Origin of the sequence: Pectobacterium betavasculorum (assembly GCF_000749845.1) — a bacterium.
GTDB classification, from domain to species: Bacteria; Pseudomonadota; Gammaproteobacteria; order Enterobacterales; family Enterobacteriaceae; genus Pectobacterium; species Pectobacterium betavasculorum.
Genome location: NZ_JQHM01000001.1, coordinates 519041 through 576711 on the forward strand (window position 1 = coordinate 519041; position 57671 = coordinate 576711).

53 protein-coding genes, 1 tRNA gene and 3 pseudogenes (2 of these 57 running past the window's edge) are annotated in these 57671 nt (G+C 50.6%); 34 read left to right on the forward strand and 23 right to left on the reverse strand.

The genetic code is table 11. The features are described from left to right. Both KP22_RS02300 and rhlE read left to right on the forward strand, forming a co-directional pair. A protein-coding gene (locus KP22_RS02300; RefSeq protein ID WP_039302639.1) for an IucA/IucC family C-terminal-domain containing protein crosses the window boundary here: on the forward strand, positions 1–709 show its 3' portion. The gene continues 110 nt to the left of window position 1, outside the view; the window shows 709 of its 819 coding nt (coding positions 111–819); the start codon falls outside the window, past its left edge; the stop codon is at positions 707–709. A gap of 323 nt (positions 710–1032) precedes the next feature. Further along, positions 1033–2481 (forward strand): ATP-dependent RNA helicase RhlE, encoded by a 1449-nt coding sequence (gene rhlE, locus KP22_RS02305; protein WP_039302642.1) that lies wholly within the window; start codon positions 1033–1035, stop codon positions 2479–2481. Between the two features lie 37 nt (positions 2482–2518). Here rhlE and KP22_RS02310 read toward each other — a convergent pair whose 3' ends face one another. Then, a complete protein-coding gene (locus KP22_RS02310; RefSeq protein ID WP_039302645.1) occupies positions 2519–3418 on the reverse strand; it encodes a DMT family transporter in 900 nt (299 codons plus the stop codon). Positions 3419–3533: 115 nt separating this feature from the next. Between KP22_RS02310 and KP22_RS02315 the strand changes: the two genes are divergently transcribed. After that, positions 3534–4406, forward strand: a complete 873-nt coding sequence (locus tag KP22_RS02315) for a helix-turn-helix domain-containing protein (protein WP_039322154.1) — start codon at positions 3534–3536, stop codon at positions 4404–4406. A gap of 145 nt (positions 4407–4551) precedes the next feature. On the opposite strand, the gene KP22_RS02320 is transcribed toward KP22_RS02315, so the two are convergent. Beyond that, positions 4552–5223: an epoxyqueuosine reductase QueH gene (locus tag KP22_RS02320; RefSeq protein WP_039302652.1), complete on the reverse strand. Its 672-nt coding sequence runs from the start codon at positions 5221–5223 to the stop codon at positions 4552–4554. Between the two features lie 338 nt (positions 5224–5561). Between KP22_RS02320 and dusC the strand changes: the two genes are divergently transcribed. From dusC to pbpG, 8 genes and pseudogenes are all read left to right on the forward strand, one after another. Next, on the forward strand, positions 5562–6494 hold the full coding sequence (gene dusC / locus KP22_RS02325) for a tRNA dihydrouridine(16) synthase DusC (RefSeq protein ID WP_039302655.1): 933 nt from the start codon (positions 5562–5564) through the stop codon (positions 6492–6494). A 143-nt stretch (positions 6495–6637) separates the two neighbouring features. Further along, a complete protein-coding gene (gene mmuP / locus KP22_RS02330; protein WP_039322157.1) occupies positions 6638–8053 on the forward strand; it encodes an S-methylmethionine permease in 1416 nt (471 codons plus the stop codon). Then, a complete protein-coding gene (gene mmuM / locus KP22_RS02335) occupies positions 8046–8987 on the forward strand; it encodes a homocysteine S-methyltransferase (RefSeq protein WP_039322160.1) in 942 nt (313 codons plus the stop codon). The genes mmuP and mmuM overlap by 8 nt, the downstream gene beginning before the upstream one ends. A 21-nt stretch (positions 8988–9008) precedes the next feature. After that, positions 9009–9558, forward strand: a pseudogene (locus KP22_RS02340) (hypothetical protein). A gap of 404 nt (positions 9559–9962) precedes the next feature. Continuing rightward, positions 9963–10505, forward strand: a complete 543-nt coding sequence (gene cyaB / locus KP22_RS02345; RefSeq protein WP_039302661.1) for a class IV adenylate cyclase — start codon at positions 9963–9965, stop codon at positions 10503–10505. Positions 10506–10555: 50 nt separating this feature from the next. Then, positions 10556–10912, forward strand: coding sequence for an FMN-binding protein (locus tag KP22_RS02350; RefSeq protein WP_039302664.1), 357 nt, complete (start codon positions 10556–10558; stop codon positions 10910–10912). A 92-nt stretch (positions 10913–11004) separates the two neighbouring features. After that, positions 11005–11514 (forward strand): DUF6622 family protein, encoded by a 510-nt coding sequence (locus KP22_RS02355; RefSeq protein ID WP_039302668.1) that lies wholly within the window; start codon positions 11005–11007, stop codon positions 11512–11514. 150 nt (positions 11515–11664) lie between these two features. Further along, positions 11665–12612 carry a D-alanyl-D-alanine endopeptidase gene (gene pbpG, locus KP22_RS02360; RefSeq protein WP_039302672.1) on the forward strand — a complete coding sequence of 316 codons (948 nt, stop codon included), beginning with the start codon at positions 11665–11667 and terminating at the stop codon, positions 12610–12612. A gap of 78 nt (positions 12613–12690) precedes the next feature. Here pbpG and KP22_RS02365 read toward each other — a convergent pair whose 3' ends face one another. The 5 genes from KP22_RS02365 to KP22_RS02385 form a co-directional block, all read right to left on the reverse strand. Beyond that, the gene (locus tag KP22_RS02365) at positions 12691–13377 is read right to left on the reverse strand and encodes a glutathione S-transferase family protein (RefSeq protein WP_039302675.1); all 687 of its coding nucleotides are present in this window, start codon (positions 13375–13377) and stop codon (positions 12691–12693) included. A gap of 132 nt (positions 13378–13509) precedes the next feature. After that, positions 13510–14280: a DeoR/GlpR family DNA-binding transcription regulator gene (locus KP22_RS02370; protein ID WP_039302684.1), complete on the reverse strand. Its 771-nt coding sequence runs from the start codon at positions 14278–14280 to the stop codon at positions 13510–13512. A gap of 31 nt (positions 14281–14311) precedes the next feature. Then, the gene (locus KP22_RS02375; protein ID WP_039302687.1) at positions 14312–15964 is read right to left on the reverse strand and encodes an ABC transporter permease subunit; all 1653 of its coding nucleotides are present in this window, start codon (positions 15962–15964) and stop codon (positions 14312–14314) included. Continuing rightward, positions 15961–16971 (reverse strand): ABC transporter ATP-binding protein, encoded by a 1011-nt coding sequence (locus tag KP22_RS02380; RefSeq protein ID WP_039302690.1) that lies wholly within the window; start codon positions 16969–16971, stop codon positions 15961–15963. The genes KP22_RS02375 and KP22_RS02380 overlap by 4 nt, the downstream gene beginning before the upstream one ends. A gap of 76 nt (positions 16972–17047) precedes the next feature. After that, the gene (locus KP22_RS02385) at positions 17048–18067 is read right to left on the reverse strand and encodes an ABC transporter substrate-binding protein (RefSeq protein WP_039302693.1); all 1020 of its coding nucleotides are present in this window, start codon (positions 18065–18067) and stop codon (positions 17048–17050) included. Positions 18068–18483: 416 nt separating this feature from the next. On the opposite strand from KP22_RS02385, the gene KP22_RS02390 reads away from it, so the two are divergent. From KP22_RS02390 to idi, 3 genes are all read left to right on the forward strand, one after another. Beyond that, positions 18484–19830, forward strand: coding sequence for an aspartate aminotransferase family protein (locus KP22_RS02390; RefSeq protein ID WP_039322163.1), 1347 nt, complete (start codon positions 18484–18486; stop codon positions 19828–19830). Between the two features lie 354 nt (positions 19831–20184). Further along, the gene (gene bglX / locus KP22_RS02395) at positions 20185–22491 is read left to right on the forward strand and encodes a beta-glucosidase BglX (RefSeq protein ID WP_039322167.1); all 2307 of its coding nucleotides are present in this window, start codon (positions 20185–20187) and stop codon (positions 22489–22491) included. A gap of 122 nt (positions 22492–22613) precedes the next feature. Further along, complete coding sequence (idi, locus tag KP22_RS02400; RefSeq protein ID WP_039302701.1) at positions 22614–23153, forward strand: isopentenyl-diphosphate Delta-isomerase; 540 nt, start codon at positions 22614–22616, stop codon at positions 23151–23153. A gap of 90 nt (positions 23154–23243) precedes the next feature. Here idi and KP22_RS22675 read toward each other — a convergent pair whose 3' ends face one another. The 3 genes from KP22_RS22675 to KP22_RS02415 all read right to left on the reverse strand — a co-directional run bounded on the left by KP22_RS22675 (position 23244) and on the right by KP22_RS02415 (position 24991). Further along, a complete protein-coding gene (locus KP22_RS22675) occupies positions 23244–23351 on the reverse strand; it encodes a membrane protein (RefSeq protein WP_039322170.1) in 108 nt (35 codons plus the stop codon). 91 nt (positions 23352–23442) lie between these two features. Then, positions 23443–24090, reverse strand: a complete 648-nt coding sequence (locus KP22_RS02410) for a LysE family translocator (RefSeq protein WP_039302936.1) — start codon at positions 24088–24090, stop codon at positions 23443–23445. A gap of 67 nt (positions 24091–24157) precedes the next feature. Next, entirely contained in the window at positions 24158–24991 is an 834-nt protein-coding gene (locus tag KP22_RS02415) for an AraC family transcriptional regulator (RefSeq protein ID WP_039322172.1), read from the reverse strand. Between the two features lie 165 nt (positions 24992–25156). Between KP22_RS02415 and dinG the strand changes: the two genes are divergently transcribed. From dinG to KP22_RS02480, 13 genes are all read left to right on the forward strand, one after another. Beyond that, on the forward strand, positions 25157–27256 hold the full coding sequence (gene dinG / locus KP22_RS02420) for an ATP-dependent DNA helicase DinG (protein WP_039322174.1): 2100 nt from the start codon (positions 25157–25159) through the stop codon (positions 27254–27256). A 611-nt stretch (positions 27257–27867) separates the two neighbouring features. Further along, positions 27868–29307 carry a serralysin family metalloprotease gene (locus KP22_RS02425; RefSeq protein ID WP_039322177.1) on the forward strand — a complete coding sequence of 480 codons (1440 nt, stop codon included), beginning with the start codon at positions 27868–27870 and terminating at the stop codon, positions 29305–29307. Positions 29308–29410: 103 nt separating this feature from the next. Continuing rightward, positions 29411–29722: a protease inhibitor Inh/omp19 family protein gene (locus tag KP22_RS02430; RefSeq protein ID WP_039302716.1), complete on the forward strand. Its 312-nt coding sequence runs from the start codon at positions 29411–29413 to the stop codon at positions 29720–29722. A 17-nt stretch (positions 29723–29739) separates the two neighbouring features. Further along, positions 29740–31467: a type I secretion system permease/ATPase gene (locus tag KP22_RS02435; protein ID WP_039322179.1), complete on the forward strand. Its 1728-nt coding sequence runs from the start codon at positions 29740–29742 to the stop codon at positions 31465–31467. 28 nt (positions 31468–31495) lie between these two features. Continuing rightward, on the forward strand, positions 31496–32824 hold the full coding sequence (locus KP22_RS02440; protein ID WP_039322182.1) for an HlyD family type I secretion periplasmic adaptor subunit: 1329 nt from the start codon (positions 31496–31498) through the stop codon (positions 32822–32824). 2 nt (positions 32825–32826) lie between these two features. Beyond that, positions 32827–34173: a TolC family outer membrane protein gene (locus KP22_RS02445; RefSeq protein WP_039322185.1), complete on the forward strand. Its 1347-nt coding sequence runs from the start codon at positions 32827–32829 to the stop codon at positions 34171–34173. 110 nt (positions 34174–34283) lie between these two features. Then, positions 34284–34613 (forward strand): putative holin, encoded by a 330-nt coding sequence (locus KP22_RS02450; RefSeq protein WP_039302729.1) that lies wholly within the window; start codon positions 34284–34286, stop codon positions 34611–34613. A gap of 1 nt (position 34614) precedes the next feature. Further along, a complete protein-coding gene (locus tag KP22_RS02455) occupies positions 34615–35226 on the forward strand; it encodes a transglycosylase SLT domain-containing protein (protein ID WP_039322191.1) in 612 nt (203 codons plus the stop codon). Next, positions 35216–35890 (forward strand): hypothetical protein, encoded by a 675-nt coding sequence (locus KP22_RS02460; protein WP_039322194.1) that lies wholly within the window; start codon positions 35216–35218, stop codon positions 35888–35890. Before KP22_RS02455 ends, KP22_RS02460 begins: the two co-directional genes overlap by 11 nt. Next, complete coding sequence (locus KP22_RS02465; RefSeq protein ID WP_039302738.1) at positions 35880–36209, forward strand: hypothetical protein; 330 nt, start codon at positions 35880–35882, stop codon at positions 36207–36209. The genes KP22_RS02460 and KP22_RS02465 overlap by 11 nt, the downstream gene beginning before the upstream one ends. Beyond that, the gene (locus tag KP22_RS02470; protein WP_039322197.1) at positions 36202–36513 is read left to right on the forward strand and encodes a hypothetical protein; all 312 of its coding nucleotides are present in this window, start codon (positions 36202–36204) and stop codon (positions 36511–36513) included. The genes KP22_RS02465 and KP22_RS02470 overlap by 8 nt, the downstream gene beginning before the upstream one ends. Before the next feature lie 61 nt (positions 36514–36574). Beyond that, positions 36575–37543, forward strand: coding sequence for a DNA-binding protein YbiB (gene ybiB / locus KP22_RS02475; protein WP_039302744.1), 969 nt, complete (start codon positions 36575–36577; stop codon positions 37541–37543). An 86-nt stretch (positions 37544–37629) separates the two neighbouring features. After that, on the forward strand, positions 37630–39498 hold the full coding sequence (locus KP22_RS02480) for a M3 family metallopeptidase (protein WP_039302747.1): 1869 nt from the start codon (positions 37630–37632) through the stop codon (positions 39496–39498). 51 nt (positions 39499–39549) lie between these two features. On the opposite strand, the gene glnQ is transcribed toward KP22_RS02480, so the two are convergent. The 4 genes from glnQ to dps all read right to left on the reverse strand — a co-directional run bounded on the left by glnQ (position 39550) and on the right by dps (position 42600). Then, the gene (glnQ, locus tag KP22_RS02485) at positions 39550–40272 is read right to left on the reverse strand and encodes a glutamine ABC transporter ATP-binding protein GlnQ (protein WP_005972679.1); all 723 of its coding nucleotides are present in this window, start codon (positions 40270–40272) and stop codon (positions 39550–39552) included. Next, a complete protein-coding gene (glnP, locus tag KP22_RS02490) occupies positions 40269–40928 on the reverse strand; it encodes a glutamine ABC transporter permease GlnP (protein WP_039302751.1) in 660 nt (219 codons plus the stop codon). Before glnP ends, glnQ begins: the two co-directional genes overlap by 4 nt. Before the next feature lie 26 nt (positions 40929–40954). Further along, entirely contained in the window at positions 40955–41701 is a 747-nt protein-coding gene (gene glnH / locus KP22_RS02495; protein WP_039302754.1) for a glutamine ABC transporter substrate-binding protein GlnH, read from the reverse strand. 395 nt (positions 41702–42096) lie between these two features. Continuing rightward, complete coding sequence (dps, locus tag KP22_RS02500) at positions 42097–42600, reverse strand: DNA starvation/stationary phase protection protein Dps (RefSeq protein ID WP_011094302.1); 504 nt, start codon at positions 42598–42600, stop codon at positions 42097–42099. Positions 42601–42911: 311 nt separating this feature from the next. Between dps and KP22_RS02505 the strand changes: the two genes are divergently transcribed. Further along, positions 42912–43463, forward strand: a complete 552-nt coding sequence (locus KP22_RS02505) for a P-loop NTPase family protein (RefSeq protein WP_039302756.1) — start codon at positions 42912–42914, stop codon at positions 43461–43463. Here the strand turns inward: KP22_RS02505 and rhtA are convergent. Further along, on the reverse strand, positions 43451–44338 hold the full coding sequence (gene rhtA / locus KP22_RS02510; RefSeq protein WP_039302759.1) for a threonine/homoserine exporter RhtA: 888 nt from the start codon (positions 44336–44338) through the stop codon (positions 43451–43453). The genes KP22_RS02505 and rhtA overlap by 13 nt on opposite strands. A gap of 375 nt (positions 44339–44713) precedes the next feature. Between rhtA and ompX the strand changes: the two genes are divergently transcribed. Together ompX and KP22_RS02520 are read left to right on the forward strand one after the other, a co-directional pair. Then, complete coding sequence (gene ompX / locus KP22_RS02515; protein ID WP_039302762.1) at positions 44714–45229, forward strand: outer membrane protein OmpX; 516 nt, start codon at positions 44714–44716, stop codon at positions 45227–45229. Positions 45230–45507: 278 nt separating this feature from the next. After that, positions 45508–46677, forward strand: a complete 1170-nt coding sequence (locus KP22_RS02520; RefSeq protein ID WP_039302765.1) for an MFS transporter — start codon at positions 45508–45510, stop codon at positions 46675–46677. Between the two features lie 39 nt (positions 46678–46716). On the opposite strand, the gene KP22_RS02525 is transcribed toward KP22_RS02520, so the two are convergent. After that, positions 46717–48123: an EmmdR/YeeO family multidrug/toxin efflux MATE transporter gene (locus KP22_RS02525; RefSeq protein ID WP_039322199.1), complete on the reverse strand. Its 1407-nt coding sequence runs from the start codon at positions 48121–48123 to the stop codon at positions 46717–46719. A 401-nt stretch (positions 48124–48524) separates the two neighbouring features. Between KP22_RS02525 and KP22_RS02530 the strand changes: the two genes are divergently transcribed. Both KP22_RS02530 and KP22_RS02535 read left to right on the forward strand, forming a co-directional pair. Continuing rightward, positions 48525–49061 carry a rhodanese family protein gene (locus KP22_RS02530; protein ID WP_039322201.1) on the forward strand — a complete coding sequence of 179 codons (537 nt, stop codon included), beginning with the start codon at positions 48525–48527 and terminating at the stop codon, positions 49059–49061. A gap of 58 nt (positions 49062–49119) precedes the next feature. Continuing rightward, positions 49120–49449, forward strand: a complete 330-nt coding sequence (locus KP22_RS02535) for a DHCW motif cupin fold protein (RefSeq protein WP_039322204.1) — start codon at positions 49120–49122, stop codon at positions 49447–49449. Positions 49450–49488: 39 nt separating this feature from the next. Here the strand turns inward: KP22_RS02535 and KP22_RS02540 are convergent. The 4 genes and pseudogenes from KP22_RS02540 to relB all read right to left on the reverse strand — a co-directional run. Then, positions 49489–50412, reverse strand: a pseudogene (locus tag KP22_RS02540) (phage integrase central domain-containing protein); the annotation flags it as partial. A gap of 293 nt (positions 50413–50705) precedes the next feature. Continuing rightward, positions 50706–51065, reverse strand: a complete 360-nt coding sequence (locus KP22_RS02545; protein ID WP_039322205.1) for a hypothetical protein — start codon at positions 51063–51065, stop codon at positions 50706–50708. Between the two features lie 55 nt (positions 51066–51120). Then, positions 51121–51405, reverse strand: coding sequence for a type II toxin-antitoxin system RelE/ParE family toxin (locus KP22_RS02550; protein ID WP_039302778.1), 285 nt, complete (start codon positions 51403–51405; stop codon positions 51121–51123). Then, positions 51395–51640 (reverse strand): type II toxin-antitoxin system RelB family antitoxin, encoded by a 246-nt coding sequence (relB, locus tag KP22_RS02555; protein ID WP_039302781.1) that lies wholly within the window; start codon positions 51638–51640, stop codon positions 51395–51397. Before relB ends, KP22_RS02550 begins: the two co-directional genes overlap by 11 nt. A 320-nt stretch (positions 51641–51960) precedes the next feature. Between relB and KP22_RS02560 the strand changes: the two genes are divergently transcribed. Then, positions 51961–53361 carry a HEPN domain-containing protein gene (locus KP22_RS02560; RefSeq protein WP_244879996.1) on the forward strand — a complete coding sequence of 467 codons (1401 nt, stop codon included), beginning with the start codon at positions 51961–51963 and terminating at the stop codon, positions 53359–53361. Positions 53362–54319: 958 nt separating this feature from the next. Continuing rightward, positions 54320–55833 (forward strand): IS3 family transposase gene (locus KP22_RS22125; protein WP_156107256.1). Its coding sequence is split into 2 segments (ribosomal slippage): positions 54320–54773 and positions 54773–55833, totalling 1515 coding nucleotides; the frame shifts between segments, so codons are not numbered across the junction. A gap of 34 nt (positions 55834–55867) precedes the next feature. Here the strand turns inward: KP22_RS22125 and KP22_RS02575 are convergent. The 3 genes and pseudogenes from KP22_RS02575 to yejM all read right to left on the reverse strand — a co-directional run. Then, positions 55868–56680, reverse strand: a pseudogene (locus KP22_RS02575) (phage integrase central domain-containing protein); the annotation flags it as partial. Positions 56681–56867: 187 nt separating this feature from the next. Further along, positions 56868–56944, reverse strand: a tRNA-Pro gene (locus KP22_RS02580). Positions 56945–57021: 77 nt separating this feature from the next. Next, positions 57022–57671, reverse strand: partial view of an LPS biosynthesis-modulating metalloenzyme YejM gene (gene yejM, locus KP22_RS02585; protein WP_039322216.1) — the final stretch only. It continues 1099 nt past the right edge of the window; only the last 650 of its 1749 coding nucleotides appear in the window; its start codon lies off the right edge, out of view; its stop codon occupies positions 57022–57024.

Genomic DNA, 57671 nt, shown 5'->3' on the forward strand with positions numbered 1-57671 from the left:
GTTGGATCCAGACTATTGTCGTTGGCTACTGGAAACCCTGACGCCACCGTTGCTTTCGCCGTCGATCAAGATTACTGCTTCTCTGCTGGCGAAGCGGATAGGGTTCTTAACCACGGCCGCCAGCCTGTACGCCATGTCGGTGTATAACAAAGGGCTGAACATGGCGCTGGATAACAGCGTGCTGGAATTCGGACACAGCCGTCTGTGGACCTCAACGATGCCGCTTTACGATCTAACGGTGTCTCAGCCAGAAACAGGGCGGCGGGATGCGTGGCGCGATAGCCTGTTCGACACGCTGTTTGCTCAACATTTGTCGCCGATCCTACAGACACTGTCTACGGTATCGGGTGTGCCGCAGCGTATTCTATGGGAGAACGTTGCCGTACGGGTGTTTTCGTTATACGAGCAGCGCATTAAGTGGGACGATCCGGCTGCGGCGTGTTCACAGGATATGACGCTGGCACAGCAGGTGCAGCAGGATTTCGATGCTTTGCTGGCTGCACCCGGCGAGCGCTTTGGCTGTGATGATAATCCGCTAAGGCCATTCTTTCGTGCGAAAACGCGAGTTCCTGTCGTGGGGAGTTCGGTTAACTTTCGCAGCGTACGCTTTCGCCGTACCTGCTGTTTTTATTACAAAGCGTCGCAGCCGCAGGAATATTGCAATAACTGCCCGTTATTGCGTCCCGCTAGAAAAACGATGAGTAAGTGACTGGGTTGACAAATCTGCCGGGAGCTAATTTGAACGCTGCTTGCAGCGATTCTCTAAGATGAGGCTTTCGACGGGCCGAGTCCTTAAGAGAAGCCAACGCACATGCAGCTTGAAGTATGACGGGGATAGAATCTCTGCTACAATCGTTGACAGTCATGCACCGTAGTTGTGCTCGTTCATCGTGGTTGTTGCGTATGTCGTTGTTACGTGAAGTGTTACATTAGTTGTTACGTTAATAGTGGCCCGCCAAACCCGTCTTATTGACCCTCTGAAAACTACACCGGCTGCTGTCCGGTCAGAGCGGATCTGGAGTTGTTCTTTTTATGTCATTTGATTCTCTCGGCCTGAGTGCCGATATTCTGCGTGCGATTGAAGAGCAGGGTTATCGCGATCCTACTCCTGTTCAACGTCAGGCGATTCCTGTCGTGTTGGAAGGGCGCGATTTAATGGCCAGCGCCCAAACGGGTACGGGTAAAACCGCAGGTTTTACGTTGCCGTTGTTGCAACTGCTGACCAGCCGTGAAGCGCAACATAAAGCGAAAGGCCGCCGCCCGGTAAGGGCGCTGATCTTGACGCCAACCCGTGAGCTGGCTGCGCAGATTGATGAAAACGTGAAAGCGTATAGCAAGTATCTGAGCCTGCGTTCACTGGTCGTATTCGGTGGTGTAAGCATTAACCCGCAGATGATGAAGCTGCGCGGCGGCGTGGACATTTTGGTGGCAACGCCGGGGCGTCTGCTCGATCTGGAACATCAGCGCGCCGTTGATCTGTCTCAGATCGAAATTCTGGTGCTGGATGAAGCGGACCGTATGCTGGATATGGGCTTCATTCACGATATTCGCCGTGTACTGGCGAAGCTGCCTGCTAAACGCCAAAACCTGCTGTTCTCCGCCACGTTCTCTGATGAGATCAAAGCGCTGGCGAACAAACTGCTAACTAATCCGGCCTCGGTTGAAGTCGTGCGTCGTAATACGCCGTCTGAACTGGTCACGCAGCATGTACATTTCGTTGATAAGCGTCGCAAGCGTGAACTGCTGTCGCAACTGATTGGTGAGAACAATTGGAAACAGGTGCTGGTCTTTACCCGTACCAAGCACGGTGCTAACCATCTGGCTGAGTTGCTGGAAAAAGACGGGATTACCGCTGCCGCTATCCACGGTAATAAAAGTCAGGGGGCGCGTACGCGTGCGCTGGCGAACTTCAAAGACGGCAGCATTCGCGTGCTGGTCGCCACGGATATCGCTGCGCGTGGTCTGGATATCGACCAGTTGCCGCACGTAGTGAACTATGAGCTGCCGAACGTGCCAGAAGATTACGTGCACCGTATCGGTCGTACCGGTCGTGCGGAAGCAACGGGTGAAGCGCTGTCACTGGTGTGTGTGGATGAACACAAGCTGTTGCGTGACATCGAACGTCTGCTGAAGCGTGAGATTCCGCGTATTGCTATTGAAGGTTACGAGCCGGATCCGTCCATCAAGGCAGAGCCGATTGTGAATGGCCGTCAGGGCAACCGTGGCGGTGGCGGCGGTGCGCGTAACTCGGCACCTCGTTCGCAGTCTGGCGCGCCACGCGGTCAGTCCGAACGCAGCGAGCGTAGTCAAGGTCAGGGCGAACGTCGTTCAGCCGATGGCAATCGTCAGCCGCGCAAAGCGGGCGGTAATAGCGACAGCCCGTGGGGTACTGGCGGCAAGGGGAATGGCGGTAAGAGCAGTGGCGAAGGTCAGCGCCGCGCACCGCGTCCACAAAACCGCAGCAAGCCAGCGGACAAGTAAAATCGAAAGGGAGCCACGTGCTCCCTTTTTTATCGCGTTATTTTATCGTCGCGGGTCGTGCAACTGGACGGCGTGGGCGATAAAACATCACCGCGTTGCCCGCCAGAATCAGCAGCAGACCGATAAGTGCGTTGGGTCGCCAATGGTAGTTTTCAAATAGCGTTGAAATTGACAGCGCAACCAGTGGAAAGAGCAGAGTGGTGTAAGCTGCCTGACTGGCGCCGATACGGCCGACCAGGCTAAAGTAAGCGCCGAAGCCGATGACTGAACCAAAGACAGCGAGATAGAGCAGTGAACCCAAATAGCTGCTGCTGTGTTCCAGTGCGAAGTCATAGCCCTGAATCAGGCTTAATAGGCCCATCCATAGTGCGCCATATCCCATACCCCAGCCGTTGGTGGTCAGAACGTCTCGCCCTTGCCGCTGGTGCTGTGCGCTGATCATATTACCGAGCGAGAAGCAGTATGTACCCAGAAGGCTTAATCCCACGCCCCACAGCAGATAGGGTTGTGCGTTGATTTGTGTCAGGTCATGCCAGAACAGCGCAATGATACCGAGCAGCCCTAATGGTGCGGCAAACGCCACGTTGCGCGTTAATGGTTCTCCGAAGAAAAGGCGGCTGTTAAAGGCATTAAACAGCACTGCCATTGAGAAAATGATGGATTCTAATCCGCTCGAAATCCAGGTGATGGCGTGGTAAAAACAGAGAAAGTTGACGCCGAATACGCATAGCCCTTGTACCATACACAATAGGTGAGCGCGTGGTGAAAGTGGACGCAGGCGGCGCGTCAGCGCCAGAAACGTCAGTAAGATGACCGATGCCAGTGCAAAACGCCAGAAAACGGACACTTCAGCGACGACTTCGCCCTGTTGCAGGCTGATGGCTATCCAGGTCGTGCCCCAGATCAGGACGACAGAAAAGTAGAGTAGGCTATTCATTGAGCGATTCCACATGAGTTCATGCCAGCAGTATGGCGTGGGCGCTTGCCGCAGGCTTTCAGCACATTGCGGTGAATAACAGAATCTTGCGGTTAAGTTAAAAACGGAGGCAGCCATGCATCGTTACAAAGCGTTTAATACCATGCTGCATCACAAAACCAAGTTGCGTGACACTGTTGAGCTGACATCCGGCGTACGGCTGGCTTCATGGTTTAACTGCCACGATCGCGTCACGATGGAAAACACCGAGCACCATACGCTTAGCCTTTATATCGCGGATGGCTATGAGAGCTATCATAAAACGGTGGATGGCTGGCAGAACGGTGGCGGACCAGATCGTTTCTGTCTGATGCCGAAACAGAGCACGTCGACCTGGGATATCCGTGGCGACCTCAGTTTTGTACACTTGTATTTTGACGATGCTCACTTGAGGCAGTTGGCCGAGCAAACCTGGGATCGCAGCCCAGCGTCGATCTGTACAGAAGAGCGGATATTTGGTAACGATCCGTTGATTACGTCGCTGTATCGACAGTTTCTGCTTAGCAACCGCTGGGACGAACCGGCAAATCAGCTTGTTCTGGGCAGTGCCGCAACGTTGTTGATGATTCAGGTGCTGAGGGGCTATACCCAATTACAATGGGAACTGCCGCGGGTGCGTGGTGGACTGGCACCCGTGGTGCTGCGTCGTAGCAAGATGTACATTGAAGAGCATCTCGATCAACCGCTAACGCTACAGGCGCTGGCGGCAGAAGCAGGGTTAAGCGAGTTTCACTTCGCGCGCATGTTTCGCCAGAGTGTGGGAATGGCGCCGCATCAGTATGTCCTGAAGCAGCGGCTGGCCCGAGCCGAAATGTTGGTACGGAAAAGTGCATTGTCGATGACGGAGATCGCGCTGGTCTGCGGATTCAGCTCCGGTAGCCACCTGAGTCAGCAATTCAAAAAAGAATACGGTTTGACGCCATCGGCGCTGCGATCGGCGCAAATGTAGAAGTATAAAAAGTTGATGAAGTTTTGTCGGGGCGGACGATCGTCCGCCTTGTTCTTTTTGGGAACGATTTTGAATTCACTCCCGCCGACCGATCCGCGAGGCGTTGTTAACGCGAACGGCGCACCAGTATGACGTGCCTAATCGATCATTCGGTTTCGTCACCGTAATACAGTTTACCGATGCGAATAATATCGCGTCCCTGTGATTTGCGATGCTTATTGGAATCACGCAGGGAGTAGATGCAGCCGCAATATTCTTGCTGATAGAAACGTTCACGCTTGCTGATTTCAATCATGCGGGCTGAACCGCCGCCTTTGCGCCAGTTGTAATCCCAGTAAGTGACGCCAGGATATTTCTGCGCCGCGTTCTGGCCACATTCGTTAATCTGCTGCATGTTTTTCCAGCGGGAAATCCCCAGTGAGCTGGAAATGACGCTAAAACCGTTTTCCGCAGCGTACAGCGCTGTACGCTCAAAGCGCATATCGAAACACATGGTGCAGCGGATGCCGCGTTCGGGTTCCCACTCCATGCCTTTGGCTCGTTCGAACCAGTTATCCGAATCGTAATCCGCATCGATGAAAGGCACATTATGCTGTTCGGCGAAACGGATGTTTTCCTCTTTACGGATCAGATATTCACGCTGCGGGTGGATATTGGGGTTATAAAAGAAAATGGTGTAGTCGATGCCAGAAGCGGTGATGGCTTCCATGACTTCACCAGAGCAGGGTGCACAGCAGGAGTGCAGTAGCAGTTTGTCTGCGCGGTTTGGCAGCGAAAGCTGCGGGCGCTTAAATTCTGCGGTTTTGACATTCGACATAAATAAATAGCCACTTCGTTGTGGTCCGTAAGGACGGTAGTATCACAAATTAGTAACGAATTATTGATGATATGCCCACAACAGGCAACCTCTGGGCGTATCTGACGTTATCTTTCTCGCTGCGTTGTCCGTACAATACTCCTAACATTGCGAATGCCGATCGTTTAGGCATCGACATATACGGGGCAATCATAGGGGAAGGGGGGCCTGGTGGGAACCTCCCCGGTGTTTCCCTTAACAACGGGCTTAAGTGACCTGTATTATCCTGGGATTGCCTGCTTTTTGGGCTGTGCAATGAATGGCTGTGATTAACGATAAAATGGTTACCGAGTAGCGTTATGCGTGTTCTGCTTGCCCCGATGGAAGGGGTTCTCGATTCATTAGTGCGAGAACTGCTGACCGAAGTAAATGATTATGATCTGTGCATCACCGAGTTTTTACGTGTTGTGGATCAGTGCCTGCCGGTTAAATCTTTTTATCGCCTTTGCCCGGAGCTACAGCATGCCAGCCGTACGCCGTCCGGCACCCTGGTGCGTGTGCAGTTACTGGGGCAATACCCTCAGTGGCTGGCGGAGAATGCCGCGCGGGCGGTGGAGTTGGGGTCGTATGGCGTCGATCTCAACTGCGGCTGCCCGTCGAAGCTAGTGAACGGCAGCGGGGGCGGTGCGACGTTGTTAAAAGATCCCGAGCTGATTTATCAGGGCGCAAAAGCCATGCGCGAGGCGGTGCCAGCGCATTTGCCGGTTACGGTGAAAATACGTCTGGGTTGGGATTCCGGCGCTCGTCAGTTCGAAATTGCCGACGCAGTACAGCAGGCGGGGGCAAGCGAACTGGCTGTGCATGGCCGCACGAAAGAAGACGGTTACAAAGCCGAGTGTATTAACTGGCAGGCGATCGCAGAAATCCGCCAGCATTTGCGGATTCCGGTGATTGCCAACGGCGAAATCTGGGACTGGCAGAGTGCACAGGATTGTATGGCGACAACGGGCTGTGACGCGGTCATGCTGGGGCGGGGTGCGCTGAATGTGCCGAATCTGAGCCGCGTGATTAAATATAACGAACCGCGTATGCCGTGGTCTGCGGTCATGCAATTACTACAAAAATACGTGCGACTGGAAAAGCAGGGCGATACGGGGATGTATCATGTCGCACGCATCAAACAGTGGCTCGGCTATTTGCGTAAAGAATATGACGACGCCACCGAGTTGTTCAGCGAGATCCGCACCCTGAAAACGTCGGCGGACATCGCACGGGTGATTGGTGAGCCATAGGCGCTCACCGGATTCTTTTGCTTCTGTTCAATTTTAACCCACCTCAGCACTCTTCCTCCTGCCTGTTCTTTACTTTACGAATCGGTTGGCGGTATAACACCCTATCTATCTGGAAGTTTAGACGGCTATAACGAAAGGTCATCATGGAACAACACGCATCTGGCTCGGAAGGACAGTTTAAGCGCACCATGAAAGCTCGCCATTTGGTAATGCTTTCGCTCGGTGGCGTCATCGGTACCGGCCTGTTTTTCAATACGGGCTACATTATTTCCACGACAGGCGCGGCTGGGACGCTATTGGCCTATCTGATCGGTGCTCTGGTGGTTTATCTGGTAATGCTTAGCCTAGGGGAGCTGTCTGTGGCTATGCCGGAAACTGGGGCGTTCCACGTGTATGCTTCCCGCTATCTCAGCCCAGCAACGGGCTATACCGTGGCGTGGCTGTACTGGCTGACGTGGACGGTCGCACTGGGTTCTAGCCTGACTGCTGCTGGTTTTTGCATGCAGTATTGGTTTCCACAGGTGCCAGTCTGGACCTGGTGCCTGCTGTTTTGTGTACTGATTTATTTGCTGAATATCGTTTCTTCTCGCTTCTTTGCCGAAGGGGAATTCTGGTTCTCGATTGTTAAAGTGGTCACGATTCTCGCCTTTATCGTACTTGGCGCAGGTGCGATGTTTGGTTTTATACCGATGCAGGACGGTTCACCCGCGCCGTTCTTCCAGAACATTACCGCGTCCGGCTGGTTCCCATATGGTGGCCTACCGATATTGATGACGATGGTGGCGGTAAACTTCGCCTTCTCTGGTACCGAGCTGATCGGTATCGCCGCTGGAGAGACTGAAAATCCGCACAAGGTGGTGCCGATGGCGATTCGCACGACCGTCGCGCGGCTGGTAATCTTTTTCCTTGGTACGGTGCTGGTGTTGGCCGCCATCATCCCAATGGAAGAGGCGGGCATTGCGAAAAGCCCGTTTGTCCTGGTATTTGAGAAGATTGGCATTCCTTACGCCGCCGACATTTTTAATTTCGTGATTTTGACGGCGATCCTGTCCGCCGCGAACTCCGGGCTGTATGCCTCGGGGCGTATGCTGTGGTCGCTGTCCAACGAAGGTACGTTGCCGCGCCGTTTTTCTCGTCTGACGCACCGCGGCATTCCGCTGTTTGCCATTTCCATCAGCATGCTAGGTGGGCTGCTGGCACTGTTTTCCAGCGTGGTTGCACCGGATACTGTCTACGTGGCGCTGTCCGCGATTTCCGGTTTTGCTGTGGTGGCGGTGTGGTTGAGTATCTGCGCCTCGCACTATATGTTCCGCCGTCATCACCTACGCAGCGGAAAACCACTGTCTGAACTGCAATATCGCGCACCCTGGTTTCCGATCACGCCGATTCTTGGTTTCCTGCTGTGCCTGTTGGCCTGCGTCGGACTGGCGTTTGACCCCAGCCAGCGGATTGCGCTGTGGTGTGGAATTCCATTTGTCGTGCTGTGTTACGCTGCTTATTATTTTACGCAGTCAATGAAGAAGCGTGGGTTAACGACGGGAGTGAAAGACATTGCATAAAAATACGGTTAACGACATGCTGACGACGGCATCAACGATTGTTCTGGATGGTGCGCTGGCGACTGAACTGGAAGCGCGCGGCTGTGATTTAACGGATCCGCTATGGTCGGCAAAAGTGCTGGTTGAGAATCCGGCGCTGATTTATCAGGTGCACCTCGACTATTTCAAGGCTGGAGCGCAGTGTGCGATTACCGCCAGCTATCAGGCGACGCCACAAGGGTTTGAGGCTCGCGGATATAGCGAAGTGGAGTCGCTGGCGCTGATTGCCAAAAGCGTACAGCTGGCTGCGCAGGCTCGGGATGATTATCGCCGTGATAATCCACAGGCTGGGACGCTGCTGGTCGCGGGGTCGGTGGGGCCGTACGGTGCCTATTTGGCGGACGGTTCGGAGTATCGCGGTGATTACCATCTGCCACAGGCTGAAATGATGGCATTTCATCGGCCGCGTATGGCGGCGCTACATGATGCCGGTGCGGATCTTCTGGCCTGCGAGACGCTGCCGTCTTTTGCGGAAATAGAGGCGCTGATTGCATTACTGGCTGAATTCCCTCAGGCGCAGGCCTGGTTCTCTTTCACGTTGCGTGACAGCGAACACCTCAGCGATGGTACGCCATTGCGCACGGTGCTGTCGCGGGTTAACGCCTGCTCACAGGTGGTTGCCGTTGGTATTAACTGCATTGCGTTGGAAAAGGTAACGCCAGCGCTGATGCAGTTGTCTTCACTAACAGATTTGCCTTTGGTGGTTTATCCCAATTCCGGCGAGCAGTATGATGCCGTAACCAAAACCTGGAGCAACACGCACGATGCTGCATGCCAGTTGACAGCGTATCTGCCTGAGTGGCAGGCCGCTGGGGCGCGTCTTATTGGCGGCTGTTGCCGAACTACGCCAGCTGATATTGCCGATATTGCACGCTGCTGCCAACACGAGAATTAGTACTCAGTAGGGGATGCAGTGATGGAAAATGATGTGAACCTACAACATATGTATACGCTTGCCAGACAGCGCGTTGAGGCAGGTGTGCCGATAACGGTGCTGTACATTGGTGAGCAGCAGACGACTGTCGTCTGCGGGACAGCATCACAACCGTCGGCAATCCTGCAACTGACCATCGGTTTTGACAAAACAGCGGCGGCTTTTTTCAAGCATCTCCCCCCGACGCCGGACGAGATGGAACTGGCGATCATGGCGGTAGAAGATGAAGTGACACGTGTTCGCCACGACATCCCTGCGGATTCCATTCTGTTCTCTTTTGACCCAGCATTGGTGACAATTGCACAGATTTCGGGAGCAGAAGAAGAGGACGCGGGGTGGCGATTGCCGCAAGATGACATGGAGCGAACCTTTAAACGTCTGGAACGCGTCATGATGGGGAGTCCTGCCGCTTGGGAGGGAATTCCGCTGGAGAATGCTTTCTCCGCCCGATTGCTTATTTTGCGTGAGTTTATGCACCATCACGGCTTCGATTCTGCACTGATCTTTGCTATTACCGGTTGTTGCTGCGTGAAGAACTAGCGGTTTTTCCCTTCTCAGCTACTATTAACGGCTTAACGGCGGTCAGCGTCCAGTGAGGCTCTGACCGCATTTTTTTGGTGATAAATCGATGATGTCATTTGTTCGCAGATAATTGTTGTCAGAAAATTGCGTACGAGATATCTGACGTTGTAAGGTAACAACGCGGCATGATTGTCGAGTTAATACTATCGCGCTGCCAGGATGTGACAGGAAGTAGGGTGTTATCAAGGAGGATTAAAGGACGGCCATTCGGCCATATTATGTTACCTGTATGATCTATTTTACGGACGACTGAATCATTATTTTCTTGAATTTCCGTATGTCAGCGTAATAACAACGCTAATAATATGGCGGAGAGTCAATTTTATTTCAGGGAATCCAGTGAGGGGAAAGAACATGGTTGAACATTTCACAGGGAAATATGAAGTAGAGCTTAAATTTCGCATCGACGATATAGCCGTTTTCAGAAATACGCTCTTTAGTCTCCACCCAGAGGCTTTTGTCTTTGAAAATAAAGAGCATGATGTTTATTACGATGATGCAGAGAGGCGATTGCAACAGCAAAATATCAAAATGTTGGTGCGCCGTATGGAACCATCGGGGATAAAACTCTGGATTGTTAAAGGGCCGGGTGCCGATCGCTGCGAAGCGGTTAATGTAGAAGCCTTTGAAAAAACCGACAGTATGTTACAGACGCTGGGATATAAGCCCCTTTTTGAAATTCATAAAATCCGTAGCATCTACTTTTTAAATTCCTTCCATATCACGCTCGATTATATTGAATCGCTTGGCTATTTCGTAGAAATATCGGTGATGACCGATGATGAAACCCAGTTAAAAGCACTCAGAGATCGGTGTATGGAGTGTGCGTTACGACTTCAATTATCATTGGATAATATTGAAACGAAATCTTATTATCAATTATTAGGTTTTAACTGATTGTTGCTTTTTGGTTATTGAATTGTTGCTTTTTTGTATATGGGAAAATGATGAAAAAATCTATTCCGTTGGTGCTAGCCACATTAGTGATGGCTTTTTCTCTGTCCGTTCATGGCAGTAATGTGGCGCAATATAAAGATGGCACTTACATCGGTAAAGCGCAGGGTAAGGCAGCAGAAGTCGAAGTAACCGTCAGCATTAAAGAAGGACAGATCGTTAACGCTGAAGTGCTGAAGCATGGAGATACCGAAGCGATGATGCTGAGCGCGACGGATCAAATTGTACCTGAGCTTATTGAGAAGCAGGATATTAACAAGGTGGATGCGGTAACGGGCGCCACGTTATCGAGTCAGGGCGTGATTAACGCGGTGAAACAGGCGCTAGAACAGGCAAAAGTTACCCCGTGATTGAACTGGAATGTGATTGAACAGGAGCGTGACTATCTCTATTGATGAGGCCCTGTTGATGAATACGCCGTTGATGAAGGAATCTCTCTGCCGTGGAAAACCTGCTGATTATTCTGCGTCACACGCCTTATTGGGTGTGGGCCGTTTTGGGTTATCTGATTTATGCTGGTGTAAAAGCCAGTCATCCGAGGCGACAATCGCTGGCGCGGATGTTAGTCGTGCCAGCTATTTTCATGGTGTGGGGCATTAGCTCGATTTTTCACACGCTGATGCTCCCGCTTGCGGCGGCTGGCGGATTTCTACTGATGTTGATGATTGGGGGATGGGTCGGTTGGGCATGTGGGAAGAGGTCAGGAACCTATCTGCCAGAATCTCGCGGTTTTCAACGCACCGGCTCGTGGTGGCCGCTGGTGCTGATGCTGCTGACGTTTTGTTCTCGCTTCTACCTTTCCGTCCAGTTGGCTCGGTTTCCTATATTGGCGCATGACCCTGTGTTCTGCCTGTTATCCGGCGCGGTGGGCGGAATTACAGCGGGGATATTCAGCGGCGTTAGCCTGCGTTTGCTCAACCAAATGCGCAAAATAAGACCATCTCTGCCGTAATGCTAGTAAAAACAGTATGTTGCTAAAATCGTTTGTCAAAATTTGTCACAAAGCTTTTTCTGCTGCATGAGTGCGTGGGGGAGGGCAGTAAATTATAATGTCGGTGCCTATCCCTTTCATTTAACAGAATACTGTTTAAGTTATTGAATAATGACTAAAAATTTCAAGCTTTCTCTTTTTGGCCTATTGATACTGTCAACCCATGCTGTGATGTTGCCTCAGGCTGTGGCGAAAGCGCCGACGTATTCCGCCGGCAGTGCGCATCAGGAAATTGCTTCTGGTAGCGCCATGGTGGTGGATTTACGCGATAACCATATCCTCTATTCCAGTAATCCTGACGTCGTTGTGCCGATTGCTTCGGTGACGAAGCTGATGACAGCGCTGGTCGTGCTGGATGCCAACCAGCCGCTGGATGAAATCATTTCGGTAGATATCAGCCAGACAAAAGAAATGAAAGGGGTGTACTCACGCGTGCGTCTGGACAGTGAAATCAGCCGTCGCGACATGCTGTTACTGGCGCTGATGTCATCCGAAAACCGTGCGGCTGCCAGTCTGGCGCACCACTATCCGGGCGGCTATCAGGCGTTTATTCATGCGATGAATGCCAAAGCTCGTGCGCTAGGTATGACACACACGCGCTATGTGGAGCCGACCGGCCTGTCCATCAATAACGTCTCGACCGCCCGCGACCTCACCAAACTCCTGATTGCCAGCAAACAATATCCGCTGCTGAGCCAACTGAGTACCACGCAGGAAAAAACAGCGACGTTCTCCCACCCGGCGTACAGCCTGCCGTTTAGAAACACTAATCATCTGGTCTATAAAGCGGACTGGAGCATTCAGCTCACCAAAACGGGCTTTACAAATCAGGCGGGACACTGTCTGGTGATGCGTACGGTCATTAACCAGCGCCCAGTCGCGCTGGTAGTATTGGATGCATTTGGTAAATACACGCACTTTGCGGACGCTAACCGCCTGCGTAAGTGGATTGAAACCGGTAAGGTTAGCGAGGTGCCTGCCGCAGCGTTGAGCTATAAGAAACAAAAATCACTGGCTTCTCGTCAACCGCAGAGCATCGCGAGTATCGAAACCGAGTAACCGTTTCCCCCTTTCTGATACTGATGATTTGAAAGGGGGATTTTGGCGCTGGAGGATGAGTTACTGTCTACGATGCAGTTACGCGTGAGCGCGAAAATCTGCTATCACTTCACCTGCATTTGTCACATCTTCCTCGTGCGCCGCTTCGCGCCAGGTTTCCGCTAGTGCATCTTCTAGCCATTGTTGCATCGCGGGCAATGTCAGCAAATGTTCGCAGTAGGCTGCGGCCTCTGGAGAGACAGAAAGCTGATAGGTTTTGATACGGAAGACGACGGGGGCAAAAAATGCGTCTACTGCTGAAAACTGTTTCCCTGCTAAAAACGGCCCGCCAAATCGTGTTAATCCTTCCTGCCACAGCTCACTGATACGGGCAAGGTCGCTGCTGAGAGCCGGTGACATCTCGTTCAACTTGACGCGCACGCCGCAGCTCATGGCGCAGGTATTGCGTAGTGCGGTAAAACCAGAGTGCATTTCGGCGGCGGCACTGCGTGCCCAGGCGCGAGTTTTGGCATCGACAGGCCAGATGCCGGGATGCTGTTCAGCCAGATATTCGGTAATCGCCAGTGAATCCCAGACGGTGGTTTCACCGTCGATCAGGCAGGGTACCTTTGCCGTCGGCGAAAAAGCCTTAAATGCCGGCTGTGCAATGCCCGGTGCAAAAGCAACCTGCTTTTCTTCGAAAGGAACCGACAGTGTTTTCAACAGCACCCACGGGCGCAGCGACCAGGACGAATAGTTTTTATTGGCGATATACAACTGATACATGTCTGGGGCTCCTTCTGTTAACGAAGCCTTAGCATTAGCACGAAAGACGGTAGAAATCATCCTGCATCTATTTGCCTGTATGCTGTGTGAGGATCGCAATAAAGCCCGCAACCACCATGGGAAAGAGGGATATCAGGCGAAGATAACCTGCTGGCAATGCCTCTGTAGTAGCGAGAGTTCGGGTTTGTCCGCGCTAGACGTATCAGTCACCACCATGTCGATTTCCTGCATGGTGGCATAGACCACGCGGCTGGTGACGCCAATCTTGCTGTGATCCGCGAGGATAATGCGCGTTCTGGCATGCTGCACCATGGATCGGGCAATTGCTGCCTCGTGGTGAGCAAAGCTGGTGGCACCAGAGACCGCATCGACACCGACCGGAGAAAGAAGCGCCACGTCGGCACGGTAGCGTTCCAGTTCATTGATGGTGATATCACCACTGGTTGCCTGTGCTGAAGCCCCCATGTATCCACCGAGTAGTATCACGCTATGCTGTGCGACTGATTCTGCTGAGGTGAGTTTCTGTGCGACGGTTAGACTATTGGTAATGACCGTCATCCCCGGCATGGAAAGCAGTTCGTCGGCTAACAGAGAGGTTGTACTGCCCGAGTCGATAAACAGCGTCTGCCCGGCCTTTAGCTGTTGTACTGCCGCACGGGCAATAGCCTGCTTTTCTTTTTCACGCACGGTATTGCGAATGGACAACGGTGGTTCAGGTTCCTCCGTTGTGGCTACGATCCCGCCATGAACACGGCGCAACGCCCCTACCGCTTCCAGCTTGAGAATATCGCGTCGTACGGTTTCGCGCGAAACACCGAGATGTTGAATAATTTTCTCGGTGCTCACCCGGTTTAATGTTGAGAGCAGAGCTTGTATGCGATGTAACCGCGTTTCTTCTAACATAGCTGTCCATTCGTTAATGTTGTGACACCGGTTACCATGATTGTCGCTTTTCTGTCACAAGATGCAGAAGCAGTGCGGTCATCGCCACGATGCCCATAATACAGGTCGAAAAAGCGGCAGCCTGTGACGTAAAGCCTGCTTCATCCAATCGCATAACGGTGACGGCACCTAACGGCAGCGACGGCGTGACCAAAAAAATCACGGCTGATAGTGTAACCATTGATCGCATGAATAAAAACATGGCGACTGAAATCAACGTGACGCGCATGGCGGGCAGATACACATCACGCAAAATACGTACCACGCCGCCGCCTAAAACAGTAGTGGCGTCTTCCATCGCATGCGGCACGTTGCGTATTCCCATCATCATCGTGGTGTAGCCTTGCGTGTGATAGTGGTAATAATTGCATAGTGCCACCAGCAGTGCCGATCCATACAGCATTCCCCAAGGGAGGTCGGCCGTATTGAACGTGAACACGTAAGAGAGCCCCAACACCAGCCCGGGAACGGCAACAGGCAATGCGCTTAGCAGCACCGCAGTATTGGCAACTTTGCCGGGTTGCCGATGAACGCCGAAGGTCAGCAGGAATAACAGTACGGTACCAACCACCGCCGCCAGTGCGGAGATCCAGACTGACGTCCACAGTGGCGTATAGCCTCCCGCGAGATCGATATCGTAATGTTTTAGTGTCAGATCCAGCCGGTACGGCCATAGGCGTATCATGCTGGCAATAATGACGGTGCCAATAACAGCGACAATCGTGAATGCGATAGTCATCGTTGCCAGATAGAACGACATATCGCGCGTGCGTAGCGGTTGTGGAATGTGTGGGATCGCCGCATGTGAGCCGATCGCTTTTTGCCGTCTGGCCGTTGCGCGTTCTATCCAGATCGATGCAGCGGCAGGTAACAGGAGCAGGATCCCAACGACGGCACCCATGCCGAATTTCATTTGACCACTGACCTGGCTGTAGATTTCTGTCGCCAGTACCGAGAAGTTGCCGCCGATGACAATGGCGTTGCCGAAATCTGTGATCGTGATGGTGAAGATGACAAAAGCCGCACTCAGCAGGCCGTATCGTAGGCCGGGGAGGGTGATATCCAGAAACTGTCGCCAGTCAGAGGCACCAAGAACGTTAGCAGCTTCATACTGGCGAGTATCGCTATGACGCAGCGTGGTACGAATGATTAGAATTGCTTGCGGTAGTGCGTACAGGACGTTGGCGATCAATAATCCCCAGAAACCATAAATATCCAATCGCACGCCAAGAAGATTACCGATAATGCCGTTTCTTCCCAGCAGAAAAATTAGTCCCAATCCCAACACCAGCGAGGGCGCAAGTATCGGTAGCGAGGTCGCAAATGCGATAAAACGCTTTGCTGGCATTGCCGTACATTCCAGCCCATAGGCGACAATAAACCCCAGCAAGAGCGTCACCAGTGTGGTGACGATGCCAAGTAACAGGCTATTGATCGTCGCCCGCCAGATGCCTGGCGAATCCATTAGCGCCAAATAGTTTGATAATCCAACGGTACCATTTTGATCGTTCAGCAGACTGTGCCAGACGATACCCAGCATCGGTATGCCGAAGAACATGAGCAGTGCCAGCAATGGGATCCACAGACACAGACGAGAAAGCCAGCGGTCACTGGCCGTTTGCGGGGGAAGGAGTGTCTGATTCATGCTTGCACCCAGGCGCAGTCTTCTGCGCGAATCGAAAGATGAACGGGATCGCCAGGGTGCCAGTTCACGGCGCTGCTGGTTTCGACCAACAGCGGCTGTGACTTCCATATCACCTGTACGCGTTGGATACTGCCGAGGAAACTGGTGTTGATAATCCGTCCCTCAGCGCCTTCCGCTTTATGTAGGGCAATCCTTTCCGGGCGGATAAATAATTCGGCATCTTCCGGGAGCGCAGACTCTTGCGCAGAGGGGAGGAGTTCCGGCATCCATGTATTGACGACATCACGTGACAGCAAATTACTGTGCCCCATGAATTCGGCAACGAAACGTGTGCGTGGGCTGGTATAGAGTTCGTGCGGTGTCCCTTCCTGCACAATGCGTCCACCGTGCATACAAATGATTTTATCCGCCATGCTCATGGCTTCTTCCTGATCGTGCGTGACCATCAGGGTGGGAATGCCGAGCCGCTGTTGCACATCGCGTAGTTCCTGACGCAATCCGGCGCGTACGCGCGCATCCAATGCAGAAAGGGGTTCATCCAGTAATAGTAAGGAAGGGTTGACCGCCAGCGCGCGTGCAATAGCGACACGCTGCTGCTGCCCTCCTGAGAGCTGGGCAGGATAACGATCGCCGAACCCGCTCAGGCGCACGGTGTCCAGCAGGTCGCTGACGCGAGCGGCAATTTCCTCGGCAGGCGTCTGGCGAATTTTGAGACCATAGCCAATATTTTGTGCAATCGTCATGTGGGGGAAAAGTGAGTAGGATTGGAATACGATGCCAAAGCCTCTTTCCCTTGCCGGTACGTTGACCAGATCGCGATCGTCCAGCGTGATTTTTCCCCCATCACAGCTTAGTAGCCCGGCAATGATGCGCAGCAATGTCGTTTTGCCACAGCCGCTAGGCCCAAGAAGGCAGACAAATTCGGCATTTTCGATCGACAAATTGATGCGATCGAGAGCGACATAACCCTCAAAGCTTTTATAAAGATTTTGAATAACCAGTGCCATGATGCGACCTCTTAATTACGACTGCCGCAAAGGTAGATAGATTCTTCGCGGCAGTCTTTACTGCGAATGCAGGCCGTTATCGGCCGATGGATTTTTGCCAGGTTGCCAGTGTGGCGTCACGATCGTTGGCGCTTTGGGTAAAGTCCACGGGGTAGAGTACGTGTGTAAGGTCGGCTGGCAGTCCCGCCATTTGCGCGGCTTTTGACTGTTCTACGCCAGGAATGGTCACGATCTCTTTATATTTGGTGTACAGCGTGGCGGCATGGCTGGAAAGCGTCCAGTCAAGGAACCGTTTCGCGTCGGGTTTGTTCTTGGCTGCGCTCATCAGGGCGGAGGCTTCTAACTCATAGCCAGCGCCATCGTTTGGGATCACCATTTTGACGGGGTAACCTTCTTCAATTGACTGCATTGCGGCGAAAGCCAGTGACACGCCGATGGCATATTCCCCCGTGCGTGCTGCTTTACACGGACGTGAGCCTGACTTGGTATATTGGGCGATGTTGCCATCCAGTGACTTCAGAAATGCCCAGCCGTTTTGTTCTCCTTTCGCTTGCAGTAATGCGGCGATTTGCAGGTAGCCTGTACCGGACGAAACGGGATTGGGCATCACAATCTCCCCCTTATAAATCGGATTCGTCAGATCCTGCCAGGATGCGGGTATCGGAAGGTTCTTGGCTTTTAGCGCTTCGGTGTTGACGCAAAAGGCCGCCATATAACCGGTTGCTGCAAACCACTTGTGATCCGGTGCGCGATAGGTGGTTGCCAGACTGTCACTGCCTTTGGCATCGTAAGGTTCCAATAATGCAGATAACCGTGGATCCATCACGCTGGTTACGGCCCAGCCCCAAATGACGTCATGTTGCGGATTTTTGGATTCGGCCAGAATCCGTGGGCCAAGGTCGCCGGTAGACAAGCGCAGTACGTTAATGGTCAGGTCGGGCAAGTCTTTTTTGGCCTGTGCGACGTAATCTTTGATCTCATCTTCTTCCAGCGAGGTATAGACCGTGATGGTGCCAGCATGTGCGGCAGCGTTAACCAGCGTGGCACAGGTGAACGCAGTGAGCAGACTAACGCGGCGAAATAAAGATCGGTTCATAAATGTTCCCCTACGGTTGTAGAAAATGTTGGTATCAATGTTCCCCTCGTCTCGAACGGGGTATAACCCGTTTTGTGCATTTTTGTGTTTATTGCGAGTGGTCTGAGATTTTTAGCACTAATCATGCCATTTTCTTATCTGATGAGAATTATTGTAAAAATAGTCAGTTATATTAATGCGTTATTGATTTATTATACGCGCCCAGTGACTTAAACAACGAATGAATGGCGAGGGATACGCTTTATTGTGACGAGTTTATTGCACTTTTTTGGCATTTTCGTGCATCATAAAAGTGCATTTTTTTGTATTTGTGTATTTTATTGCTTTTGGTGTAGGGTGAGTGTTATCTGAACATGCGCGATGCGTTTTATCTACGTGATACGCAGTCGGGCCACAACTTTGATACAGGAGTCATTATGGCGACACGCTCAACCATCATGGATACCAATAGCTTTCGTACTGAGCATGCAGATACGCTGGATGAGGATACGCGTAGACTGACGAATAAGCGCACCCAGGTATTAGGGGATTCTTATCGCTTGTTCTACCGTAACCCGGTGCATCTGGTACGCGGCGAGGGACAATATCTGTGGGATGCCGCCGGGCATAAATACCTGGATGTCTACAACAATGTCGCCAGTATCGGACACTGTCACCCTGCGGTTATCGACGCCGTTCATGAGCAAATGCGTCAGCTCAATACTCACACCCGCTATTTACACGAACGTATTCTGGATTACTCTGCGGATATTCTTAGCACGGTGCCAGCCGCCATCAATAAGGCGATGTATATGTGTACCGGATCGGAGGCTAACGATCTGGCGATCCGCGTGGCTCGAGCCTACAGCGGCGGAACAGGCATTATTGTGAGTCGAGAAGCCTATCACGGGACCAGCGAGTTGACGTCCGGTGTGTCACCTGCGCTTGGAAGCGGGCAGCCTTTGGCGGCGACAACCCGTCTTGTGCCTGCTCCCGATCGTTATCGCGTGAAGGCCGCGGATCTGGGCGCCTGGTTCGCACAACAAATTCAATTGCAAATTGATGATATGGCCGCGAACGGCATCAAATTCGCTGGTTTTCTGGCTGATTCCATTTTTTCTTCGGATGGCGTATTGCCGGGGCCGGCTGGCTACCTGAAATCGGCAATAGAGGTGGTGCATGCCAATGGGGGTATTTTCATTGCCGATGAGGTCCAGCCCGGTTTTGCCCGCACGGGCGAGCATTTTTGGGGATTTGGTCGGCATGGCATTGTGCCTGACGTCGTGACATTGGGTAAACCGATGGGCAACGGCATACCGGTGTCGGCGCTATTGGCAAAAGCTGATGTGCTGGCGGCATTCAGCGATGACATACCCTACTTTAATACGTTTGGTGGCAACCCAGTGTCGATGGCGGCAGCGCAGGCGGTCTTAAACGTTATCCGCGAGGAGGGTTTACAGGAACATAGCCGCATTGTCGGGGAAAAATTGCAGCGGGAGCTGGCGCGGCTTGCAGATCGTCATGCGTGTATCGGCGATGTGCGCGGGGCGGGGTTGTTTATTGGTTTTGAGCTGGTTAGCGATCGAGAAACAAAGACACCGGATAAAGCACTGGCGCTGGACGTGGTTGAACAACTTCGCGCTGAACGTGTCCTCACATCGGTTGCCGGTCCGCATGGCAACGTGTTGAAGTTGCGCCCGCCGTTGGCATTTCAGGAGCATGATATTGACTGGCTGGTCGGGGCACTCGATCGGACATTACGTTTGCAGTCACATCGGCGTTAATTTTCCTCAAATACGCATGCGTCGGTGACTGTCCGCCGCATGTGGCTCGATGCTGTACGTTTTTTCTTCGTCATCGCCCACCCACCTAGGTTGAATATGAATTATGCGTATCGCTTAGCATTATTCTTGCAGTTTTTATTAAATGAAATCTCAATAAATGCACTATATTACGCGCTGTGCATTTGAGTGCGTCGGTGTGGCAACCACTATCGGGAAGCCTTATTCGCTTAAGGCCGGAGAAGGTGTTTTTCTCCATGTCAGAGAAGGGATGTGACCGTCGAAATCTTCAACCTGTCTTGAGCTTCAGTGCCTCGTTCTGCTCTGACGCCTGGATTGACTGGGTCTTTATAACGAATGAAATGGCTTACTTCACTGACTATAGCAATTGGACTTGCCTGTAATCCGGCGTTTGCGCAGGAGTTGACGTCTGTGCCGGCATCAATATCGCCTTCACATCAGCAGCGTGATGCATTTGTCACGGATCTGCTGAAGAAAATGACGCTGGAAGAGAAGATCGGCCAGCTCAGATTAATTAGCGTCGGGACAGATAACCCGAAAGAAGCCATTCGGGAAATGATTAAAAACGGCCAGGTCGGCGCGATTTTTAATACGGTGACCCGCCCGGATATCCGGGCGATGCAGGATCAGGTGATGCAGCTCAGCCGCCTGAAGATCCCTCTATTTTTTGCCTACGATGTGGTGCACGGCCAACGCACTATTTTCCCTATTGCGCTGGGGCTAGCCTCCAGTTGGGATATGGAGGCGATTGCGAAAAGCGCGCGCGTGGCGGCTTATGAAGCGACAGAAGACGGCCTGAACATGACCTGGGCACCAATGGTGGATATCACCCGCGATCCTCGCTGGGGACGCGTTTCGGAAGGCTTCGGTGAAGACACCTGGCTGACCAGCAAAATTGCCGGAGTGGTCGTAAAATCCTTTCAGGGTGATGACGTAACCGGACGCCATTCGCTAATGACCAGCGTCAAACACTACGCGCTCTACGGTGCGGTTGAAGGTGGCCGTGACTATAACACGGTGGACATGAGCCCTCAGCGCATGTTTCAGGACTATATGCCGCCTTACAAAGCGGCGATTGATGCGGGTAGCAGTGGCGTAATGGTGGCGCTGAACTCAATCAACGGTACGCCAGCCACGTCTAACAGCTGGTTGCTGAAGGATGTGCTACGCGATCAATGGCATTTCAAAGGCATCACTATTACCGATCACGGTGCGATTAAAGAATTGATTAAGCACGGCGTTGCCAGCGACCCGCGTGATGCGTCACGTCTGGCGGTTAAATCCGGTATCGGAATGAGCATGAGCGACGAGTATTTCGTGCGCTATCTGCCAGAGCTGGTGAAAAGCGGTGCGGTGAGCGTGCAGGAAATCGACGATGCTTGTCGTCAGGTGCTAAACGTGAAATATGATATGGGGCTGTTTGAAGATCCCTATCGTCATCTGGGCGTCGCGAGTTCCGATCCGGTGGATACCAATGCGGAAAGCCGCTTACACCGCCTGGATGCGCGCGATGTGGCGCGTAAGAGTCTGGTGTTGTTGAAAAACCGCCTGCAAACGCTGCCGCTGAAAAAGCAGGGCACGATTGCCGTCGTCGGGCCACTGGCTGACAGCCAGCGCGATACCATGGGCAGTTGGTCGGCGGCCGGTGTAACGAAACAGACGATTACCGTTTATCAGGGCCTGAAAAATGCCGTCGGTGATAAAGCCACTATTCTCTATGCCAAAGGTGCCAACGTGAGTAATCACAAAGGCATTATCGACTTCCTGAATCAGTATGAAGATGCCGTTCAGGTGGATAAACGTCCACCGCAGGTGATGATTGATGAAGCTGTAGAAGCCGCGAAGAAGGCAGATGTGGTGGTCGCCGTTGTCGGTGAAGCCGCCGGGATGGCGCACGAGGCTTCCAGTCGCTCGAATATCGATCTACCGCAAGGCCAGCGCGATCTGATCGCGGCGCTGAAGGCGACGGGTAAACCGCTGGTGCTGGTACTGATGAATGGTCGCCCTCTGGCGCTGGTTCGTGAAGATCAGCAGGCTGATGCGTTACTGGAAACCTGGTTCAGCGGTACGGAAGGTGGCAATGCGATTGCCGATGTGTTGTTTGGCGACTATAACCCGTCCGGCAAGCTACCGATGTCCTTCCCGCGTTCTGTCGGTCAGATTCCGATATATTACAACCACCTGCCGTCAGGTCGTCCTTACACGCCAGAAAACCCAGGCAAATATACATCCCACTATTATGATGAAGCCAACGGGCCGCTCTATCCGTTCGGTTACGGTCTGAGCTATACCACGTTCAGCGTGTCAGACGTGCGTTTGTCGAGCCAGACGATGAAGCGTAACGGGACGATCAACGCCAGCGTAACGGTGAAAAACACCGGTAGTCGTGCTGGGGAAACGGTAGTTCAACTGTATCTGCACGATGTAGTGGCTTCCATCAGCCGTCCGCTGAAAGAGTTGCGTGGTTTTGAGAAAGTGATGCTTCAACCGGGAGAATCCCGCACGGTCACCTTCACGCTCGATCAGGATGCACTCAAGTTCTACAATGCCCGCATGCAGCAGGTAGTAGAACCCGGTCAGTTTGATGTCATGATCGGTCTGGATTCTCAGCGCGTGAAGCGCGATAGCTTTACCCTGCTATAATGGTGTTTGCCTCGCCGCCGGTGCTTCCGGCGGCGAATACACGCATGGTGACGATCGAAATGCAGTGTGATTGTCGAAATAAAGTGTGATGACCGGAGAGTAGGGGATTGCTGGAGGAAGGTATGCCGTTGACTGAAGTCGTGTTGGTTGATGAAAATGACAAGCCAACGGGCGTAATGGAAAAGCAGGAAGCGCACGTAAAAGGAGAGTTACACCGTGCGATTACCGTCTATATTTTCAACTCTCGCCAGCAGTTGTTATTACAGCAGCGGGCAGAAGAGAAATATCACAGCGGCGGTTTATGGAGCAACACCTGTTGTAGTCACCCTGCACCCGGTGAAGAGACGCTACAGGCGGCACACCGCCGTTTGTATGAAGAGATGGGGTTACGCTGTGAACTGACGCCGATGTTTACGCTCACTTACCGCTTGCCGCTGAATAACGGGTTGATTGAGCATGAACTGGGGCATGTGTATTTTGGCGTGACGGATGATGTACCGCAACTCAATCCCGATGAAGTGTCGAGCTATGAATACCAGTCGATAGGCGAGATCGCACAGCGGATAGTGACGACGCCCGAGCAATTTACTGCCTGGTTCCAACTGACTTTCGCCCGTATTCCAGAGTACTGGCAAGCATTTCTGTCAACGCAATCGCGTTAGTCTGAGATAGCATTAATTGCCGCGTTTTAGTGCGGCACCGTTCGTGCATTCGTCCCGTAGGAATAGGGTGAGCGCAGTAGGTCGAAAGTGTCAGCCTGCGTGCTCGATAATAATGTAACCCACCAGCACCATGCCGGACATACCACCTAAGGCGAGCAGGGCAAAGAGACCGATAATACCGATTTTTTGAAGCGTCATCAGGTTATCCTTTTGTTAATTACCCCGAATTATAAAGCCTTCCGCCCATGAAACAAGGCCGAAACGCCTCTCACTTTTTAAATACACCCCATTATCGAAATAAAAGTAGCAGACCGAAAAAGAGCAAAATGACGCCAGCACAGCGCTCAATTGGGTTAAGCCAACGTGTTAAACGCTGCTGAATCAATGGGCGAGCGATTAGCGAAGCGATGAGTAGATCCCATACCAATACGACAGAAAACATCCAGCTACCGCTGACGAATTGCTGTGTAGTCGTTACCTGTGGCCCGAGAATACTGGTCATCAGGCTGATATAGAACAGCATGTTTTTAGGATTCAACAGCGACGAGCCGAGCCCTAGCAAGATTTGTTTACATAGCGTCGGGCAGATGCTGGACTGCTGTTCTGCCTGTAGCGATGGTGCAGAACGGCTTTTTAGTAACTGATAACCAACCCAGATCAGATAAGCCGCACCGCCCAATTCGATGGTGGTAAAAAGTGTGGGTGAGTGCTGAATACCTGCCCAGCCGATCGCCGCCAGCAGGATATATATGCCGTTGCCCAACGCGATGCCCAGACAGATTCCCACGCTGCCGCGGAGTCGGTAGCGAATGGCGTAAGCTGTCAGCAGAAAGAAATCGGGGCCAGGGCTCAGTAGCGCCACAAAATGCGCCAGTGCCAAAGCAGGAAAATGGGCAGGGAAAAGAGCGTCGGCGGAAAAGAGAGAGTGGGTAAACAGCGTGTTGATAAACATGATATTTCTGACCTCGATGAGTAATCGAAGCCAGTCTAGACAAGGTGTTCGGCTATTTATTGTCAAATATTGATCGCGCGTACTGACCCGGTGTCGCGGCGGTGTATTGCACAAACGTTTTGTGGAAATGGCTTTGGTCACAGAAGCCGCTTTGGTAGCCGACATCAACCAGCGGCGTACCTTGCTTCAGTAGCGACTTGGCATACTCGATACGGGCATTATTAAGAAATGCCATCGGCGTAATACCGGTATCGTGACGAAACTGCCGCACGATAGTTTCGCGGCGTAGGTTCAACTCGTCCGCTAGCGTTTCCAGCGAGGGCGATTCTTGCAGATTATTCAGCAAACGCTCGCGTACGTGTCGTGTCGTGGTTTGTAACGTCTGATGAGGCAATGCTGGCTTAGGCAGACAATATTGCTGCCAAATGGGAACCAGCATCGCGTTGAGAAGGTTGTCTGCCGATGTGATTTCTCCCCGATGCAGCAGGGCAATAAGATGCTGATAACGCATAAACAGAGTGGGATCGCGTAAGACGACACGGTTGCAACGCACGCTATCCGTCTGATAATTACAGTGGATAGCGATCTGATCGAGACACCACGCGGTATCCAGATAAAGCATGTGATAACTGCGCGTTTTCTCAGGAAGCGGGTTACAGCGGTGCGGCTGTTGGGGATCGATAAAGATCAGATCGCCAGCCTGTAAGTGATGCGTTTCGTTGCGATAATGACATAGCGTTTCGCCGTGTTCGATCGCCCCAATTGAGAATTGCGCATGGCTGTGCGTTTTATAGGCGTGGCTACTGTTGCGTGTGGTGCGACTTTCAACATGCGGTAATCGTGGCGAAAACCAGTACGATTGGTTAATGGCATGAACCGAAGACATAATTTCCCGAAGATAGCGCTTACCGCTCGCGATAAAAACAAGGCTTTACCCTAATCGCTGGGTGGAAGATTGTCGAGAGCGGAATCATCGCGCACGTGATATCGGCTGACGTCGCCGGACGTCTGTGGGACAATGACCGCCAGATTACACAGATACAGAGTATGCATGACGCTGTCCCCCGCAATAAAGTTGCAGATTGGTCAATGGTATAAGGCCCTGCAAGAGCAAATCCCGGATTTTATTTCCCGCGTTCCCCAGCGACAGATGATTGCCGAAGTGGCAAAAACGTTGGCGGGTGATTACCCGCGCCATCTGGCTATCGAAGCACCAACCGGCGTCGGGAAAACGCTTTCTTATCTTATTCCTGGTATTGCGGTGGGGCGTGCGGAGGATAAAACGTTAGTGGTGAGCACGGCGAATGTGGCGTTGCAGGATCAGATTTACAGTAAAGATCTCCCTCTGTTGCAGAAATTTATTCCCGAACTGAAATTTACCGCGGCATTTGGTCGTCGTCGTTATATTTGTCCACGTAATTTGGCGATGCTGGCAACCGATCCTGATGCACAGGGGGATTTACCACTCTTTCTGGATGATGAACGGGTGTCCGCCAGTAAGGAAGAAGAACGTGTCTGTGTAAAGCTTGAAAAAGCACTGCAAGGTCATGCCTGGGATGGGCTGCGCGACCATTATCAGGATTCGATAGCCGATAGTCTGTGGCAAAAACTGAGTACGGACAAAGCAAACTGCCTCGCACACAACTGCCATTATTACCGTGAGTGTCCGTTCTTCATCGCACGGCGTGAGATCGAGCAGGCCGATGTTGTCGTCACTAATCATGCGTTGGTGATGGCGGCGATGGAAAGCGAGTCGGTGCTTCCTCCCCCTAAGAATTTACTGTTAGTGCTCGATGAAGGCCACCATATTCCTGATGTCGCTCGCGATACGTTGGAGATGTCTGGAGATATTCATCCGGCTTATATGATGGCGCAACTGGAACAACTGGTGCAGCTCATCGGGCAGTGTATGGCGCAATTCGCGCCTAAATCACCGCCGCGACTCGCGAACAGTGAACGGTTAACCAGCCATTGTGAGGAGATCCGCGAGTGCGTGCTGTCTTTCTCGCAAATGTGCGAGCTGTTTCTTCCGCATGACGGGCAGGACACCGAGTACCGTTTTGCGATGGGGAAAATGCCGGATGAAATGCGTGAACTCTGTGTGCGGTTGTTCAAGCTGACCGACACGCTGCGGGCGCTGGCGGAGTATATGCTTAACGATCTCAGCGAGAAGACGGGTAAGCATGACGTGGTGCGTGTTTATCATGCATTGCTGAAAATGAGCCGTCAGCAGAGCTATCTGGAATCCATGAGCAAGCTATGGAGGCTGGCAGCGATGGAAAAATCGTCGAACGCGCCAGTTTCCAAATGGATCACGCGGGAAGTACGTGATAACCAGCCGCATCTTCACCTGCACTGCGCAGGAATTCGCGTCTGCGATCAGCTTGAAAGGCTGCTATGGAGTAAGGTGTCACACGTTGTGGTGACCTCGGCCACATTGCGCTCGCTGAATAGTTTTGCACGCATACAGGAGCTTTCCGGTCTGGGTGAGCAGGAAGGGGACACGTTTATCGCACTGGATTCACCGTTCAATCATCGTGAACAAGGGCGTCTGGTGATTCCTAGAATGCATCATGAACCGCTGATGGAATCTGAAGCGCAGCATATTGCTGAGATGGCGCAATTTTTCCGGGCAGAGTTAAAGCAGGATAAGCATAAAGGTATGTTGATGCTGTTTGCCAGCCAGCGTGCCATGCAACTCTTTCTGACGCAGGTGACCGATTTACGCCTGATACTGCTGGTTCAGGGAGATAAGCCGCGCTATAGGCTGGTTGAATTACATCGTCAGCGGGTACAAGAAGGCCAGACCAGCGTACTGATTGGCTTGCAGTCATTTGCGGAAGGCTTGGATCTGAAAGGGGAGCTGCTTTCTCAGGTACATATCCATAAAATAGCGTTTCCGCCTATCGACAGCCCGGTGATTCTGACGGAAGGCGAATGGCTCAAAAGCCTCAAACGACACCCGTTTATCGTACAAAGCTTGCCCAGCGCCTCGTTTAACCTCATCCAACAGGTAGGACGCCTAATTCGTAGCCATGACTGTTTTGGTGAGATCGTTATTTACGATCGCCGCCTGCTGACCAAAGGCTATGGCGCACAATTGCTGGCAGCACTACCCGTCTTTCCGATTGAACAACGGGATATGCCATAACAAATTCTTCTATACCGTTTGTCGAATAAAAGGATAAATCGCCACTATTTAGCGCTATATTTTTTTATTCTTATTTGTTAGATTTGTTTCGCAACAGCAAGGATGCCGTTGATACGTGTTACGAATCGTGTCATTACGCAGTGCAGTTTTTATCAACCAAGGATTGGTGCCATGATGAGAATTAACGCAGCTAATAAAAACTCCTTCCTTTTCAAAAACGAATGCCATTTCGCATCCATTTCCGTAGCTGTGCATATCGATACAAATAGTAAAAATTAGCCATCGAACTTTATTATTTATCATTTGATAATAGCGAAAATAATTGGTGTTCTTTCTTTATTATTTCCTAATAGAGATAATTTTTATTTATATGAGTTTTTGGATACATTCTAAATAATTCGAGTTTCAGGCAGGCGGCAAGAGAAGGAATCCCGAGTAGCGCAGCCAACGCACAAACAACTTGATGCATGACGGGCATATAATAACTTGGCTAAACTTTATTTAGCCAAGAGTCGATCATCCTGCCGCCATTATTACGCCGTGCAATATAGCCATTGCATAAAGGGATTTAGGATTCTGATCATCCCGATCAGACTTATGGAGAAGAAAAAATGGCTTTACGAGATTTACAAGATGAAGACACCGCAACATCTGCATTGGATGCGGCTGGTACGGGATTTAGCGATGTGGCGCCGTTGTTCTATAACCATATTCGCGGTGGCGACCTGGTGTTGAAGGAGATACCTTCTTTCACCAGCGATCACGCTGCCCGTGAAATTACGCGCGATGGCCTGACCTGGAATGCGAATGAATTTGGTAAACCCGCTAATTTGACCTATTCGTTCTTGCAAAACGTGAGAACAATCCCTTCTGGCGATCAGGGGTTTGTGAAATTCAACGACGCTCAGATTCAGCAGGCTAAACTGTCTCTGCAATCGTGGGCTGATGTGGCTGACCTGACGTTTACTGAAGTTAATCCGGTCAGCGAGAAAGCGACGATCACTTTCGGTAATTATACCCGTGATTCAAGCGGCCAGATTGATAACGATACTCAGGCCTATGGTTATATGCCTGGTGATTACTCCGCGGCAGGTAGCACCTGGTACAACTACAACGTTGATAACATTCGTAGCCCGGATACCATGGAATATGGTCGCCAGACGCTGACGCATGAAATCGGCCATGCGCTGGGTCTGAATCACCCAGGTGATTACAACGCGGGCGAGGGCAACCCGAGCTACCGTGATGCGACCTACGCTGAAGATACGCGCCAATATAGCCTGATGAGCTACTGGAGCGAGCAGAATACTGGCGGCGATTTCCAGGGGCACTATGCTGCGGGTCCACTGATTGACGATATCTCGGCAATGCAACTGCTTTACGGCGCGAATATGACCACCCGTACTGGTGATACAGTATATGGCTTCAATTCCAACACGGGTCGTGATTTCTATTCAGCAACGAGCAATAGTGACACACTGCTCTTTTCCGTTTGGGATGCGGGTGGTAACGATACGTTTGATTTCTCGGGTTACAGAAACAATCAGAATATCGATCTTAATGAAGGGCGTTTTTCTGATGTCGGCGTCCTGAAAGGTAACGTTTCGATTGCTCATGGTGTGGCGATTGAGAATGCGATTGGCGGTTCAGGCAACGATACTATCATCGGCAACGATGCAAGTAATATTTTGCAGGGCGGTGCGGGTAATGATGTTATTTACGGTGGTCGCGGGGTCGACACGCTGACCGGCGGGGCAGCCCGAGATACTTTTGCCTATACCCACGCGAGCGAGTCTTCCTTTACGTCAGGTTATGACACCATTACGGATTTCCAACGCGGCATCGATAAAATCGATCTGTCGGCGTTGAATTCAAAAGGTGACTTGCAGTTTGTTAATGCTTTCACTGGCAATGGCAATGAAGCACTCATTGATTGGGATGCGGGTAGCAACACCAGCAATCTGTGGCTGAATTTCTCCGGTCAGACTACACCAGACTTTTTCGTACATATTGTTGGTCAGCCCTCTGTGGCCACCGATTTTATTGTGTGATGTAGCAAGGACGGGGTAACCCGTCCTTTTCTGTTATCGACTTGGGGCCACTATGAAAAAATTAATCATCGCGGCGCTGTTAAGTGTAATAAGCGGAGGATGTATGGCGAGTAGTCTGAAGTTGCCTTCAGCAAGTGAACTAAGCGGCGTCTGGCAATTACGAGACGGTGAGCAGGAGTGTGAGGTTGTGCTGCACAGTACACCGTTAGTGGATAACACCTGGCGTCTTGACGGTGATGCGCAGTGTTTAAAAGCGCTACTGTCCGATGTTCCTGCTGGCTGGCGGCCGACGCCGGATGGCATCACGCTAACGAGAGAACAGGGCGATTCTGTGGCGTTCTTTAGCAAGGAAATAAAGGGCTACACGCTGATATTGCCTGATGGCAGTACACGGACGTTGCATAAGCAGCCCTGACAAGAGAGGCAAACGCAGTGAGTCAACTATCAAATAAGGAACGTTCGTTGTTGAGTATACTGCGTCCTTTCCGGCGCAGCTTCTGGAGTATTGGGATTTTCAGTGCCATCGTTAATCTGCTGATGCTGTCGCCTTCGATTTATATGCTTCAGGTGTACGATCGTGTGCTGGCGTCAGGAAATGGCACCACGTTGCTGATGCTCACCTTGCTGATTGCCGGGTTGGGGATATTCATGGCGGCGCTCGAGTGGGTACGGAGTCTGGTGGTTGTCAGACTCGGTACACGGATCGATCTACAGCTGAATCAACGGGTCTTCAACGCCGCGTTTGAGCGCAATCTGGAAGTCGGTGAGGCAAAAGCGGGTCAGGCGTTAAACGATCTCACGCTATTACGGCAGTTTATTACGGGCAATTCACTGTTTGCCTTCTTCGATATCCCCTGGTTTCCCTTCTTTTTATTGGTGCTGTTCCTGATCCATCCCGTTCTCGGTCTGTTGGCGCTGGGGGGCACTGTGGTGTTGGTGCTGTTGGCCTGGCTGAATCAGTATCTCACCACATCGCCTTTAGAAGCGGCAAATCATGAAGCGCTACAGGCGACCCACCTTGCGGATACGCAACTGCGCAATGCGGAAGTCATTGAATCAATGGGGATGTTGCCAAATTTACGGCGTCGCTGGCAGGGGCAACATTATCGCTTTATTACGCTGCAAAATCTGGCCAGTGAACGGGCTGCGGTTGTCGGGGCGGCCTCAAAGCATGCGCGTATTTTTTTGCAATCGCTAATGCTTGGGGTAGGTGCCATGCTTGCGATTAAGGGCGAAATTACGCCGGGAATGATGATTGCGGGGTCAATTCTTGTCGGGCGCGTGCTGAGTCCTATCGATCAGCTTATTGGTATTTGGAAACCGTTGAGCAGTGCGCGACAAGCCTGGCATCGGCTGAATCGAATTATGACGGCTTACCCACCCAGAGCCGAGACGATGACGCTGCCCGCGCCAGTGGGTCAGCTTAGCGTCGAGAATGTGTTATTACAGACTCCCCAAGGGGCGCCACGATTGCAGGACATCCATTTCTCGCTTCAGGCGGGGGAAACGCTGGCGATTCTTGGGGCATCGGGCTCAGGAAAATCCACACTGGCACGCCTGCTGGTTGCGACGCAAACACCGACGCGTGGCAAGGTGCGACTGGACGGGGCCGATCTCAGTCAGGTAGATAAAACGGCGTTTGGTCCGGCAATGGGCTACCTGCCACAGGATGTGCAGCTGTTTAAAGGCACGCTGGCGGAGAATATTTCCCGCTTTGGCGAGCATGATGCGCAAAAGATCGTGGCGGCAGCGAAACTGGCTGGCGTCCACGAGATGATTCTTAGCCAGCCACAGGGGTATGACACCCCTCTCGGCGCTGATGGTTATGGGCTCTCGGGTGGGCAGCGGCAGCGCATCGCGCTGGCGCGCGCGGTGTATGGCGATCCCTGCCTGTTGGTTCTCGATGAGCCAAACTCCAGCCTCGACAACGAAGGTGAAATTGCGCTGGGGCAGGCGATCTCACACCTTCAGAAACGGGGAGCGACGGTGGTACTGATTACGCATCGTCCAGCATTAACCACACTGGCGCATAAAATTCTGGTTCTCAATCAGGGTAAGCAACAGCGCTTTGGGCCTGCACGCGACATTCTGAGCGAATTGCAGCCGCGCCGTGCCGCAAATCAGGCACACATGACACCTTCTGCCGCCGTCCAGCAGTAACAGGGAATGAGAGAAAACAGGGAAAGACATGTCTGCATCTGAATTGAGCGAAGAGAATATGAACCAGACGGCGCGGCGCGATGAGCAACGTGCCGTGCGTCTGGGGTGGTTGCTGGTGCTTGCCGGATTCGGCGGCTTTGTTCTGTGGGCACTGTTTGCGCCGTTGGATAAAGGCGTCATGGTGAATGGCAGCGTTGTGATTTCCGGTAATCGCAAGGTTGTGCAGCACGCTCAGGGCGGGATCGTTGATAAAATTCAGGTGAAAGACGGCGACAGAGTCAAGGCTGGTCAAATCCTACTAACGCTGAATGAGGTTGATGCGCGTTCAGTAAGCGAAGGGCTGGATGGCCAATATTTGCAACTGGTGGCGCGAGAAGGCAGGTTGCTTGCTGAGCAGCAGCGCCTGAATGACATGGTCATGACGGCTCGCCTGCAACCGCTCGCGGAACAGCCTGAGATGAGTGTGATTACGGCATTGCAGCGTGATTTACTGCGCAGTCGTCAACAGTCGCTTAAGCTTGAAGCGGAAGGGATGCGTGCAAGCATTGCCGGCATGGAGGCATCGCTTAGCGCCCAGCGGCAGGTTATGTCCAGTAAGCAGAAACAGCGAGAGACGTTGGAACAACAACTGCAAGGATTGCGTTCATTGGCGGCGGAAAACTATGTCCCGCGCAACAAAATGCTGGAGAACGAACGTCTGCTGGCGCAGCTCAGCGGCGATATCGCACAACTGGCAGGGGACATTAATCGCACCGGCCGTGATATTGAGCAACAAAGGCTGCTGATCGCACAACGCCAGCAGGAATACGACAAAGAGGTGAACAGTGAGCTGGCGGAAGTTCGGGCGCTATTGAGCGATGTGGGCAGCAAAAAGGAAAAAGCCGATTTCACTCTGGCGAATATTCAGATGCGTGCGCCCGTTTCTGGCACGGTGGTTGGGTTGAAAGTGTTTACGGAAGGCGGCGTGATTGCGCCAGGGCAGACCCTTCTGGAGATCGTGCCGGACGATCAGCCTTTGCGTGTAGATGCGCACCTTCCCGTTGAATTGGTCGATAAAGTCTGGCCGGGTTTACCCGTAGAGCTTCAGTTTGTCGCGTTTAACCAAAGCACAACGCCGCGTGTGGCCGGAACTGTTGAGCTGCTGTCGGCTGACCGTCTATTGGATGACAGAGATGGTTCGCCTTATTACAGTCTACGCGTTCAGGTGGATGATGAAGGGAAACGTGCGCTGGAAGGGTTGGAAATTAAACCCGGTATGCCGGTACAAGGATTTGTCCGTACTGGAGAGCGGTCGTTCGTCAATTATTTATTTAAGCCTTTAATGGATCGCCTGCATCTGGCACTAACGGAAGAGTAATCATGCAAAGGATCGCGATAGTCGTGCTGTTTGGGCTGACTTCTTCGAGCGCTAACGCATTAGGACTGCTTGATGCCTGGGAGCTGGCACTGCGTAACGATGCGCAATTTCGTGCAGCGGGTTTTGAACGGGCGGCAGGTCAGGAAGAGGAGACGATCGGACGAGCCAATTTGCTCCCTAATCTCCAGTATGGCTATAACGCTAATCGCAGCCATTCTAAAGTCACCCAAACGGATAGTTTTACTGATAACACGCTAAAACGTGATTACAACAGCTACACGTCGACGCTATCACTGCGCCAGCCGCTACTGGATTATGCGGCATGGGCTCGTTATCAGCAGGGGAGAGCTCGTACGCTGATGGCCGATCAGCGTTTTCGCGATCGCAGTCAGGATCTCATGGTGCGGCTATATAAAGCCTGGAGCAGTGCACTGCTGGCGCAGGAAAAATTGCAATTGCTCAATGCGCAGCAGCGAGCCTATCAGGAACAACTGACGCTGAATAAACGTCTCTTGCTGGCTGGTGAAGGGACGCTAACGGATGTGCGGGAAACGGAAGCGCGGTTTACGCTGATTGAAGCGCAGCGCATTGAGCAGCAGGATAATCTGGATGCTGCAATTACCGATCTGGAAAATATGACCGGGGCAGCGCTGGATATTACCGGGCTGCATCCTCTGGTGCTTACACAACTTCCGTCTACAGAATCAGCTAAACAGACGCTGGCGCAGTGGCGCGATCTGGCTGTGCAGCACAATGCTAAATTGGCGACACAGCGTGAGGGATTGGCGGTCAGCCGCTATGAAATCGAACGTAGTCGCGCTGGGCATTTACCCACGCTATCACTGGTAGCCTCGTCACGTAATAGCCGTTCCGAGAGCGAATATAACTATAACCAGAAATACGACACGCAAAGCGTCGGCTTGCAGCTGAATGTCCCACTTTATTCTGGTGGTTCTGTCTCGGCATCCATGCGGCAGGCGGCAGCGGAATACCAGCAAAGTCAGGCAGAGCTGGACGATCAAACCAAACAAACGCTGGCGGAGTTGAAAAAGAACTACAACTTGTACAATAACGGATTGGCAAAAATCAAAGCCTGGCAGATGACGGCATCGTCGGCGCAAGAAGCCGTCAAGGCAACACGGTTGAGCGTAGCAGGCGGTGAACGTATTAATCTGGATATTTTGCTCGCTGAGCAAGATTGGTACAACGCCCGGCGAGAGCTGGCAGAAGCGAAATACAGCTGGCTTCAGGCATGGTTATTATTGCGCTATACGGCTGGTACACTGAATGAGAAAGATATTCTGGAACTGGCGGCCTGGTTTCAGCCTGCTGGCAAGCCCTCATTTTAAATGGTTCAATTCTGTAGGATATTGTGCCTCAGTCATACTTAAACTCCTTTAAAATCATCAAATCTCCTCGTTTTGCATAATGGCCTCCATTCTTATCAGGAGGCTTTATCATGAAAAAAATCAAAAAACCGCGTCTTACCGGCTGGATTATGGCATCGGCTTTTCTCTTTGCTGTCATTGGGCTGATTTCACCACAACAGCTTCCCGTCACCATCTATAAGCTCTCGCTTATCTCACTTGCGGCGGTATTAGGCTATTGGTTGGATCGTTCGCTGTTTCCTAAAGCTCGCCCCGGTTTATTCCTTGAACAAGGTAATGAACCTGTGCCGAGTGGACGTTTTCCGGTTCGGGAGGGGCACCACACGGTATTTGCCGCTGCGATGTTACGACGCGCGCTGATTGTGTCAGCCGTCTGCATCGGTGTAGCGATGGGGCTGTGATATGCGACATCTTCTTATCACACTGCTTATTAGCCCCATGCTTTTTAGCACTACAGTCTGCGCTGACACGATCCCTCGTGCCGCGCAGGCGTACCGCAGTGATGTGATCCGCAGCGCACGGCTGGACTGGGGCATGAATGCCCCAATTGCTGATTTTGCGGCACAGTTGCACCAGGAAAGCGGTTGGAATCCAGGGGCGGTATCGCCCGTCGGAGCGCTGGGGTTGGCACAGTTTATGCCGACAACAGCCGATTGGTTCAGCGGTATTGTTCCTGAGCTTCGGACAAATCAACCTCTTAACCCCGTCTGGGCTATACGTGCGCTGACGGGCTACGATCGCTGGCTGTGGACGCGAATCAGTGCCAGTAACGACTGTGAGCGTATGGCAATGACCTTATCGTCCTACAATGGCGGACTCGGCTGGTTACAACGTGATAAGCAACGTGCGAAGATCGCCGGGAAGGACATTCTTCGCTGGTTCGATCATGTGGAAACCGTCAATGCGGGGCGTAGCGCCGCCAACTGGCATGAAAACCGCCATTATCCCGACCGTATCTTGCATCAGTTGGCGCCACGCTACCTGAGCTGGGGGAGGGCGAGCTGTGTGGAATAGTCTGTTTATTACTCACCTGAAATTCTTTCTTTCGCCGCGCGTGGTCGCTGCCCTGCTTACTATTGCGCTACTCCTCGCCGTCTATCTAACCGGCCGCAATCAAGGTTATCAACTGGCGCAAGCGCTGGGGGACGCCGCGTTGGCGAAGCAACTGGCGGCATTTAATTTGCTCCAGCAGCAGCGGGCCGAAACCCAAAATCAGCTATTACGCGCAGCGGCGGAACAATACCAGCAGCAGGTTGAGCGTGGGAATCAACTCGAACAGCGCTATATGGCCGCGCGTCAAAAACTGGCGGCGGATAACGCTGCTCTGCAAAGGAAAATCGACCATGTTACTCAGCAATACATTGACGAAAAAGGCAAGGTTCAGCCTGTGCAGTGTGTGTTTACTCGTGGCTTCGTGCAGTTCTACAACGCCGCTTTCGGTTTGTCCGAAGACGGCGCGGCAGACATTACCGCCGCTGCCCGCCGCACTGGCGCAGCGTCCGGTTTCGGCACAACCGCTGACGCCGAATTACAGCCTTCAGGTGTCTCCCAGCGCGATATCCTCGCCAACATCAGCGACAACGGAGAGCGCTATCAGGCGCTGAGTGCGCAGATTAATGCGTTGCTGGATTACATCGAAGCATTGCAACAGGCAGGGGAGGTGACACGTGAAAATTGAAGTGGAATTTTGGTCGCTGGTCGGCCTGCTGCTATCGTTTATGAGCTTCCTGTTTGCCGCCGGGCGGATTTTGCTTACCCAGATTGAAAAGCGGCTGAACGAGCGTTTTGCTGCGCTGGAAAATGCACGCCAGAAGAGCGAACAGGGATGGACGCGTCTGGAACGTGAATTTCTGGAATTTCGTGCTGATTTACCACTGATTTATGTGCGTCGTGAGGATTACATCCGTGGACAGACGGTAATCGAAGCCAAACTGGATGCGCTTTACAACAAATTGGAGTTGGTACAGCAGCGGTATTCGGGAGGGAGTCATGGCTAATACGCCGTGTATTCAACAGGAATCGATGCGTTGGCATTTGCTCATCGCATTAAACAAAACACGTCCTTATACCGCGAATGAAATGTTTTTATTGGCCGTGATGCAGCGGCTGTATGCCGATACTTCTGAACAGGAACTGCGCCAGGCGCTGGATTATCTGGCCGATCGTAAGATGGCGGTGTTGACCAAAGAGGTCGATGGTGTCTGGCTGGCGAATCTCACCCGTCTGGGTGTGGAGATGGTGGAATATACGGTTGACGGTGTGGTTGGTATTGCCCGACCAGAAAAATACTGGGATCAGTAACGCGTAACATGTTATTTTCGTTGATAAGTTTTTATTGCGTCGCCGAAAATAAGAGGCCAGCATGGATTACACCAAAATTATCAAAGAAGTCGGGCGCGGGAAAAACCATGCGCGTGATATCGATCAAGTAACGGCTTATGAATTATATAGCGCAATGCTGCGCGGTGATGTGCCAGATCTGGAACTTGGCGGGCTGCTGATTGCGTTTCGTATCAAAGGCGAATCCGAAGCCGAAATGCTGGGCTTTTATCAGGCGATGAACGAGCATGTGTTGCGCCTGAATCCACCAGTGGGCTTTCCTATGCCTATCGTGATTCCCAGTTACAACGGGGCGCGGAGGCAGGCTAACCTGACGCCGCTGTTGGCGCTGCTGTTGGCAAAACTGGGTTTTCCGGTGGTAGTGCATGGCGTAAGCGACGATCCTACTCGTGTTACCAGCGCGGATATTTTACGTAACCTCGGCGTGACGATTGCGGAGAATGCCGAGCAGGCTCAGCAGGAGCTTGATAACAGTAGCCCGGTATTTATTCCTGTGTCTGTGTTGTGTCCAGCCATCGAGCGTCAGCTACAGCTACGCTGGCGTATGGGAGTGCGTAACAGTAGCCACACGCTGGCCAAGGTAGCGACGCCGTTTGGTGAAAGTGAGGCGCTGCGCGTTGCCAGCGTGTCCCACCCTGAATATGTTTCACGTGTGGGAACGTTTTTTAACGATATCACCGGACGTGCGCTTCTGATGCATGGCACGGAAGGAGAGGTTTACGCCAACCCGCAGCGCTGCCCGGAAATCCATTTTATCCATCAGCAACATACCAACGTGCTGCAACTGCGACAGGATATCAGCGTCGCACCGGATGCTTTGCCTATCGCGAAGGATGCTACCACCACGGCGCGCTGGACGGTGAGATGTATGACAGGTGAAATCGCGATCCCTCAGGCGATTCGTCTACAACTGGCGTGCTGTCTGGTTGCTGCTGGTGAAGCCGCGACAATGGAACAGGCTGTCGCAACAATTAAGAAGCGTCTGGGCTGATTGGCTTACCGAGACGGACTCGGGTGCGGGTTACCGTGCCACTTCACACAGCCAAAAGGCTGTCATTTGAAGAAATAAGGAATGGCATGCAACAGGTAGCGGACTATTTTAATATATTGAATCGCGACTATCTTGCGGTCCATCAGGCGAAAGAAGAACTGTTTTGGCAACTGTATATGGGAACGGGAAATGATGAGGTGTCTGAGCGTTTCTCCGCCGCAGAAAGTGAGTATAAACGCTTTATTGCGCAACCGCAGCGTTTGACTGAACTGCGAACCCATATTGCGACACTGGAAAACAGCCCTTGTGATGAACAACAGCAGGCGCTGCTACATGGCTTGCAAGGTTGGTATCGGTTTTTCGACTGTAACGTGATTGAAGAGCCGCAAGCTCAGGCGTTGATGGATGAGATTATTGCGACCGAAAGTGCGCTATACGCCAAGTGTAAATCCTATGAAATGACACATTTGGATGCCAAGGGGGAGCGTGTTTCCGCCTCACTCGGGGAACTGCTGACCAATCAGGCGACTAATGATACCGAAGCCTATCGTCAGAGTTCTCAGCAGGCGCTGCGCTCTCTGGAACAGTGGCTGTTGCATAACGGTTTTCCTGAGCTGATTTCACTGCGTAACCGCTTTGCCCGTCAGATGGGCTACCGGAACTATTTTGACTATAAGGTCAATAAAACGGAGCGGATGACGCCAGAGCAGCTCTTTGCCATCCTCGATGCTTTCGAAGCACAAACCCGTGAAGCGAATGCCCGCAGCCTGAAAAATCTGGCGGATGAAAAGGGCGAAGACGCGCTACAACCGTGGAATATTCGCTACGCCAGTGCGGGGTATGTGACGCGCCAGCTCGATCCCTACTTCCCTTTCTCTGCGTCGCTGGAACGTTGGATCAATAGTTTTAAGCGCTTGCGTATCGGGTTTAACGGTGCAGAAATGCAGCTCGATTTGTTGGTGCGCAAAGGCAAATTCGAGAATGGTTTCATGCACGGTCCGGTACCGCCGTTTGTGCAAGAAGGGAAATGGGTTCCGGCACGGATTAATTTCACCAGTTTGGCAAAACCGGACCAAATCGGTAGCGGTGCCAGCGGCATTAATACGCTGTTCCATGAAGGTGGGCACGCCGCGCATTTTGCCAATATTAAGCAGAATGCTCCCTGTTTTTCACAGGAGTTTCCGCCAACCTCGATGGCCTATGCCGAAACACAATCTATGTTCTGCGACAGCCTGTTGGGCGATGCTGACTGGTTAAAACGTTATGCAAAGAATGCACAGGGAGAGACGATTCCTGACGAATTGATCCGTGCGGATATCAGCACTCAGCAACCGATGCGAGCCTTCAACGATCGACACATTCTGCTGGTGCCTTATTTTGAGTGGCAACTCTATTCGTGGGACGACGAAGCGCGTACGCCAGAAGCGATGACAAAACTGGCACGCGACACCGAACAGCGTATTTTGGGCATTAGTGGCAGCCCGCGCCCGACGCTGGCGATCCCTCATCTGCTGTCTATGGAGTCGGCGTGTTCTTATCAGGGATACCTGCTGGCATTGATGGCGGTGGAGCAGACGCGCAGCTATTTCCTGCAACGTGACGGTTACCTGACGGATAACCCGGCTATCGGCCCTGATTTGGCACAACACTATTGGCATCCGGGCAATAGCGTAAGTCATGACGATACGCTGCGTAGCCTAACCGGTGAAGGCTTCAACCCCGCTTATCTGGCGCAGGCCTGTAATCTGACGGTTGATGAAGCCTGGCAACAGGCGGAAGGGATGATGGCGAAGGCGGCGGGTCGTCCTCAGCCTGCTGCGGATTTCGATCTGTCTGCGCGTATTCGCGTGGTCGATGGTAGTCGCGTGCTGGCGGATAATGAACAGAGCGACGAGAAGATGTGCCAGGATTTTGCGGCGTTTATTGAACGAGAATATCCGCGTTCGCAGGCATAACGTTCGCTGACATCGCGAGTAAGAGAAAGGGGGCGAAAGCCCCCTTGTTGATCAAGATACGTGTTGCAGGAATTCACGCAGACGGTCGCTGGGTGGATTCGTAATCAGCGTTTCCGGGTCGCCATCTTCTGCGATGCGGCCTTTATCAATAAAGATCAGACGCGAAGCCACTTTATGGGCAAAGCCCACTTCGTGAGTGACGATGACCATCGTCATGCCTTCTTCGGCCAGATCTTTCATGACGGTCAGCACTTCATGACGCAGTTCTGGATCGAGTGCAGATGTCGGCTCATCAAACAGCATCAGCTTCGGTTTGACTGCCAGCGCGCGGGCGATTGCCACACGCTGTTGTTGGCCACCGGAAAGCTCGGAAGGGTAGTGATGCGCGCGTTCTGACAGACCGACTTTCGCCAGCAATTCCAGCGCCAGTTTCTCGGCCTCAGCTTTACTCGCTCCGCGCACTCGGATCGGGCCGAACGCGACGTTTTCCAACGCTGTAAGGTGCGGGAACAGATAAAACTGCTGGAACACCATCCCTGCTTCCTGACGGATCAAGCGCTCATCAACGCGGGGATCGTTCACTTTGAGGCCGTCAACAATTAATTCACCGCTGGTAATCTCTTCCAGTTTATTGATGCAGCGCAGCAGCGTGGATTTACCCGAGCCTGAAGGCCCGATGATGACGACAACTTCACCTTGACCGATGGTGAGATCGATATCGTGTAAGACCTGTGTTTTGCCAAAGTGTTTGGATACGTTTTTAAATTCAATCATATAATCTTAAGTCTTCTTTCCAGACGACGCAGAATAAAGCTGAGGACCAGCGTGATGCACAGGTAAATAACGGCAACCGCAGTCCAGATTTCCAGCGCACGGAAGTTGCCCGCGATGATTTCCTGCCCTGAGCGAGTCAATTCAGCTACGCCGATAACAATAAACAGTGACGTATCTTTGATGCTGATAATCCACTGATTACCCAGCGGTGGCAACATGCGGCGCAGGGCGAGTGGGGCAATGACATGACGTAACGTCGCGCCTCGAGATAGCCCAAGGGCCAAGCCTGCTTCACGAAAGCCGTTATGAATTGATAATACCGAACCACGGGTAATTTCCGCGATATAAGCACCGGAGTTAATCATGATGGTCACTACGGCGGCGGCAAAAGGATCAATTCGCACGGACGTGAAAATCATCGGCAAGGCGAAGTAAATAAACATCACTTGCACAACAATGGGTGTACCGCGAATAATTTCAATAAAAACGAGCGAAATGCGGCTGGAAAACCAGCCGCCGTAGGCGCGGGCAAAACCCGCGACCACGCCAATCACTAGGCCACCAAGCAGACCCAGAACAGAAATCAACAACGTCATTTTTGCCCCTTCCATTAGGAGGGGCAGAGAAGGCCAAATGGCACTCCAGTCAAACTGCATGGAATATCTCCAGATTAAATCGGCAATTACTTAGGCTCTACGCCAAACCACTTCTTGTAGATTTCAGCATAAGTGCCGTTTTCACGCAGTGTTTTCAGGGCGCCATTCACTTTTTCACGCAGCTCGTTGTTGCCTTTCGGGAACGCGATGCCGTATTGCTGAGCTTTAATGGAATCACCTACCGCTTTAAACTGGCCGTTGCCTGCGGTTTTGATGAAATAGAGAATATTTGGCGTGTCGTGCAGCACTGCGTCAGCACGATTGGTGCCCAGTTCCATATAGGCGTTGTCGATATTCGGGAACTGGCGCAGATCTTTAGTTTTGATATTGGCTTTCGCGTAATCAACGGAACCTGTGCCGCTCTTCACCGCAACGACTTTACCGGCCAAATCCTGCTCGCCTTTGATATCGTTGTTGTTTGCTTTAACCATCACTAGCAGGCCGCTGTCGTAGTAACCGTCAGAGAAATCGATTGCTTTTTTACGCTCGTCGGTAATGGTAATACCTGCGAGCGCCAGATCGATGTTACGCGTTTGCAGAGCAGGAATAATACCGCCGAAGTCCATTGGTTTCAGGGTGTACTTCAGGTTGAGCTGTTTAGCGATAGCATCCCAGAGGTCGATGTCAAAACCGACGTACTTGTCGCCTTGTTTGAATTCAAAAGGGACGAAAGCGGTGTCTGTTGCGACAATCAGTTCTTTCTCGGCGGCATAGCTGGATACGCTCATCATCAGCGTTAATGCAGCCAAAGAGGCCTTAAGTAGTGATTTCATCAAATCCTTCCTATTTAGCAGTTGTGGGAGCTTTTTGTTTTACAGGCGTTTTAAGCATAGTACGAAAGTGGAACCCATTAGAACATTAGGTCAGTTATCATGCGTTGTGCTTAACCTGTTGTTTTTATTTTATTACCTTGCTGGAGGTGAAATTTTCATCTCCAATTCGCTTAGGCAAGGCGCTGTTATGATTAACTGATTTACACGAGGGAAACAACCGTTGATTAGCGTTATGGGCAATTAATGGCGGCAAAAGCTAATTTTTTGAGCGTCTTAATAGATAAAATGCGTGGTTTGTGCATATTGAACGAGAAAAGAGGGGGCGGAGTGGATTTCTCAGTGAGTAAAAAGGCTGCCTAAGCAGCCTTGAAACGTTCGCGGGACGATAACGTCGATTATTCAATGTTGGATTCAATAAACCACAGGAACTGATCCAGATCGCGTGATGCGGCGGTCAGAATATCCGCAGAGGCCTCATCTTCCGTTTTACCAATGGCTTGGCGCACGTTGTTAGCGACAATCGCATAACGCTCTGCCAACGCTTTCAGATGATCCTGAACGCTATGGATAGTGGTTGGGTAGCTTTTCAGCGAGGTCTGTTTACCCACAATTTGCACCGTACCCAGTGCGACACCGCCTATCTGAACGACACGCTCGGCGATGGTATCCTGATGGTCAATAATCGAGGTACGGAAGCCGTCCAGCATTTCATGAACGGCGATAAAGTTTGCGCCACGCATGTTCCAGTGTGCTTGTTTGGTAATCAACGACAGATCGATGAAATCAACAACCAGTTGGTTTAACAGGGCGATCGTTGAGGTCTTAACGCTATCATCCAAATCATTGCGAGTATAAAGCAGTTCGGACGGTGCTGATTTCACGAGTTTGGCGGTAGACATAATAGTTATCCTCTCTTTAATTTCATAGTCTGACTGTTCAACGTGACTAATTATAGCAGTGATGGAAAGTAATATTGAAAAGAATTGCCTATCAAATGAATAGCTATAGCATAACGATGTTGTGGTTATTTATGGTCAGGGTTTATCTGATAGCAATAATGTGGGAATGGTGATGCAAGAGAAATATTTCAACTGCTTCTGCAACACAATATCACATAATGATAAATAGCATTACTGCTTAGGTGAAAATAGTTATTATTCTCTGGTTTCTTTTAAACATATTATGCGTTAGTTAAAGGGCGTTATGAATAATGAGAATCAATATTATTGGTACCAGCGGAAGTGGCAAATCTACGCTCGCTCGCCGTCTGTCTGGAATGTTGAATATGCCCTACGTTGAAATGGATGCGCTGTTCTGGCTAAGCGACTGGCAAGGAAGAACGGATACCGATTTCTTTCAACGGCTTGAAAACGAATTGAAATCAGAAAGTTGGGTTCTGGATGGCAACTATAATCGAACGCGCGACATTAAATGGCGCAATGTTGATGTCGTGATTTGGGTCGATTACGGCTTTACCCGTACGCTTTTTCAGGCGGTGAGACGCGCCTATCTTCGAGCATGGCACAAAGAGGAGTTGTGGGTCGGTACTGGTAATAAAGAGTCGTTTGTCCGCAGTTTCTTCAGTCGGGATTCGATTATCCTCTGGACAATAAAAACCTATTCAAGAAATCGGAAACGGTATTTGGCTGATTTAGCTGATCCACGCTATTGCCATATCCGCTTCATTACGCTGCGTTCTCCGCGGGAATGTAAAACCTTTCTGCAACACCTTCCTAATGAAATACGCTCTCATTCTGTGTGAGTCGCTACTTTGACCTTACCCGCTGGTTTTATTGTCAACGTTGCGCCTATTGATGCAGTTATAATAAACATAAGCGCTATCCATTGCGTGAACGATAAATGTTCGCTGAGGAAAAGGATCCCAGATAGGGCGGCAATAGCGGGCTCCATGCTCATCAGCGTGCTGAACGTTCTGGCAGGCAGACGGGTTAAGGCTACCATCTCCAGAGAATAAGGTAGCGCGGTCGACAGAATGGCGACGGCAATACCGAGCGGGAGAATTGAGAGAGAAAATAGCGTGCTCTCTGCGTAATACGCACCGATAGGGCAGAAGATCAGTGCCGCAATGCAGGACCCAATGGCGACGGTACCCGGCCCATGATTTGCCCCCGCTTTTTGTCCAAATAGAATATAGAACGCCCAGCAGGCACCCGCGCCCACAGCGTAAGCTGCGCCTGTCAAATCAACATTGCCGATATTGTGACCCAGCGGCAATAAGAACCACAGCCCTGCAACAGCCAGAAAAACCCATAGAAAATCAAGAGGTCGGCGTGAGGCTAACATAGCTACGGCAAGTGGGCCGGTGAATTCCAGTGCAACAGCAATGCCGAGCGGCACCGTTTGCAATGAAAGGTAGAATAGAAAGTTCATGCCACCCAGCGTGATGCCATAAACCAGAAGCGGCAGGCGGTTGCTGCCAAAGCGCATACGCCATGGCTTGAAGATGATGCACAGAATGATCGTACCAATTCCCAGACGTAATGCCGTGATGCCAGTGGCACCGATGAGCGGAAACAGGCTTTTGGCCAGAGCGGCTCCACTTTGGATAGAAAGCATCGAGATAATGATGAGCAATACAGGGACGAATGATGACGAACGGTGGGAAAATAAGGTCATTCTCTTGGCCTTAAACAGGTATAACATTCCGTTGCTATTATATCCAATTGTAAACAATTTGTCTGGTATGGATTAACTTTTATTGACCTTTATTTACGGATCATTTAACTAATGTGTTTCTGTTCAATACTGTTAGCATACAAACTGAGCGGGTAATTCAGAATTGTCTGTTTTAATGCCTTGCGGTGAATTTATTTTTAATCTAACTGTCACAATAAAAAACTCAATATAATTATAGTGATAGGTCGATTTTGACAATAATTGTTACATCTAAAGCCTAATTGATAAATATTTATAGGGCGGCAAGTTCTGAACTTCTTTGTTATATTCACTACGTTAGTTAGTCTTTCATAAAATGAATTTGAGGCTGTAAATATGAAAAAAATCGCGTGTCTTTCAGCTCTGGCTTGTGTATTAGCCGTTGGCGCAGGTTCTGCATTTGCTGGTCAAAGTACTGTAACTGCAGGCTATGCTCAAGGTGATGCTCAGGGTGTACAAAATAAAGTTAAAGGCTTTAACCTGAAATATCGTTATGAGCAAGATAATAACCCACTGGGCGTTATTAGCTCATTCACCTATTTGGAAAAAACGGGTAGTGATGGTAGTGACTACAATAAAGGCCAGTACATGGGCTTTACTGCGGGTCCTGCTTACCGTCTAAACGACTGGGCAAGCCTGTACGGTGTTGTTGGTTTCAGTCACGGTAAAGTAACAAGCAATGCTACCAACGGTCAGAGCAATGGCAGCAATGACGATTACGGCTTCACTTACGGTGCTGGTGTTCAGTTCAACCCAATCCAGGACGTTGCTCTGGATGTTGGTTACGAACAAAGCCGTATCCGCAGTGTTGACGTTGGTGCCTGGGCTGTTGGCGTAGGTTACCGCTTCTAATCTCACTCTGTAGGGTTTTCGCCCTCGGCGTTGGTGTTAGCTGTGTCGAAAGGATCCGCTCTTTTTAGGGCGGATTTTTTTATGGCTGTTTCCCTGAGCCAATACCGAGTTTATCCAGTAATTTTCCAACCGAACGATATCCGGCCTTTCTTGCCGTCATGGATCACATGCATGCTGTATCTACTTTGTTATAAGATTTTATCTTGACGTTAAGATTCTTTATGTGAAGATAATGCTAATCAGACAGTAGTAACTTGCTCAAGCTATTGAGGTTACAAATGGTAGTGACATCAACGGCCCGTACGCGGGCTTTTCTGTTCTTCACAATTATTCTATTGGGATTGAATTTACGCCCTGTTTTAGCGGGCATTGGTCCATTGCTGAATCAGATTCAGGCCGCTACAGGTCTGGATGACAGCATGGCGGGGATGTTAACCACGCTTCCTGTGTTCGCTATGGGGTGGTGTGCGTTATATGGCGGCCAGTTGCAGACGCGCCTTGGCGAATATCGTGGAATTGCGCTGGGCATCGTGGTGATAGCGCTGGCATGTAGTGCCCGCTGGTGGCTCAATAGCGGCATAGCTCTGTTAGTTAGCGCCGCGCTCGCCGGGATAGGAATTGCCTTGATTCAGGCACTGATACCGTCGTTTATCAAACTTTATTTTGGTCGTCATAGCAGCCTCCTGATGGGCTTTTATACCACGGCGATTATGACCGGTGCGGCGTTTGCGGCTTCATCGGTTTCTCCGCTGGCCAACGTGTGGGGCTGGCAAAGTGCGCTGGCCTGCTGGGGGATTGTGGCGTTGGTTGCAGCGGTAGCCTGGCGATGTATCCCTAAGGCGTATACGCTGAAACAGAACGCAAAGGCCGTCTTAGCCACGCACCGCACGGGAATGGACTGGCTGCTAATGGTATTTTTCGGCATTGGGACGGGGGCGTATACTCTGGTGCTGGCATGGTTGCCGCCGTATTACATGCAACTGGGATTAGATGCGACGCAAAGCGGCCTGATGTTGGGCGGATTAACGCTGACGGAAGTGATTTCCGGCCTGTTGGTGTCAACGTTCATCAACCGTTTTCCCGATCGACGCAAACTGCTGCTTCCTATCCTGTTTGTGATGCTGGTGGGAATGGTCGGGCTGATTGTGGCTCCGCTGACATTTACGTATCCCATCATTATCATGCTGGGAATGGGTATTGGTGCGCTGTTCCCATTATCGCTAATCGTGGCGCTGGATCAGGTGACTGAACCACATAAAACCGGTTCGTTAATGGGCTTTGTGCAGGGTGGTGGCTACATCCTCGCCAGCCTGATGCCGTTACTCGCCGGGTTTATTCGCCAGCATACGGCGGGTTTGGAACAAGCCTGGATGATTATGACCGTTGGTGTCATCGTATTGATTATCATGGCGACTCGTTTTGCTCCGTTGAAGAGTTTGAGTCGCTAAGTGATATGTTTTTGTTGTAAGCGAGCGGATTTCCGCTCGCTATCGTGAATCAGTCGGTGGGCGATAGCGCCATAGCCAGCGCCCGCTCATCAGGCGACGGTAATAGAAGAACCCGCGTACAATCCAGTCAAAGAACATCCCCATCCATACGCCGATCACGCCAAAGCCGAGCATCACGCCGAGGATGTACCCCGCGATAACACGGCATCCCCACATACCCGCCATCGCCACCCACATGGTGTAACTGGCGTCTTTCGCGCCTTTTAATCCGGCGGGTAGCACCCAGGATGCGGCCCAGATTGGCATAAATAGCGCATTGAGCCACAGAAGGTGCTTTGCCACGTCGATCACTTCAGGCTCATTGGTGTAAAACGATGCTAAAAAGCTGGCGCTGGGAACTGATAGGACAGCAAGAACACAGAGCCCAATATTGGACAGCCAGAAGATGTGCTTCAACTGTCGGGTTGACTGCATAATCTGACCTTTCCCCAGCCGTGTGCCAACGATAATCGTAGCGGCTGCGCCGAGTGAATTACCGGGAAGGTTGATCAGCGTTGAGATGGAGAACGCAATAAAGTTTCCGGCAATCACTTCGGTTCCCATACCTGCCACAAAACGCTGGGTGATCAGTTTTCCGATGTTAAACATCACGGACTCAATACTGGCGGGAATACCGATACTGAGCACTTCATAGAGAATCGACAGGGTGAAAGGCGCAAAGTAAGACTTGAAAGGAATACGCAACGCGCCGTTAAAACCGTGCATCAGCGTCAGAATTACGAGTAGTGCACCGATATACCGTGAAATGGTAATACCAATGCCCGCACCGATAAAACCAAGTCCGTTCCATGAGAAGGCACCGTAAATTAGCAGGCTGCTTATAGCAATATTGAGGATATTCATCCCAATATTGATGACCATGGGCAATTTGGTGTTACCCGCGCCCCGTAGTGCGCCGCAGCCGACGAGTGCGATGGCGACAGCTGGATATCCCCAGACTGTCCAGCGAAGAAACGTGAGGGCTAGCGCTTTAACCTGTTCATCGGCTTGTCCTGCGATCAGATCGATAATCGCAGAACCGGAGAATTCAACCAGAACAACTAACAAAAATGATGACAGAACGAGTAATGACATCGATTGGCGAGCGGCAGAACGTGCCTGCTTTCTATTACGCTGTCCCAGACTGAAAGCGACAACAACAGCGGTCCCCAAGGAGACAGCGGTAAAGAAGGCGATAATAACCATATTGAAGCTATCAGCCAGACCGACGGCTGCCATGGCTTCCTTCCCTAGCCAACTGACAAGAAAGGTGCTGAAAACCCCCATTAGCACGACGCAGAGGCCTTCAATAAAGATAGGGAAGGCTAGCGGCGAGATTTCTCTCCAGAAGAGAACGCGGTTGGAGTAACGCTTTTTATACCAGTCGGTATCTTTTAATTTTTTCATGAAACGGTCTTGGATAGATCTCAAGTTTCCCAGTCGGCAAGGTAAACAGAACCACATGGTGGCTCGCAAAGCATTATTTCTGTACGGTACTCATTCATACAGTGATTTATCCATACCGTTACTGATCCATTTTGTACGAACGGTGCAGAATGGCTATTTTTAAAATAGCGTTTCTATTTACAGAGTATCAGCCGCCAAATCGATGTCCAGCTTGGAATGCTTTCCTTGCATGGAAAGTTGTTGCACACGGTCAGTATTTAATTTAGGGTTTTCTTGATTAGATTTATCTAAATTAATGATGGTGCACATACAATCTGCGATATCACCTTCCTTGCCGACTGAATGCCGTATTGACCCATGCATTATGAAAGGAAGTCGCGGCTCAAAAGAGGATCACGATCGTGTCAATACCACTTGCCATTTCACCCGCTCAGGCTCGCAAATTGTTAGATGAAGGCGCGATTCTCATCGATATTCGCAAGCCGGAAGAGTTCGCCCGTGAACACATCGCACAGGCGAGGTTACACCCGTTGAATTCCTCAAATGGATATTTCCTTCCTGAAGAGGGCTGGGAGGGGAAGATGGTGATTTTTCACTGTTTGTCTGGCATGCGTTCAGAGCAGAATGCTGAGGTTCTGGCGCAGTCTGTGTTTCCAGCAACGACTTTTTTACTTCATGGTGGGATGACTGCCTGGAAAAAGGCGGGTTTTCCAACAGAAATCAATAATAAACAACCTATTGAATTAATGCGACAGGTTCAAATCGCCGCTGGCGCGCTTATTCTGAGTGGTGTATTACTGGGTTACAGCGTAAACACCACGTTCTTCCTGCTCTCTGGTTTTGTGGGGGCAGGATTGCTGTTTGCTGGCGTTACGGGTTTTTGCGGTATGGCAAGATTGTTAATGAAAATGCCGTGGAACGGTGGTGCCAAACGCTGATTTGCCGGGATAGCAAACGGAGTGTTAACCAACAACGTTAAAGAATAGGGGCAGTAACATGGACATGAAGAACATTCCGTTTGGTACGACTGATTGGTCACAAATAGAACCCACTGAACATAAGGGGGAGTCGGGGATTGCGTATTGGCGGACACAGCGTTTTGATAATCTTCGTGTCCGGATTGTCGAATACACGCCCGGATATCTAGCCGATCACTGGTGCTCAAAAGGGCATATCCTGCTATGCCTTGAGGGTGAACTCCACACGGAATTAGACGATGGTCGTGTTTTTGTTCTCAAGCCGGGAATGAGCTATCAGGTTGCGGATAATGCGGAATCCCACCGTTCCTACACTGAAACGGGCGCTAAACTGTTCGTTGTCGATTGATGGCATTCTTGAGCGTCTGAACTGGGGCTATGCGCCGAGAGGGAAGACATAATCCCTGTGCTTACTGATGGGCTTCATGACTTCCAGAATCCCCAGCGCTTGCTCTGAGAGTGGGATAACGTGCTCACGCTTCATCTTCATACGGCCAGCAGGAATACGCCATTCTTTTGCGTCAAAATCGATTTCATCCCAGCGTGATTCGGCAGCTTCGGCTGGTCGAGTCATGGTGAGTAATTGCCATTCGATAAGGCAGCGGGTTTGTCGCCCAATGCTGGCAAATGACAGTGTTTTCATCAGAAGTAGTAATTGCTCTGGCAAGAGGGCAGGGCGATGCTTCACCTTCGGCTTATGGAATGTTCGTCCAATTCGTGCGGCTGGATTTACAGATACCAGACCAGAGTTGAGGGCATAATCCATGACTTCATTAATACGTTGACTCAGCCTTTTTACAGTCTCAAGTCTGCCAGCGGCATGAGTGGGTTCTAACGCTCCAATAAATCGTTGAGCCGTGATGTTAGCAATAGGCATAGAACCAATGTGTGGGAACACATACTTGCTCATGGAGCGCCAGATATCGTTCAACGTATGTGTTGCCAAACCTGCTGATTCTTTAGTTTTAAACCATTCGGCAGCCACTTTTTCAAATGTGTTTTCTGTCGCATTTTTTTGCCGTGATTGCTCTGCTTGCTTATGCTCCTGCGGATCAATGTCTTTGCTAAGAAGAAGTCGTGCATCTTCGCGGAGCTTACGCGCTTCGGCAAGAGATACCGAAGGGTAAGAGCCAAGGCTCATCATTGCACGTTTGCGAGTGAAGGGTTTGTAGTAGCGAAAACGCCAGAGTTTTGAACCGCTCGGAGTGACCTGTAATTCTAAACCGTCTCCATCGTAGAGGGTGACGGCACGGTCAGTGGCCTTTGCGCTTTTGACCTCAGTATTGTTCAGGGGCTTTGTCTGACGTGCCATATCGCTCTCCAATCAAATCCGCAAAGCTGTTTAGGCATAGGGTTTAGGCTACATGTTGCGTCGTATGCCTATATCTATGCCTAAAAAGTGTGGATTTCAATGTATCAATATGGAATTCAGTAGACAAAAGAAAAACAGCAGGCTTATGCCATGAGAGAAATTGAATTTTTTTTTAATGTTATGATTTTTAAATAATTTATGTTTTTATTTTTTACATCATAGTCCCAATCGTAGTCCCATAGAGAAAAGTCAGTTTAAAAATGGCTATGTCTCGCCCGTTGTATACGCTGGTTTTAGCGCTGGCTGTGCTGTAAATTTAATTTTGCTTTACGACGCTCCAACACCATCATTTTTCGGGTGTGTTGCCATAAAATCCCATCGAGCAACATAAACTCACGCCACTCGGCTGTGCCCACAGAAAGAGATCTGTGCATCAACTCGCCAACACGTTCAGCAAGGAGCAGGTTTCTTACACGTAGCAATTGCAACGGCGTAAATCGCCCATTATCACCAGCCAAAGGAAAGAATGCCTGACGGCTGCGTTCTCCATGTTTCACCGCATTGGTGTTACCAATTGGAGCGCCAGCGCCGGTACGTTTCCCACCCCAGCCGGACGATCTTGATTGTTGGTTATGTTTTTTGTTGTCTTTCATGGCTGTGTGGCGGTTAGTCGGTGGATGTTCGTTAAAATTCAGGAAAACGAGTTGTTCACCATTTTGATGGTAAACGCCTGTGCGTATGAAAAACGCGCAGAATCTGGATCATATTATCTTTCACGCGGTAGGGGATGATGTAGGGATAGTGCGTTAACACCAGTTCACGTGTTCCAGGTACACGGCCAGGTCTTCCCATTGCTGGCTGTTGCGGTAGTAATTCCGTCAACCTTTGGACTTCATCTACGAATTGGCTAGCGGCTTGTGGATCGTCCTGCGCGATATAGAGATACTCGGCTTCCAAATTGGCCGCAGCTTTATGCAGCCATTTAATTTCCATGTCTTACTGTGCCTAACTTTTTAAACAGATTGTTCATCTCATCTGATGAGACAAAATCGCCCGCATCGGCTTCTTTAATGGCTTGTTCGATCTCTGCTATCTGCCAGGCTTCCCGCGCAAGATAGTCTTCAATGGCTTGTCCGGCCAGAAAAGAGCGGGTACGTCCCGTAGCTTTAGCCAACGCATCAAGCTGCGCGGTTGTTTCATCATTTAAGCGAACGGACATGACGCCCATAATGCCACCTCACTACATTGTGTGTTTTGTATACATTGTAGTTGTCAAGAGGGAAGGAGGCAAGTGGCTACTCAATGGTAGCCACTTGCCGTTCCCTATGATGAGATGGTCATTCATAGCATGGACACATGCTAAGTGCGAGACGATTAAGTTAATGCTAACTATTTGTAGATGCATTTTGACTAAACTTAACCCTTTTTTGTAAGATATGAAATATGAGTAATGCTGACATCAATTTATAGTGTTCGATTTTTGTAGATTCATGCTTTTCCTATTCCCTCTAGGGACTTCAGTCAACAACTAACTGAGAGAAAATTAAATTGATTAATCTATCAATAGATGGAGAGAAAAAGTTTGAAAAGCTGTTTATGGAGCTAGCACGCGCATACAAATTATGGATAGATGATCATAATGCCTTCTTTCAGGAGATGAGCAAGGCCAATCTAATATTTACAATTATCGATCCCCCTTGTAATTTACGCGAGGAAATGTTGAATAAACTGAAAAATCATGAACCTTGTGTTTACCAGTTACATAATACAGAACAGTCATTATCTTTAATTAGAGAGTTGGCAGTAATTATTCGAAGATGTTGTAACTTGAACTGTTTGCCCTATGAGTTACATCCAATAATAGAAGCGATAACATACGAATACGTCAATAATAATCTGGGAATTTTCTTTGATAGTGCCATGCAAAACGGAAACAATTACAATATTCAGATTGAAATTCTAAAAAATATAGTATCCTATAGAGTATCAGATTTAAAAAAAGGATTTTCATCTTACGTATATCAATTCCCAATTAGCATTTTTAATTTAGATGGTGAACTAAAACTAAGTGATAGTATTCTATTGGTACCAATAGATCCGATGGACATAACAGAGCAAGAGTTAACTCTGTTTAACGAAACAAGAACATTTGATTGCAACTATTATATTGAAGTTTATGTGAAAACAAAATGTAGTGAGAAACTTTCATTACAACAAGCTGAAAAGGCAAGGGATGCTACTTACAATGTTCTAAAACTTTTAGCTACACGTTTATCGCCAAGAGCAATCCCTCTGCTCACTTCCACCGATAGAGTTACCCATCCATTCCATTTTTATCGATATGGAAAAAATAGAGAGGATATAAATAATGCAATAACCCGAAACTTTCCAGTTTTTCAATTCGACTCTAAATTTTTTTGGGAAGAGTTTCATAAAAATCATAGTATAAATGGCAGTCTTATAAGTATTTCATTACATATTGTAGAGTTATTGTTAATTCCCAACTTTTCTAGTGAAAGAGTTGTAGATAGATTGGAACGTGCTCTATTATGGTATGGGGACGCTGTTACCGAGTATATTTTTTATCAGCAAATACAAAAACTAGTTAGTTCGATGGAGGCATTAATAAATTTTCGTGATGATGATGCCGGTGATATTACGGAAACCTTTAAGCGTAGAGTTACTCATCTAAATATTACTCATGCTGGGCTTAATGATGATATAAAGGAAAAAGCCAGGCAGCTTTATGATGCTCGTTCAAAAATTGTTCATGGGTCATCGCTTGATGAAAGATTTACTTTTTGTATTATAGAATTATGCTCTGAAACCCTACTTAGAGCAATTTATTACTTTTCTATTTTCGGATTAGAAAAAACTGATTTTAACAGAGCACTACCTAAATTTTTGGATGAAATACCAACAAATGCCGCGCTTAAAAACAATTCATAATTGTATGCTCTAAATAGTTTTATTTTTAGGACGGTGGTAAGTGAGGGAATCCTGATGAGCATTCTCTGGTAAGTATCCGGGGACAGAACGCAGTCAGCATACGTACAACTTGAAGTATGACGAGTATAGAGAGTAATTAAATGTGTGAACCTAGCGTTAATGAATTACCTGATTTTTAGCAACGTCTACGCTGGCATATGAGTGGTCGTCAAAACAAGTTATGACTGGCATACTGAAATGCAGAGCAGATGCTGATAATTGGGCATATATAGAAAATACACCCTAATCTACCATCTCAAGCATACTCTCCATACCATATCCCGCTGCGCCGACTACGCAAAAAACCTTAGCATTTCTATACATGCGTACCGACCAAAAAATTGATTTCAAATTGAATAAAATGAGGCGTGGTGCGGGTTACAGCGAGGTACGCAGTTCGCACAGCAATGCGCACAACTGCGTACCATATTGAGCATTTTTCCGTACTTGTTCAGTGTCGTTTTGCGCACTTTCTTGCTGGCAATGGTTTTACCCATCATTATTTTTGTGTGCGCAAATTCTTATAGATAAGCAAAAGTGGGTCGGTTCACGTAGTCAACTGATTGATAGATAGGGAAATTATTTTCAGAATTGAACCGACCTATGGGTAGGTTCACGCGGTGTGTAAGTCGGTTCACCAAGCCAGCCAGAAAAGGGGCGTTTGGTTAGGTCGGTTCAAAATGGCTAAAGTCGGTTCAGGGTCGGTTCACTATTCAAATAAAAAAAACCATAAATCAATGTATTAAAATAATGAACCGACTGAACCTACCGAACCGACCTTATTTTACCTTACGCGTGATTTACTCTTCCTCGTCGTCGAGCGTCATGAGCACTACAAAGCGTGGCTGCTTGCCGTCCCTCAGTGTCAGCATAGTTGTCACTCCCTCTGAAAAATCAATTTGAGGGCATGGAGTGACAAATGAAACGTGTTTCCCCTGAACGAAAAACCGGAATACTGGCAAAACTGCTACCGCCCTACAATATGACCGTTGCTGCTGTTGCACAGATGGAAGGAATATCCGAAGCTACCCTCTATAACTGGCGTAATCAGGCTAAATCAGAGGGAAAACCGGTGCCCGGTGCAGAGAAAACAACAGACCAGTGGTCAGCAGAAGCACGCTTTGCCGTGATAGTCGAAACCGCCACACTCAGTGAAGCAGAAATCGCGGAATACTGCCGTAAAAAAGGACTTTACCCAGAGCAGCTTATTCAGTGGAAACAGGGTTTTATGCAGACTGAAAATCTCAATGATAAAGCGGCCCTGACGCAAAGCCAGAAAGAGAACAAACAGCTGAAGAAAGAACTACTCCGTAAAGAAAAAGCGCTCGCGGAGGCGGCAGCCATACTGGTGCTGCGAAAAAAGCTCACGGACTACTACGGGGAAACAGACGGGGACGACTGACCCCGGAAGATGAACGAAAGCAGTTCATCATCTGGATCAATGAAGCGGTCACATCCGGTGCACGGCTTGCAGTCGCCTGTCGTGAAGTGAACCTGAGTCTTCGCACCTGGCACCGCTGGCAGCATTCTTCCCGTGACCGGCGACCTGACGCGATAAGGCCAGTATTGGCTAACCAACTAAGTGCTGAGGAAGAAAGCCGGATCAGGGATGTCTGTCATGAACCGGAATATGCCAGCCTGCCACCGTCACAAATCGTGCCGCGACTGGCTGATAAAGGTATTTACCTTGCCAGTGAGTCAACGTTTTATCGGATACTACGCCGGTCAGGTGAAGTCCACCGTCGGGGACGTCAGGTACGGCAGCAGAAGGTGGCCGCCCCGACGACGTTTACCGCAACCGGGCCTTGTGAGACCTGGTGTTGGGACATCACGTGGCTCCCCTCGGTAGTCCGGGGGCGATGGTTTTATCTGTATATGATACTCGACCTGTACAGCCGTAAAATCACCGGTTATGAAGTTCATGAGACAGAGAGCGGTGAGCAGGCTGCGGCGTTGTTGCAGCGGAGCGTGATGCGGGAAGGCTGCTGGCGTCAGCCGCTGGTTCTGCACGCAGACAACGGGGCAGCGATGAAATCTCAGACCTTACAGATGAAACTGCATGAGCTGAATATCACGCCGTCCCACAGCAGGCCACGGGTGAGTAATGATAACGCGTATGCGGAGTCGCTGTTCCGGACGTTGAAATATGTCCCACAGTGGCCGTCATCGGGGTTCAGTACGCTGGCAGATGCCCGTAACTGGGTGAACAAATTTACCCGCTGGTATAATGAAGAGCATCGTCACAGCGGAATACGCTATGTCACGCCAGCAGAACGGCACCGGGGTGAAGACAGAGCACTGCTGAAACAGCGGGATGAGTTGTATCGTCAGGCCCAGAAAGCTCACCCGGAACGCTGGTCAGGAAAGACAAGAAACTGGCAACCGGAAGGTCCGGTTACGCTGAATCCGGAACGGGAAAAACAGGCGGCGTAAATTAGCTAAGGGTGCCAACTATCTTGACACTTACCGGGATCGTCCAGGTGTTCTCCGTCAGGTTTATTTCACTCCAGCGGGTTTCAGCGGCTTCGGCAGGGCGGGTAACGGTGAGTAGCTGCCATTCAATCAATAAGCGGGTCTGTAACTCAATGCTGGCGACCGATAGCGTTTTCATCAAGCCAGGCAATGTCTCTGGCCGAATGGTCGGCATATGGGTTTTCACCGGCGTCTGAAACGCTTTGCGGATCTTGGCTGCGGGGTTAGCAGGAATCAGCCCAGAGTTAACCGAATAATCCATTACCTCGTTGATTCGCTGGCTTACCCGTTTGACGGTTTCCAGTTTGCCGCTGGCCTGTATCGGCTCCAGCGCGGTGATGAAGTGACGAGCGGTAAGCTGAGTGATCGGTAGGGTTCCGATGAACGGGAACACGTATTTTTCCAACGAGCGCCAGATATCTTTAATGGTGTTCTCGGCCAGCGGTTGAGACTTTTTCACTTCGTACCAATCAGCGGAGACTTTAGCGAACGTGTTTAGGTTGATGGCTTGCTCTTGTTCGCGCTGCTGTTGCTGGTGGAATTGTGGATCGATATTTTTTTCTAAGAGCGCTTTTGCAGCTTCCCGCATTTGCCTGGCATCAGCCAAAGAAATTGCCGGATAGCTACCAAACGTCAGTGTAGTGCGCTTTTTAGTTTGTGGGTGGTAATAGCGAAAACGCCATGTCTTTGTGCCGGAAGGTTTGACGAACAATAGCAGCCCGCCACCATCATGTAGCGACAATTCTTTGTCTACTGCTTTAGCGGCTTTGACTTCCGTGTTTGTGAGGGGCTTTGCCTGAATTGCCATGATCGTTACCTTTGGGACTACGGTTTTATGGGACTACGTTGATTTAGTCCCAAATGTAGTCCCAAACTTTCCGGCTGTAAACGGGGTATCCCGAGAGATAACAGGCAACAAAAAAACCGCAAACTCAGTGAGAATGCGGGTTTCTGTGGGGTTTCCGGTAGTAAACGATACTAACCGAAGTTGTATTTGGTCGGCACGAGAGGATTTGAACCTCCGACCCCCGACACCCCATGACGGTGCGCTACCAGGCTGCGCTACGTGCCGATGCTATGGCATTCATACTACCTTTTCCTGACCTTATTGCAATAGCTCGCTAGAACGACTGCTTTAGATTTAGACAGTTAGTTCGCAATAAAGCGCCTTTCGTTTGTTAGTACCTGCAAAAGCAGGGCAAGCTGCGGTTTTTCATCATTCAGCCGATTTCCCGCCATATCGTAAGCTCGGTAGTTGCCGTTGCTTTCCAATACGATGATCTGTTCCTGCGTTGTGATCAGCAGCGTGCCGTCATTACCGTTAATCAACCACGGATAGCGCCGTTGGGCAGAGAACAGATCTTCACCTTGTGAATAATCATCTGTGCTGTTTTTAACATGCAACAGGCGCTGCATCAGCGTGGTCATGACGTCTTTGTTATCCGTCATCTTCGTAATGGTCTGTGCTGGCGTATTCGGCCAGTGAACAATAAGCGGTGTTTGCCACTGTGTTCGGGCGAAACGTGTCGCGCTACCAGTACTGGCATTCTGGTTTTGTGCAGTTGTCACGATGACGACAGTGTTATCCAGAATGTTCTTTTCCTGCAAAGTACGAATAATTTGACCAATCTGGCGATCAACGTCCTGAATATTCATTCGGCTGCTTGACTCAGCATCTTTGCTGGAAGCATTTTTCGGCGCACTGCTCAGTTCAACATAAGAGAACCAGGGCGCTGGATTATTGTCGCGATTGAGCCACTCTTGCCATTGCGTGATGATAGTATCGCCGCTTTGCTGCT

Excerpts from the sequence above, each read along its gene's own strand:
- KP22_RS02385 (WP_039302693.1), bottom strand. The coding sequence starts at position 18,067 with ATGAACCGATCTTTATTTCGCCGCGTTAGTCTGCTCACTGCGTTCACC.
- KP22_RS02315 (WP_039322154.1), top strand. The coding sequence starts at position 3,534 with ATGCATCGTTACAAAGCGTTTAATACCATGCTGCATCACAAAACCAAG.
- KP22_RS22675 (WP_039322170.1), bottom strand. The coding sequence starts at position 23,351 with ATGACGCTTCAAAAAATCGGTATTATCGGTCTCTTTGCCCTGCTCGCC.
- mmuP (WP_039322157.1), top strand. The coding sequence starts at position 6,638 with ATGGAACAACACGCATCTGGCTCGGAAGGACAGTTTAAGCGCACCATG.
- KP22_RS02440 (WP_039322182.1), top strand. The coding sequence starts at position 31,496 with ATGTCTGCATCTGAATTGAGCGAAGAGAATATGAACCAGACGGCGCGG.
- KP22_RS02525 (WP_039322199.1), bottom strand. The coding sequence starts at position 48,123 with ATGAAAAAATTAAAAGATACCGACTGGTATAAAAAGCGTTACTCCAAC.
- KP22_RS02535 (WP_039322204.1), top strand. The coding sequence starts at position 49,120 with ATGGACATGAAGAACATTCCGTTTGGTACGACTGATTGGTCACAAATA.
- pbpG (WP_039302672.1), top strand. The coding sequence starts at position 11,665 with ATGACTAAAAATTTCAAGCTTTCTCTTTTTGGCCTATTGATACTGTCA.
- dusC (WP_039302655.1), top strand. The coding sequence starts at position 5,562 with ATGCGTGTTCTGCTTGCCCCGATGGAAGGGGTTCTCGATTCATTAGTG.
- KP22_RS02370 (WP_039302684.1), bottom strand. The coding sequence starts at position 14,280 with ATGTTAGAAGAAACGCGGTTACATCGCATACAAGCTCTGCTCTCAACA.
- KP22_RS02310 (WP_039302645.1), bottom strand. The coding sequence starts at position 3,418 with ATGAATAGCCTACTCTACTTTTCTGTCGTCCTGATCTGGGGCACGACC.
- KP22_RS02365 (WP_039302675.1), bottom strand. The coding sequence starts at position 13,377 with ATGTATCAGTTGTATATCGCCAATAAAAACTATTCGTCCTGGTCGCTG.
- KP22_RS02415 (WP_039322172.1), bottom strand. The coding sequence starts at position 24,991 with ATGTCTTCGGTTCATGCCATTAACCAATCGTACTGGTTTTCGCCACGA.
- cyaB (WP_039302661.1), top strand. The coding sequence starts at position 9,963 with ATGGTTGAACATTTCACAGGGAAATATGAAGTAGAGCTTAAATTTCGC.
- KP22_RS02375 (WP_039302687.1), bottom strand. The coding sequence starts at position 15,964 with ATGAATCAGACACTCCTTCCCCCGCAAACGGCCAGTGACCGCTGGCTT.
- KP22_RS02505 (WP_039302756.1), top strand. The coding sequence starts at position 42,912 with ATGAGAATCAATATTATTGGTACCAGCGGAAGTGGCAAATCTACGCTC.
- KP22_RS02450 (WP_039302729.1), top strand. The coding sequence starts at position 34,284 with ATGAAAAAAATCAAAAAACCGCGTCTTACCGGCTGGATTATGGCATCG.
- KP22_RS02550 (WP_039302778.1), bottom strand. The coding sequence starts at position 51,405 with ATGGAAATTAAATGGCTGCATAAAGCTGCGGCCAATTTGGAAGCCGAG.
- dinG (WP_039322174.1), top strand. The coding sequence starts at position 25,157 with ATGACGCTGTCCCCCGCAATAAAGTTGCAGATTGGTCAATGGTATAAG.
- glnQ (WP_005972679.1), bottom strand. The coding sequence starts at position 40,272 with ATGATTGAATTTAAAAACGTATCCAAACACTTTGGCAAAACACAGGTC.
- ybiB (WP_039302744.1), top strand. The coding sequence starts at position 36,575 with ATGGATTACACCAAAATTATCAAAGAAGTCGGGCGCGGGAAAAACCAT.
- dps (WP_011094302.1), bottom strand. The coding sequence starts at position 42,600 with ATGTCTACCGCCAAACTCGTGAAATCAGCACCGTCCGAACTGCTTTAT.
- KP22_RS02545 (WP_039322205.1), bottom strand. The coding sequence starts at position 51,065 with ATGAAAGACAACAAAAAACATAACCAACAATCAAGATCGTCCGGCTGG.
- KP22_RS02520 (WP_039302765.1), top strand. The coding sequence starts at position 45,508 with ATGGTAGTGACATCAACGGCCCGTACGCGGGCTTTTCTGTTCTTCACA.
- KP22_RS02425 (WP_039322177.1), top strand. The coding sequence starts at position 27,868 with ATGGCTTTACGAGATTTACAAGATGAAGACACCGCAACATCTGCATTG.
- relB (WP_039302781.1), bottom strand. The coding sequence starts at position 51,640 with ATGGGCGTCATGTCCGTTCGCTTAAATGATGAAACAACCGCGCAGCTT.
- KP22_RS02430 (WP_039302716.1), top strand. The coding sequence starts at position 29,411 with ATGGCGAGTAGTCTGAAGTTGCCTTCAGCAAGTGAACTAAGCGGCGTC.
- KP22_RS02480 (WP_039302747.1), top strand. The coding sequence starts at position 37,630 with ATGCAACAGGTAGCGGACTATTTTAATATATTGAATCGCGACTATCTT.
- glnH (WP_039302754.1), bottom strand. The coding sequence starts at position 41,701 with ATGAAATCACTACTTAAGGCCTCTTTGGCTGCATTAACGCTGATGATG.
- ompX (WP_039302762.1), top strand. The coding sequence starts at position 44,714 with ATGAAAAAAATCGCGTGTCTTTCAGCTCTGGCTTGTGTATTAGCCGTT.
- KP22_RS02380 (WP_039302690.1), bottom strand. The coding sequence starts at position 16,971 with ATGGCACTGGTTATTCAAAATCTTTATAAAAGCTTTGAGGGTTATGTC.
- glnP (WP_039302751.1), bottom strand. The coding sequence starts at position 40,928 with ATGCAGTTTGACTGGAGTGCCATTTGGCCTTCTCTGCCCCTCCTAATG.
- KP22_RS02455 (WP_039322191.1), top strand. The coding sequence starts at position 34,615 with ATGCGACATCTTCTTATCACACTGCTTATTAGCCCCATGCTTTTTAGC.
- KP22_RS02390 (WP_039322163.1), top strand. The coding sequence starts at position 18,484 with ATGGCGACACGCTCAACCATCATGGATACCAATAGCTTTCGTACTGAG.
- rhlE (WP_039302642.1), top strand. The coding sequence starts at position 1,033 with ATGTCATTTGATTCTCTCGGCCTGAGTGCCGATATTCTGCGTGCGATT.
- KP22_RS02320 (WP_039302652.1), bottom strand. The coding sequence starts at position 5,223 with ATGTCGAATGTCAAAACCGCAGAATTTAAGCGCCCGCAGCTTTCGCTG.
- idi (WP_039302701.1), top strand. The coding sequence starts at position 22,614 with ATGCCGTTGACTGAAGTCGTGTTGGTTGATGAAAATGACAAGCCAACG.
- rhtA (WP_039302759.1), bottom strand. The coding sequence starts at position 44,338 with ATGACCTTATTTTCCCACCGTTCGTCATCATTCGTCCCTGTATTGCTC.
- KP22_RS02445 (WP_039322185.1), top strand. The coding sequence starts at position 32,827 with ATGCAAAGGATCGCGATAGTCGTGCTGTTTGGGCTGACTTCTTCGAGC.
- KP22_RS02350 (WP_039302664.1), top strand. The coding sequence starts at position 10,556 with ATGAAAAAATCTATTCCGTTGGTGCTAGCCACATTAGTGATGGCTTTT.
- KP22_RS02470 (WP_039322197.1), top strand. The coding sequence starts at position 36,202 with ATGGCTAATACGCCGTGTATTCAACAGGAATCGATGCGTTGGCATTTG.
- bglX (WP_039322167.1), top strand. The coding sequence starts at position 20,185 with ATGAAATGGCTTACTTCACTGACTATAGCAATTGGACTTGCCTGTAAT.